The sequence below is a fragment of the Bacillota bacterium genome (genome assembly GCA_040755295.1).
Taxonomy (GTDB): domain Bacteria; phylum Bacillota; class Desulfotomaculia; order Desulfotomaculales; family Ammonificaceae; genus SURF-55.
The window spans coordinates 1-57671 of sequence record JBFMBK010000006.1; the positions used below are offsets into that span (position 1 = coordinate 1).

The 57671-nt window shown below is 55.3% G+C and carries 53 protein-coding genes and 4 tRNA genes (1 of these 57 running past the window's edge); 13 read left to right on the forward strand and 44 right to left on the reverse strand.

The genetic code is table 11. The features are described 5' to 3' along the window. Positions 1-473 precede the first annotated feature (473 nt). The 14 genes from AB1500_05985 to AB1500_06050 all read right to left on the reverse strand — a co-directional run bounded on the left by AB1500_05985 (position 474) and on the right by AB1500_06050 (position 17047). Entirely contained in the window at positions 474-1964 is a 1491-nt protein-coding gene (locus AB1500_05985; protein MEW6182714.1) for a B12-binding domain-containing radical SAM protein, read from the reverse strand. A gap of 353 nt (positions 1965-2317) precedes the next feature. Next, on the reverse strand, positions 2318-2965 hold the full coding sequence (gene sigH / locus AB1500_05990; protein ID MEW6182715.1) for an RNA polymerase sporulation sigma factor SigH: 648 nt from the start codon (positions 2963-2965) through the stop codon (positions 2318-2320). Positions 2966-3057: 92 nt separating this feature from the next. Then, complete coding sequence (locus tag AB1500_05995) at positions 3058-3612, reverse strand: NYN domain-containing protein (GenBank protein MEW6182716.1); 555 nt, start codon at positions 3610-3612, stop codon at positions 3058-3060. Beyond that, positions 3560-4300: a 23S rRNA (guanosine(2251)-2'-O)-methyltransferase RlmB gene (rlmB, locus tag AB1500_06000; protein MEW6182717.1), complete on the reverse strand. Its 741-nt coding sequence runs from the start codon at positions 4298-4300 to the stop codon at positions 3560-3562. Before rlmB ends, AB1500_05995 begins: the two co-directional genes overlap by 53 nt. A gap of 154 nt (positions 4301-4454) precedes the next feature. Continuing rightward, complete coding sequence (cysS, locus tag AB1500_06005) at positions 4455-5882, reverse strand: cysteine--tRNA ligase (protein MEW6182718.1); 1428 nt, start codon at positions 5880-5882, stop codon at positions 4455-4457. Positions 5883-6063: 181 nt separating this feature from the next. After that, positions 6064-7230, reverse strand: coding sequence for a 2-C-methyl-D-erythritol 4-phosphate cytidylyltransferase (ispD, locus tag AB1500_06010; protein ID MEW6182719.1), 1167 nt, complete (start codon positions 7228-7230; stop codon positions 6064-6066). A 198-nt stretch (positions 7231-7428) separates the two neighbouring features. Further along, complete coding sequence (locus tag AB1500_06015; GenBank protein MEW6182720.1) at positions 7429-8547, reverse strand: PIN domain-containing protein; 1119 nt, start codon at positions 8545-8547, stop codon at positions 7429-7431. Between the two features lie 358 nt (positions 8548-8905). Then, the gene (locus tag AB1500_06020) at positions 8906-9382 is read right to left on the reverse strand and encodes a CarD family transcriptional regulator (protein ID MEW6182721.1); all 477 of its coding nucleotides are present in this window, start codon (positions 9380-9382) and stop codon (positions 8906-8908) included. 133 nt (positions 9383-9515) lie between these two features. Next, positions 9516-10574 (reverse strand): DNA integrity scanning diadenylate cyclase DisA, encoded by a 1059-nt coding sequence (disA, locus tag AB1500_06025; protein MEW6182722.1) that lies wholly within the window; start codon positions 10572-10574, stop codon positions 9516-9518. A 243-nt stretch (positions 10575-10817) separates the two neighbouring features. Further along, positions 10818-12152, reverse strand: coding sequence for a DNA repair protein RadA (gene radA / locus AB1500_06030; GenBank protein ID MEW6182723.1), 1335 nt, complete (start codon positions 12150-12152; stop codon positions 10818-10820). Positions 12153-12348: 196 nt separating this feature from the next. Further along, positions 12349-14775 (reverse strand): ATP-dependent Clp protease ATP-binding subunit, encoded by a 2427-nt coding sequence (locus AB1500_06035; GenBank protein ID MEW6182724.1) that lies wholly within the window; start codon positions 14773-14775, stop codon positions 12349-12351. 182 nt (positions 14776-14957) lie between these two features. Beyond that, complete coding sequence (locus AB1500_06040; protein MEW6182725.1) at positions 14958-16052, reverse strand: protein arginine kinase; 1095 nt, start codon at positions 16050-16052, stop codon at positions 14958-14960. Position 16053: 1 nt separating this feature from the next. Next, positions 16054-16560 (reverse strand): UvrB/UvrC motif-containing protein, encoded by a 507-nt coding sequence (locus AB1500_06045; GenBank protein ID MEW6182726.1) that lies wholly within the window; start codon positions 16558-16560, stop codon positions 16054-16056. A gap of 19 nt (positions 16561-16579) precedes the next feature. Next, positions 16580-17047 (reverse strand): CtsR family transcriptional regulator, encoded by a 468-nt coding sequence (locus AB1500_06050; protein ID MEW6182727.1) that lies wholly within the window; start codon positions 17045-17047, stop codon positions 16580-16582. A 376-nt stretch (positions 17048-17423) separates the two neighbouring features. Here AB1500_06050 and AB1500_06055 point away from each other — a divergent pair, with 376 nt between their 5' ends. Then, positions 17424-18302 carry a patatin-like phospholipase family protein gene (locus AB1500_06055; protein MEW6182728.1) on the forward strand — a complete coding sequence of 293 codons (879 nt, stop codon included), beginning with the start codon at positions 17424-17426 and terminating at the stop codon, positions 18300-18302. A gap of 81 nt (positions 18303-18383) precedes the next feature. On the opposite strand, the gene AB1500_06060 is transcribed toward AB1500_06055, so the two are convergent. Beyond that, a complete protein-coding gene (locus tag AB1500_06060) occupies positions 18384-18914 on the reverse strand; it encodes a hypothetical protein (GenBank protein MEW6182729.1) in 531 nt (176 codons plus the stop codon). Positions 18915-19544: 630 nt separating this feature from the next. On the opposite strand from AB1500_06060, the gene AB1500_06065 reads away from it, so the two are divergent. Further along, positions 19545-20069 carry a GNAT family N-acetyltransferase gene (locus tag AB1500_06065; GenBank protein ID MEW6182730.1) on the forward strand — a complete coding sequence of 175 codons (525 nt, stop codon included), beginning with the start codon at positions 19545-19547 and terminating at the stop codon, positions 20067-20069. A 300-nt stretch (positions 20070-20369) separates the two neighbouring features. Beyond that, a complete protein-coding gene (locus AB1500_06070; protein MEW6182731.1) occupies positions 20370-21545 on the forward strand; it encodes a stalk domain-containing protein in 1176 nt (391 codons plus the stop codon). Between the two features lie 97 nt (positions 21546-21642). On the opposite strand, the gene AB1500_06075 is transcribed toward AB1500_06070, so the two are convergent. After that, positions 21643-21726: transfer RNA gene (locus AB1500_06075), tRNA-Leu, on the reverse strand. A 423-nt stretch (positions 21727-22149) separates the two neighbouring features. Here AB1500_06075 and AB1500_06080 point away from each other — a divergent pair. The 7 genes from AB1500_06080 (at position 22150) to AB1500_06110 (ending at position 28350) form a co-directional block, all read left to right on the forward strand. Continuing rightward, positions 22150-24183, forward strand: a complete 2034-nt coding sequence (locus AB1500_06080; GenBank protein MEW6182732.1) for a CoB--CoM heterodisulfide reductase iron-sulfur subunit A family protein — start codon at positions 22150-22152, stop codon at positions 24181-24183. A 63-nt stretch (positions 24184-24246) separates the two neighbouring features. Further along, positions 24247-24672: a hydrogenase iron-sulfur subunit gene (locus tag AB1500_06085; protein MEW6182733.1), complete on the forward strand. Its 426-nt coding sequence runs from the start codon at positions 24247-24249 to the stop codon at positions 24670-24672. Then, the gene (locus AB1500_06090; protein MEW6182734.1) at positions 24662-25621 is read left to right on the forward strand and encodes a F420-nonreducing hydrogenase; all 960 of its coding nucleotides are present in this window, start codon (positions 24662-24664) and stop codon (positions 25619-25621) included. Before AB1500_06085 ends, AB1500_06090 begins: the two co-directional genes overlap by 11 nt. A gap of 10 nt (positions 25622-25631) precedes the next feature. After that, positions 25632-27095, forward strand: coding sequence for a Ni/Fe hydrogenase subunit alpha (locus AB1500_06095; GenBank protein ID MEW6182735.1), 1464 nt, complete (start codon positions 25632-25634; stop codon positions 27093-27095). Between the two features lie 29 nt (positions 27096-27124). Then, positions 27125-27571, forward strand: coding sequence for a hydrogenase maturation protease (locus AB1500_06100; GenBank protein ID MEW6182736.1), 447 nt, complete (start codon positions 27125-27127; stop codon positions 27569-27571). Positions 27572-27801: 230 nt separating this feature from the next. Next, the gene (locus tag AB1500_06105) at positions 27802-27993 is read left to right on the forward strand and encodes a hypothetical protein (GenBank protein ID MEW6182737.1); all 192 of its coding nucleotides are present in this window, start codon (positions 27802-27804) and stop codon (positions 27991-27993) included. A gap of 24 nt (positions 27994-28017) precedes the next feature. Next, entirely contained in the window at positions 28018-28350 is a 333-nt protein-coding gene (locus AB1500_06110) for a pyrimidine dimer DNA glycosylase/endonuclease V (protein MEW6182738.1), read from the forward strand. 82 nt (positions 28351-28432) lie between these two features. Here AB1500_06110 and AB1500_06115 read toward each other — a convergent pair whose 3' ends face one another. Then, positions 28433-28975: a DUF5698 domain-containing protein gene (locus tag AB1500_06115; protein MEW6182739.1), complete on the reverse strand. Its 543-nt coding sequence runs from the start codon at positions 28973-28975 to the stop codon at positions 28433-28435. 229 nt (positions 28976-29204) lie between these two features. Further along, complete coding sequence (locus tag AB1500_06120; GenBank protein ID MEW6182740.1) at positions 29205-29654, reverse strand: ferritin-like domain-containing protein; 450 nt, start codon at positions 29652-29654, stop codon at positions 29205-29207. 127 nt (positions 29655-29781) lie between these two features. Here AB1500_06120 and AB1500_06125 point away from each other — a divergent pair, with 127 nt between their 5' ends. After that, positions 29782-29991, forward strand: a complete 210-nt coding sequence (locus AB1500_06125; GenBank protein ID MEW6182741.1) for a hypothetical protein — start codon at positions 29782-29784, stop codon at positions 29989-29991. A 201-nt stretch (positions 29992-30192) separates the two neighbouring features. Here the strand turns inward: AB1500_06125 and AB1500_06130 are convergent. From AB1500_06130 to AB1500_06160, 7 genes are all read right to left on the reverse strand, one after another. Further along, positions 30193-30268: transfer RNA gene (locus tag AB1500_06130), tRNA-Lys, on the reverse strand. A 115-nt stretch (positions 30269-30383) separates the two neighbouring features. After that, positions 30384-30458: transfer RNA gene (locus AB1500_06135), tRNA-Gln, on the reverse strand. 102 nt (positions 30459-30560) lie between these two features. Beyond that, a tRNA-His gene (locus AB1500_06140) sits at positions 30561-30637 on the reverse strand. Between the two features lie 176 nt (positions 30638-30813). Then, a complete protein-coding gene (locus AB1500_06145) occupies positions 30814-31797 on the reverse strand; it encodes a 2-hydroxyacyl-CoA dehydratase (GenBank protein MEW6182742.1) in 984 nt (327 codons plus the stop codon). Between the two features lie 97 nt (positions 31798-31894). Next, positions 31895-32689 carry a glutamate racemase gene (gene murI / locus AB1500_06150; protein ID MEW6182743.1) on the reverse strand — a complete coding sequence of 265 codons (795 nt, stop codon included), beginning with the start codon at positions 32687-32689 and terminating at the stop codon, positions 31895-31897. Positions 32690-32864: 175 nt separating this feature from the next. Continuing rightward, positions 32865-34670, reverse strand: a complete 1806-nt coding sequence (locus AB1500_06155) for an ATP-binding protein (protein MEW6182744.1) — start codon at positions 34668-34670, stop codon at positions 32865-32867. Positions 34671-34685: 15 nt separating this feature from the next. Continuing rightward, positions 34686-36236 carry an N-acetylmuramoyl-L-alanine amidase gene (locus tag AB1500_06160; GenBank protein MEW6182745.1) on the reverse strand — a complete coding sequence of 517 codons (1551 nt, stop codon included), beginning with the start codon at positions 36234-36236 and terminating at the stop codon, positions 34686-34688. 228 nt (positions 36237-36464) lie between these two features. On the opposite strand from AB1500_06160, the gene AB1500_06165 reads away from it, so the two are divergent. Continuing rightward, entirely contained in the window at positions 36465-37283 is an 819-nt protein-coding gene (locus tag AB1500_06165) for a L,D-transpeptidase family protein (protein MEW6182746.1), read from the forward strand. 79 nt (positions 37284-37362) lie between these two features. On the opposite strand, the gene AB1500_06170 is transcribed toward AB1500_06165, so the two are convergent. The 19 genes from AB1500_06170 to AB1500_06260 all read right to left on the reverse strand — a co-directional run bounded on the left by AB1500_06170 (position 37363) and on the right by AB1500_06260 (position 56991). After that, a complete protein-coding gene (locus AB1500_06170; GenBank protein ID MEW6182747.1) occupies positions 37363-38280 on the reverse strand; it encodes a quinate 5-dehydrogenase in 918 nt (305 codons plus the stop codon). Positions 38281-38946: 666 nt separating this feature from the next. Further along, positions 38947-40098 (reverse strand): DNA polymerase IV, encoded by a 1152-nt coding sequence (gene dinB / locus AB1500_06175; protein MEW6182748.1) that lies wholly within the window; start codon positions 40096-40098, stop codon positions 38947-38949. A 40-nt stretch (positions 40099-40138) separates the two neighbouring features. Then, positions 40139-41125: an EamA family transporter gene (locus AB1500_06180; protein MEW6182749.1), complete on the reverse strand. Its 987-nt coding sequence runs from the start codon at positions 41123-41125 to the stop codon at positions 40139-40141. A gap of 55 nt (positions 41126-41180) precedes the next feature. Continuing rightward, positions 41181-42347, reverse strand: a complete 1167-nt coding sequence (locus AB1500_06185; GenBank protein ID MEW6182750.1) for a class I SAM-dependent rRNA methyltransferase — start codon at positions 42345-42347, stop codon at positions 41181-41183. A 275-nt stretch (positions 42348-42622) separates the two neighbouring features. After that, complete coding sequence (locus AB1500_06190; protein MEW6182751.1) at positions 42623-43939, reverse strand: amidohydrolase; 1317 nt, start codon at positions 43937-43939, stop codon at positions 42623-42625. A 174-nt stretch (positions 43940-44113) separates the two neighbouring features. Further along, positions 44114-44761 carry a class II aldolase/adducin family protein gene (locus AB1500_06195; GenBank protein MEW6182752.1) on the reverse strand — a complete coding sequence of 216 codons (648 nt, stop codon included), beginning with the start codon at positions 44759-44761 and terminating at the stop codon, positions 44114-44116. Continuing rightward, positions 44762-46018, reverse strand: coding sequence for an adenosylhomocysteinase (locus AB1500_06200; GenBank protein MEW6182753.1), 1257 nt, complete (start codon positions 46016-46018; stop codon positions 44762-44764). A gap of 355 nt (positions 46019-46373) precedes the next feature. Continuing rightward, positions 46374-47384, reverse strand: coding sequence for an S-methyl-5-thioribose-1-phosphate isomerase (mtnA, locus tag AB1500_06205; protein ID MEW6182754.1), 1011 nt, complete (start codon positions 47382-47384; stop codon positions 46374-46376). Positions 47385-47386: 2 nt separating this feature from the next. Further along, positions 47387-48175, reverse strand: a complete 789-nt coding sequence (mtnP, locus tag AB1500_06210; protein ID MEW6182755.1) for an S-methyl-5'-thioadenosine phosphorylase — start codon at positions 48173-48175, stop codon at positions 47387-47389. Between the two features lie 142 nt (positions 48176-48317). Continuing rightward, positions 48318-49229: a signal recognition particle-docking protein FtsY gene (gene ftsY, locus AB1500_06215; GenBank protein MEW6182756.1), complete on the reverse strand. Its 912-nt coding sequence runs from the start codon at positions 49227-49229 to the stop codon at positions 48318-48320. A gap of 177 nt (positions 49230-49406) precedes the next feature. Beyond that, positions 49407-50108 carry a ribonuclease III gene (gene rnc, locus AB1500_06220; GenBank protein MEW6182757.1) on the reverse strand — a complete coding sequence of 234 codons (702 nt, stop codon included), beginning with the start codon at positions 50106-50108 and terminating at the stop codon, positions 49407-49409. Positions 50109-50293: 185 nt separating this feature from the next. After that, entirely contained in the window at positions 50294-51532 is a 1239-nt protein-coding gene (gene fabF, locus AB1500_06225) for a beta-ketoacyl-ACP synthase II (protein MEW6182758.1), read from the reverse strand. Positions 51533-51611: 79 nt separating this feature from the next. After that, complete coding sequence (locus AB1500_06230) at positions 51612-51848, reverse strand: acyl carrier protein (GenBank protein MEW6182759.1); 237 nt, start codon at positions 51846-51848, stop codon at positions 51612-51614. Between the two features lie 64 nt (positions 51849-51912). Beyond that, positions 51913-52695 carry a 3-oxoacyl-[acyl-carrier-protein] reductase gene (gene fabG, locus AB1500_06235; protein ID MEW6182760.1) on the reverse strand — a complete coding sequence of 261 codons (783 nt, stop codon included), beginning with the start codon at positions 52693-52695 and terminating at the stop codon, positions 51913-51915. Positions 52696-52790: 95 nt separating this feature from the next. After that, positions 52791-53738 carry an ACP S-malonyltransferase gene (fabD, locus tag AB1500_06240; protein MEW6182761.1) on the reverse strand — a complete coding sequence of 316 codons (948 nt, stop codon included), beginning with the start codon at positions 53736-53738 and terminating at the stop codon, positions 52791-52793. Between the two features lie 183 nt (positions 53739-53921). Then, complete coding sequence (locus tag AB1500_06245) at positions 53922-54917, reverse strand: beta-ketoacyl-ACP synthase III (GenBank protein ID MEW6182762.1); 996 nt, start codon at positions 54915-54917, stop codon at positions 53922-53924. Between the two features lie 199 nt (positions 54918-55116). Continuing rightward, on the reverse strand, positions 55117-56094 hold the full coding sequence (plsX, locus tag AB1500_06250; GenBank protein ID MEW6182763.1) for a phosphate acyltransferase PlsX: 978 nt from the start codon (positions 56092-56094) through the stop codon (positions 55117-55119). A gap of 182 nt (positions 56095-56276) precedes the next feature. After that, positions 56277-56465, reverse strand: a complete 189-nt coding sequence (gene rpmF, locus AB1500_06255) for a 50S ribosomal protein L32 (GenBank protein ID MEW6182764.1) — start codon at positions 56463-56465, stop codon at positions 56277-56279. After that, complete coding sequence (locus AB1500_06260) at positions 56443-56991, reverse strand: DUF177 domain-containing protein (GenBank protein MEW6182765.1); 549 nt, start codon at positions 56989-56991, stop codon at positions 56443-56445. Before AB1500_06260 ends, rpmF begins: the two co-directional genes overlap by 23 nt. 295 nt (positions 56992-57286) lie before the next feature. On the opposite strand from AB1500_06260, the gene AB1500_06265 reads away from it, so the two are divergent. Continuing rightward, positions 57287-57671, forward strand: the 5' portion of a protein-coding gene (locus AB1500_06265) for a nucleoside recognition domain-containing protein (GenBank protein ID MEW6182766.1). It continues 800 nt past the right edge of the window; only the first 385 of its 1185 coding nucleotides appear in the window; the start codon lies at positions 57287-57289; its stop codon lies off the right edge, out of view.

The following is a 57671-nucleotide window of genomic DNA, read 5'->3' on the forward strand; positions in this document are numbered from 1 at the left end:
CTGGTTCGTTTTGTCATCAATCTGACCTCCTCGGTATTTGTGGTTGTTTCGCTAACTCCATTTGTACCAGGAGGTCTTTTTGTTGGTCAATCTTTGTTTCAAAGCATTACAGGAATGCTTCGAAAATAAATCAACCGCCAATCCAGCACTCAGGCTCTGAGTGCTGGACAAGAACGCCATGTATCAAGAAAATAGAAAAGGATTATGTGATAACACTTAACTAGCTGGTTCCACGTAAATTTTTATTCGACGTGGCGCCGCCTAAGGCGGTATGGGGTATTCCCTTGAAAATAGTTCTTCTTTCGGTGGGCGCGGCGATAAACAACGCATTGCTGCATCACTACTCGCCGTGTTCCGTGCATGTTCGCTAATGCGCCAACCAAAAACGGCTATCGGTTTGAATTTGGCTCTTGAGCGCAGAATTCAATTAATACCTTTTCTTTTCCACCATGTGTCCTGCCCCTATCGGATTCCTATCGGACGCGCAGTTCGCATATCTTGCGGAAATGGTAGCCATAGATGGCGAATGTGATGGCAAGCGGGAACGACTTGGGCCGGTGAAAAAGCGTCCACAAGAAAAGCTTCCAATACTGGAACCGCTCCTTGCCTACAACGCCCAGGCGGAAGATGGAATCAACGAACGCAAGCATGTACTTCGAGAAATGCTCAAAGTCCGGCGGGACTTCAATCGCCGGCACCTTGTATTCACGCAGGAAGGTCTTGACACGCTCATAGTAAACCTCGGGTGAATAGATGTTCCGCATCAGGTTCTTATATCCGTTGCGCAACACATCAAGGTTCATAACCGGGACGATATTGGTCGTGCCGTCCACGTTGTCCCCCGACATCCGGTCGAGCAGGCGCCCCGCCCGTTTCATCCGCTCGTAAAGCTTGGTGCCGGGAGGGGCTTGAAGCAAACCGACCATCGCCGTTACAATCCCGCTTTTCTGAATAAAATTGATCAGCCGCTGGAAGGTGACGGGCGAGTCGTGGTCAAAACCGACGATGAATCCTCCCTGTACCTGCAGCCCTGCCCGCTGGATGCGCCTTACGTTTTCGACCAGGTCACGGTTCAGGTTCTGTTTCTTGCTGCATTCGGCCAGGCTGTCCTCGTCAGGCGTCTCGATCCCGATAAAGACCACACGAAAGCCCGCCTCGACCATCATCTTCAACAGCTGCTCGTCGTCGGCGAGGTTGATGGAGACTTGAGTGTTGAACGAAAACCCCGCCTTGTTTTTCCTCCACTCGATCAGCGCGGGTAAAAGCTCGTTTTTAAGACGCCTCTTGTCACCGATAAGGTTGTCGTCAACGAAGAATACGCCCCTACGCCACCCCAGGTCGTAAAGACCGTCCAGTTCGGCAATGACCTGTTGAGCGCCCTTTGTACGCGGACGGCGGCCGAACAGCGCCGTCACGTTGCAGAACTCGCAATTGTAGGGGCAACCCCGCGAAAATTGGACGCTCATCGTGCTGTAGCTCTTTAAATCAGCCAATTCCCATTGGGGAACAGGCGTCTTTAGAATATCGGCAAATCCGGATGCCGCGTAGACACGCTTGGCGCGCCCCTGCTGCAGATCGTCCAAAAACGCCGGCAAAGTCAACTCGGCTTCGTTCAGGACAAAGTGATCAACCGCCTCAAACTGTTCCTGCTCCGTCGTGAAGAGCGGACCGCCCGCAACGACCGTTACTCCCGCTTCCTTGCACCGGGTAATAACCTCGTGTGCGGACTGTCTCTGCACGGTCATGGCGCTGATGAAAGCGTAGTCGGCCCACTCGAGGTCTTCCCCGGTGAGCCTTCTTACATTGGTATCCACCAGACGTTTATTCCACTCCGGCGGCAACATCGAGGCTACGGTAAGCAGCCCGAGCGGCGGGGAGGAGGCCTTTAAGCGTATGAATCTCAGTACGTGCTTGAAACTCCAAAATGTATCCGGAAACTCAGGGTAAATCAGAATCACATTCATAAGGTCTTTCTCCTTTTCACCTCATTCTACTTTGAAATCGGACCTCGCGCTGCGAATTTGCCGCCGAACATCCTATTTTTATATTTCTCCCAATGGTTGCATTATATATTAGTAAAGAAAGAGGCGTCAAAGTTATAATATGCCATAATGCTGTGATATATGGGAGTTTTTTTAAAAAGCTCGAAGGTAATCTCCTGTATCAGAGGAAAGGATGGCGGAGCGCCTCCGGCTCCTCTATAGGGTCAACTGAAGGAAAAAACGACATAGACGCGCGGTGTTATGTTCGTGCAGGAAACCACGTTATACGAAAGTAATCCCCCGAAAAAAATAAGGGGCTTACGCCCCGGGTTTACTTAGTTGTCTCGTTTTTCAAGGTAGCGTTCCAATTTTCGCTTTACCCGCTGGAGGGCGTTATCAATCGACTTTACATGTCTTTTAAGGTCTTCGGCTATTTCCTGGTAGGACTTCCCGTCAAGGTAGGATATCAGAACCTTCCACTCCAGGGCGCTTAAAAGCTCGCCGATCTTCTCCTCGATGTTGTCAAACTCTTCGCGGCTGATGATAAGCTCTTCCGGGTCGGTGAGCCGCGCGCCGGACACCACATCCAACAACGTACGGTCGGAGTCTTCGTCATAAATCGGTTTGTTTAAAGAAACGTAGGAGTTTAAAGGGATATGTTTCTGCCTGGTAGCGGTTTTAATCGCGGTGATAATCTGCCGCGTGATGCACAACTCGGCGAAAGCCCTGAAGGAAGAGAGCTTGTCAAGCCGAAAATCGCGTATCGCCTTATAAAGCCCAATCATGCCTTCCTGGATGATATCCTCACGGTCCGCTCCGATAAGGAAGTACGACCGCGCCTTGGCCCGGACAAAATTCTTATACTTGTTAATCAGGTACTCCTGGGCCTCAATATCGCCCTCCCTGGCATGTTCCACAATCTCTTCATCTTGCAGCACTTCGTATTCTGGGAAAGCCTGCCGGTTCAAGCCGCTGAGGCTCAACCTATCGCCCCCACTTCGTTATGGTTGTCCATGCCGTTTATGTTTCACATTATAACTAACAGGTCAATTGGCGTCAAGAAAAATTAGTCCTATCAAATTCTGCCTTTATCCAGGCGCCATTTCGCCATAATCTTTCGGATACCGCCGGTCAACCGGCTTTCCACGGAATCATCACCGGGTCGGGAAGAGACCGATTCCTGGTTCCGGTACCTCTGAATCACCTCGGCGACCATGGCATCGAACTCCCTGGGCGGTATGCGTAGCGCCCCGTGCCCCAGTACCATTCTCTGCTCCGCCCGGTCGGCGGTTACCACCGATACGGTGAAACTCCCCGCCAACTGGGCCGCCAACCGCTCTATCACCGTATCGGCGGCTTCCCCTTCGGCGGTAAAAATAACCGTGACGTCGTCCCGCTGCTCGACACTCCCCTTACCGCCTTTAACCCGGTAGGCGTCAAAAACCACGACCACGTCCACGCCCGTAAGGGCCGCATACTGCGCCAGTTGATTCAAGAGGCGGTCCCGGGCATGCGCCATATCAAACTCTTTGCCCGGAGCCTTCCCCTGTAACCGGAAAAAGATAAGGTTGTAACCGTCAACTATCGTCGCTTCGCGCATCAACTTCACGTCGTTGGCGGATAACCTCATAAAGGACAAGCGCCGCGGCTACGGAAGCGTTCAGCGACGTAATACTCCCCATCACCGGTATCCGCACCAATAAATCGCACTCTTTTTGCACAACCCGTCCCAGGCCTTTTTCCTCACCCCCGATTACCACCGCCAGCGGTCCTGTAAGTTTTAAATCCCAGAATACTTGGGGCGCACCGGCGTCGGCGCCGACAACCCACAAGCCCTGCCCTTTCAACTCGCGGAGCGTCCGGGCGATATTGGCAACGCGGGCTACAGGCATATACTCCGCGGCGCCCGCGGCCGCCTTGGCAACTTCGCCGGTAAGCCCCGCCGCGCGCCGCGTCGGAACAACCACTCCGTCCACGCCCGAAGCAGCCGTGGTGCGCAAAATGGCACCCAAGTTGCGCGGGTCGGTAACGTGGGAAAGAACTACCAGTAGTGGTGGTTTTTTGGCCTTATTCAAGATATCGTCAACACCGACGTATTCTTTACCGGCCGGGAAGGCAAGGTATCCCTGATGCACCCCCCCGGCGGCCAAACGGTCAAGCGCCTGCCTGTCCACCAGCTGCAGCGGTATTCCCTTCGCCATCGCCATGCTGCGGACTTCTTGAAACATCGGACCGCCCAGGCCCCGCGCCACCAGGATCTTATTCAGCGGACGCCCGCTTCTCAGGGCCTCCTTTACCGGATGCCGCCCGTAGAGCACCTCGGACAAAATTCAAACCTCCATAGATTTGGATTTGCGGTCAAGAAGTCGAGAATCCAGAATCCAAGAATTCAGAATAGACAAGAGAAACCCTATCTTCTGACTCGTAACTCGTTACTACTGACTTCTGGCTTCTGACTACTGGATTCTAATCCTATACCCTCTTCCACCTTACCCCTTCGGGGGTGTCTTCCAGTGTGATCCCTATCTCCTTGAGCCCATCGCGTATGTTGTCGGCGGTGGCCCAGTCCTTCCTTTCCCGCGCATCCCGGCGGACCGATATAATCAGGTCCAAAAGCTTAACGGTCAGGTCGTCGCCGTTTCTGTCCTCTTCCACCAGCGGCTTGCCGTCTACTTCCGTGAATATCCCCAGAATAAGATTAAAGTTGCAGAAAAGGTCAATCGCCTTTTGCAGCGTTTCTTTGGGCGGCAGCAGCGCCGCGTGAACCGCGGTGTTGACCTCCCGGACCAGGTCGAAAAAGCAGGCTATGGCACGCGCGGTGTTGAAGTCGTCGTCCATGGCGGTCTTGAATTCTTCTTCGAGGCCGATAAGATTGTCGGTAAGGACACCGTCACCCCTGCCGGGCGAGGCTCTGCCCAACGCTTCCACAAGAAGACTAAAGCCGTTTTTCAGCCTTTCCATACCCCGTACGGCCGCTTCGAGGTACTCCGGCGCGTAGTCAAGCGGGCTCCGGTAATGCGTTCCGAGAAGGAACAGCCGCACCGCCGGGGCAGGGTAGCGCTCCAGCACCTCCCGTACCAGGAATACGTTGCCTACCGATTTGGACATCTTCTCCTGGCGTACGGTGATAAAGGCGTTATGGACCCAGTAGCGGGCAAACGGCTCACCCGTTGCGGCTTCCGACTGGGCGACTTCGTTCTCGTGGTGGGGGAAGACGAGGTCGGCGCCCCCTCCGTGGATGTCGAAGTTGCTGCCGAGGTACTTCAGAGACATCGCCGAGCACTCTATATGCCAGCCGGGACGCCCATCCCCCCAGGGACTCGGCCACTTCGGCTCTCCCGGTTTCGCCGCCTTCCATAACGCAAAATCAAGCGGGTCCAGCTTGTTTTCCCCCGGTTCCACCCTTGCTCCGGCCAGCAGGTCGTCTATTTGACGTCCGGAAAGCTTTCCGTACCCCGAAAAGCGCCTTACCGCGAAATAAACATCTCCGCCCGCCGCGTAGGCAAACCCCTTCGCCACCAGGTTTTCGATCAGCTCTATTATTTCCGGAATATGCTCGGATACCTTGGGGTGAACATCCGCCCGCCGCACATTCAACGCATCGGTGTCTTCGTAGTAGGCCTTTGTGTATTTCGCCGCGACGGCCTGCGGTGTCGTTCCCTCTTCCCCGGCCCTTTTGATTATCTTGTCGTCCACATCCGTAAAGTTCTGAACGTAAACCACCTTATACCCGCAGTACTCCAGGTACCTGCGAATTGAGTCAAAAATCACGAAAGTCCTGGCGTTCCCCAGATGGATGTAGTTATAGGTCGTAGGGCCGCAGCAGTATATCCTTACCCGCCCCGGTTCAGCGGGAACAAGCTCTTCCTTTCTTCCGGTTGTGGTGTTGTAAAGCTCTATCAAAACCCATCCCCCTGTATCAGTTCAAAGTTCAAAGTTCAAAGTCCAAGGTTCTAAGTCACGAGTCGAAGGTCCTCAGTCCTCAGTCCTCAGTCACGAGTCTTCTGGATTCTGACTTCGGTCTTCTACCTTCTACCCTCCGGCTACTGTCTACTGTCTACTGACTACTGTCTACTGATTACTACTCCTGCTGTAAAAGCGCCACCGCGTAAGCCGCTATCCCTTCCCCGCGGCCGGCGAAACCCAACCCTTCAGTGGTAGTCGCCTTTATGTTTATCCGCGACGCGGGAGCGCCCAGTACCCCGGCGATGTTCTTCCCCATCTCGGGTATATAAGGCGCGAGGCGCGGTTTTTCGGCTGCAACCACCGCGTCCACATTGCCTATCGTGAAACCGCGTGCGGTTATGATTTCATTGACCCGGGAAAGCAATTCCAGACTGCAAATGCCCCGGTAGGCAGCATCGTCAGGCGGAAAATGCATTCCGATGTCCCCTTCACCGGCCGCGCCCAAGAGGGCGTCCATCACCGCGTGGCAGAGAACGTCCGCGTCGGAATGGCCCTCAAGACCTTTCCCCCAGGGAATCGATGTGCCGCCCAGGATCAAAGGCCTTCCTGGAACCAAACGGTGGACGTCATAACCGACACCCACCCGCAGTGGAGCACCTTGACTAATTAGCGCCGATGCAATCATGAAATCCTCCGGCGTGGTCAGCTTAAGGTTCTCATACCCGCCGGGCACCACCTTCACCGGCAGACCGCAGCGTTCTACCAGGACCGCGTCGTCCGAACCGTATAAACCTTCCCGCTGGGCACGGCGGTGCGCCTCAAGCAGGATCTCAAAACGAAAGACCTGGGGCGTCTGGGTCAGGTAGAGGACCTCCCGCGGCAGGGTTTCCGTTACGAAGCCCGAATCCCCTACGACCTTTACCGTATCCTTCGACGGCACGGCCACGACCGCTGCGCCCCAGGAAACGGCGGTATCAACAGCGGCTTCGATGTATTCAGGGCGCACCAGAGGGCGCACCCCGTCATGAATCACCACTATGTCCGGCGGTCCGGGAAGGCATTGAAGTCCCGCCCATACCGAATCCTGCCGCTGCGTTCCGCCGGGAATAACCGAAACAACCTTCCGGTAACCGCCCGGTTCAACAATTTCCTGCCGGCAATAATCTTCTTCCCCCGGCGGGACAACAAGCACCACACTCTTGACCACCGCCACCTTTTCAAAAACAGCAAGCGTCCGGCTTATAACCGGAAAGCCCCCCAAAAGGCGGAACTGCTTTTTGGGACCGCTTCCCATCCGGACGCTCTGCCCGGCGGCAACGACCACCGCGCCGGCATCAACCAACCGCGTAACTAATCACCCTTTCGCATTACAATGGCGGAAGTGTTTCGCTGACGGAACGCGGCGAGATGCAAGCAGGGCGCGAAAGCCAGCCTGGGGTAGCGCGGAGCGTACATTAAGGTACGTGAGCACTGCCCCTGGTTGGCTGACAAAGCCATGCGCAGTATATCGCCGCGCCCTACGACCGGGGCACCTGAATAATCAACCAACCGCGTTCACCCCGTCAAGCTTAGTCGGCCCCGGTTCTTCCCTTAGCGTCTTCGGTCTTGCGAATATCATTCTACCGGCGGTTGTCTGCAAGACGCTCGTAACCGCTACCTTTACCGGCTGGCCGATGTGTTTCTTCCCGCCGTCTACAACTATCATCGTCCCATCGTCAAGGTAAGCAACTCCCTGACCGGCTTCCTTGCCGTCCCGCACGACCTGGACGACCATCTCCTCGCCCGGAAGGACGATCGGCCGCAGGGCATTGGCCAATTCATTCACGTTCAGAACCTTAACTCCCTGAAGCTCCGCCACCTTGTTAAGGTTGAAATCGGTGGTGATAATTTTCCCGTTTGACTTTTTTGCCAGTTGAACCAGCTTGGCGTCAACCTCCTGCACGTTAGCCAGGTCCTGCACGTTCTCGTATATCTGGACCTTTACCTGAGCCTCTTTCCTTATCCTGTTGAGAATATCCAACCCCCGGCGGCCGCGGTTCCTCTTCAATATATCGTTGGAATCAGCGATGTGCTGCAACTCATCAAGAACGAAAACCGGGATCATAAGCACCCCTTCTACAAAACCGCTGGCGCAAAGGTCAGCGATGCGCCCGTCTATAATCGCACTGGTATCCAAAACCTTTACGTTTCCCGGTGCGCGATTCTCTTTGGAAGACTTGTCCCTCAACTTAGAGAATGAAGCCATCATCCCCCAGAACTCCTCGCGTTTCTTCACTCCTATGGAAAAGCCCAGGTACCCAAGTAAAACAGTAATACCGAGCCGGATTCCCGTTCCGATCGAACCTAACGCACTAAGGATGGCGCCGAATAAATTGGCAATTATAAGTCCGGCAATTAAACCAAGGACTCCCGCTAAAAGATCTGCAACCGGCATCCGTTGAAGATACTGCTCACCTTTCGTCGTTATCCAAATAACCCCGTTTATCAGACGGGGAGCAAGTAAACCGCCGAGCGCCAACCCGAATGCGGCAAATAAAAAGACAAGACCGATATTCGTTATTAAATGATACTCCCGGAACCGTAAAAGTACGAGGCCGGCCAACACGCCGCCGCCGCCAAAGACTAAAACCAATAAGAAAAAAATCGCTCTGCGAATCAAAATCCGATTCACCTCCTTTCCCGAGATTCTTCTTTACCTTCTGTCCCAATTATACGGATTCTATGCAGCATCTTCAAGGAGACCGTTATAAAATTTCACCTGCCCCATCAAGAGGCTTGGCGTCAAAACCGAGGTCTCCAGACTCATACAATCCGTACTTTTTTCAGTGTCCCGGAACACTTCGCGGATTATAACACCTTTGTGTTGACGGATTACGGTTTTTAAATAATATAAGGGGATTTAACGAACAACAGGAGTCAAAGTTTAATCGTTAGTCTGCGGGTCACAAGCGCAAGTTAAGTCGAGTGATAAAATATGCCCGAAACCAAAAACTGCGCCAGACCTGCTGGCGCAGTTTTTACGCAAACGCTTTGTCTAAGAGGCTTTTAGCTTTGTCCTCCTCAAGTTCGGTGGCCAGCACCAGCTCACTTATAAGAATTTGCTTGGCGTTTTCCAGCATCCGTTTTTCTCCTGAGGATAAACCTTTTTCCCGTTCCCTCCTGGCCAGATTGCGTACAACCTCCGCCACGGCAAATATACTTCCGCTTTTTATCTTTTCTAAGTTTGCCCGATAACGGTGATTCCAGTTAGTGGGCATCGCGTTTGCAGAAGCCTTTAAAAGAGTAATCACCTGGCGGACTTCATCTTTGTCAATTACCTGCCGGAGTCCAATCTCTTCGCCGTTTGCAATCGGGATCATCACCTTCATGTTGCCGACGGGGAGACGTAGGACGTAGTATTCTTTTGTTTCTCCCAGGATCTCCTCCTCCTCGATCGCCTCGATCACTCCAGCACCGTGCATGGGATAAACAACCTTGTCACCGATCTTGAACAACTGACCACCTCCCAGAGCTAATGAACCTATCGCTATAAAGATATCACCAGATGCCGGTTTTGTCAAGGGCGTAGTATTTTAACATAACCGAATTTGGCTGTCAAATAATTTTTGCTCGTACAATAGAAAAATTTTACCGGTACCGCTCCTGCAGCAGCTGATTCCAATACCGCTTCAGACCCTCCTTGATGAGACGCGCCCGGGTCTCACCGATGCCTTCCACGTCGTCGAGTTCTTCGATAGAAGCTTGAAGAATCCGGCTGAAGTTGCCAAACGTGCGCGCAATGTTCTCGATAACCGGGAAAGGCAGGCGGGGCAGCCGGCTCAGAATCCGGTAACCGCGCGGTGACACGACCTGCTCAAGGATCCCGGCGCCTCCGGAAAAACCTAGGACCCTGGCGATGAGTGAAAGGTCCAGAAGGTCCTCCGCCGGCCAGCTTTCGATAATACTCAGGATGTCTTTGGGGGCTTTTTCTTCAACCACGTAATAATCCTGAATAATTAACAGACCTTCGTTTTCAACGTTTGTTACCAGTTCTTCGACCTGCATGACTATCAGGCGTCCCTCACTGCCGAGTTCGGAGATGTAGTGTTCTATTTCCTTAACTATGCGAAGGGTCATCTCGGTACGCTGGATAGCCTTTGCGACCTCGAACAAAGTAACCGTGTCCTCAAATTCGAGCACCGTCAGGTTAACTACCGCCTGGTTCAGAACTGCGCGGTATTTTTCCAGGGTCTGAACTGCCTGGTTGGCCTTGGCCAGGACGACCTCAAGATCCCTCAAAACATATTTGGTTGAACCCTTGTATACGGTGATCACCCCGCGCCGCTGGGAGATCGAAATAACCAGCATGCCGGTCTGCTTCGCAACCCGTTCCGCCGTCCGGTGTCTGATACCGGTCTCGGAAGAGGGGATACTGAGATCGGGGATCAACTGGGCGTTGGCCGCCATAATTCGTTTGGTGTCTTCGCTTACAATTATCGCGCCGTCCATTTTGGCAAGCTCGTACAACCGTGCGGGTGAAAACTCAGCGTTGACCACAAAGCCTCCCTCCGCAATCTCCATTACCTTGTCGTTATCGCCGACGACTATCAGCGCCCCGCTTTTTGAGCGCAGGATGTGTTCGAGACCCTCTCTAAGCGGCGTCCCAGGCGCCACCGTTCGCAGGATTTTCAGCAATTGCCTCTCCATGAACGACCTCCTTCGTATCGGCCGCCAGGTATAGAAGACTGCTGCAAAACTATGCCCAGCAATTGGGAAGTGCGAGGTGGGATGTTAGACATCTCACTTCTCAAACAGTCTCCGTGACCTTTGCTAAGTTAACTGCCGAAAGACTTTGGGTGTCTTTCTATCGGTTAATTCGTTCAGCAACACTTTTCTTAAAGAAAAGCATCCCCCGGCAGGGGGCTTTTGGAACCGGACGGTCAGGCGCCGTTACGATTCCAGAGCGGCCTCCAGCGCCTCGCCGAGAGTCGCCGCGCGGACCGTTTCGAGGTGGTTCTTAATCTCGGGCCCCGGACAGACAACCGCTCTTTTAAAACCGAGTTTAGCCGCTTCCTTCAGACGAGCATTGAGCGCGTTGACCGGACGTATCTCGCCGGTCAGCCCTACTTCACCGACTACGACCGTACCCGGTACAACCGCCACCTCCCGGTGGCTTGAAGCCACCGCTACGGCGACCGCCAGATCGGCGGCCGGTTCAACGATTTTTACGCCGCCGACGGCGTTAATATAAGTGTCACAGTTTCCAAGCCTGAGTCCGACCTTTTTATCGAGAACCGCAATCAGAAGCGCAGCCCGGTTGATGTCGAAGCCCGCCGTCATTCGCCGGGGCACGCCGTACGGGTTTGTAGAGACAAGCGCCTGCACCTCCACCAAAAGCGGCCGCGTCCCCTGAAGGACCGGCACAACCACCGATCCCACCACCGGGTGCTGCTGCTCCGATCCCAGGAAAAGGGCCGAAGGGTTCGCAACGTCCACCAACCCTTCCTCACGCATTTCAAAGACCCCTATTTCGTCGGTCGCTCCAAAACGGTTCTTTACTCCGCGCAAGATGCGATAGTTGTGATGGCGGTCGCCTTCAAAATAAAGCACCACGTCGACGGCGTGTTCCAGCAATCGCGGACCGGCCAGAATACCGTCCTTGGTAACGTGCCCGATGAGGAAGACAGGCGTTTCCGTGCCCTTGGCCACCTGTTGAAACTCGGCGGCGCATTCCCGGACCTGCGCAACACTCCCCGGGACCGCCTGCACCTGGGGCTGTGTAGTGGTTTGGATCGAGTCGATCACCACGGCGCGAGGGCTAAGCGCCTCAATATGCTCCTTAATCACTTCCACATCGGTCTCCGCGGCTATAAAGATGTTTGCGGTACCGATGCCCAGTCGTTTAGCCCGCAGGGAAACCTGCCTTGCGGATTCTTCGCCGGTGACGTAAAGCACCGGGCCCCCCTTGCTGAGATTCCGGGCGACCTGCAGGAGCAGGGTGGATTTTCCGATACCGGGGTCGCCGCCGATAAGGATTAGGGAACCGGGGACGATTCCACCGCCGAGAACGCGGTCAAATTCGGAGATGCCGACAGGCAAGCGAATTTCTTCCGCGGCCGTCTCTTGAAGGTTATGAAGGACCGCACCGGTTTTATTTTTCTTTTTATCCGTGGAATCGGATATGACGTTTATGAATGAATCCCAGTTCCCGCAGGCCGGGCACCGGCCTACCCAGCGGGTTGACTGGTAACCGCAAGCAGAGCACTGGAAATCCGTCTTAATCATACCAAACCCCTAACTTTTCCAGAGACAAACACCTGTATACATTTTAAATCATGTTTCTACAAAAAAAAAGTGTAAGTCTTCAGTACGCTCGACTCCGTCCGACGGCCACCTTGGCGCCACGCCTTCTGGCGGCGTTCCGTAATTGTAACGCCTCCGAATAAAAAATCCCGCTTATTAAGGCGGGATTAATCTCTTTTTAGACCTTTTTCACGGTTACTTTCCCCTGCACGGCGTCGACGGCAACCCTGTCACCCTTGGTATAAGTGCCCTTAAGAAGTTCCTCGGACAATTCATCCTCCACCATACGCTGAATGGTACGACGCAGAGGCCTGGCGCCGAATTTTTCGTCGATCCCTTCCTTCGCCAGAAGGTCCTTCATGCCTTCTTTGAACTCCACCACGACATTTTGCTCCTGAAGTCTTTTCGCCACATCCTTGAGCATCAAATCCACTATCGCCCGGACGTGCTCGTTTGATAACGCGTGGAAGACGATGATCTCATCGACCCGGTTCAGGAACTCGGGCCTGAAGGTGCGGTGGAGTTCGCCCATCACCTGCTCCTTCATCGTGTTGTAAGCTTCCTTTTGTTCCTCGCCGGCCTTGAACCCCAGTCTTCCTTCTTTTTTCAGAAAGCTGACGCCCACGTTGGAGGTCATAATTATCACCGTGTTCTTGAAATCGACCGTGCGCCCCTTGGAATCGGTTAACCTGCCGTCTTCCATCACCTGGAGCAGGATATTGAAGACATCCGGGTGCGCCTTCTCGATCTCGTCAAGCAGCACCACCGTATACGGACGTCTCCTGACCGCTTCCGTGAGTTGGCCGCCTTCTTCGTGTCCGACATAGCCGGGCGGTGCGCCGACCAGCCGCGACACGGTATGGCGCTCCATGTATTCGGACATATCGATTCGGACCGTGGCATCCTCATCCCCGAAAAGGACCTCGGCAAGCGCTCTCGCCAGTTCGGTTTTACCCACACCGGTAGGCCCCAGGAAGATAAAGCTTCCTATCGGCCGCCGCGGGTCCTTGAGCCCTGCCCGAGCGCGCCTGATGGCGCGGGATACGGCGGTCACGGCCTCATCCTGTCCGACAACGCGCTGGTGAAGAGTCTCCTCCATTTTCAATAAACGCTCTGTCTCTTCGAGCTTTAGTTCCTTCACCGGAACGCCCGTCCAGCTCGACGCAATCTCCGCGATATCCTCAGGACCTACCACGAGTTCCCCTTCGGTTTGTTTGGCACGCCATGTCTCGCGCGCGGTTTCGATTTCGCCGCGAAGCCGCGCCTCCTGGTCGCGGAACTGCGCCGCTTTTTCGAACTCCTGCGCCGTTATCGCCGCTTCTTTCTCCTTCCGCAGTTCTTCTATACCTTCCTCGAGCTCCTTGAGGTCCGGCGGCGGTGTGAAAGCGCGGAGCCTCACCCGCGAAGCGGCTTCATCAACGAGGTCTATGGCCTTATCCGGCAAAAAGCGGTCGGTGATATAACGGTCCGACAGCCTTGCCGCCGCGTCGATGGCTTCATCCGTAATCCTGACCCGGTGGTGCGCCTCGTAACGGTCGCGCAAACCCTTGAGTATGGCGATGGTGTCCTCAACCGTCGGCTCGTTCACCGATACCGGCTGGAACCTGCGCTCCAGGGCAGGGTCTCGCTCTATGTGCTTGCGGTACTCGTTAAGCGTAGTCGCGCCGATGCACTGCAACTCGCCCCGCGCCAATGCGGGTTTCAGGATATTGGCGGCGTCGATCGCTCCCTCGGCCGCGCCGGCGCCGATCAGGGTGTGCAACTCGTCGATAAAAACGATAACGTTACCGGCGCTTTTGATCTCGTCAACAATTTTCTTGAGGCGCTCCTCAAACTCGCCGCGGTATTTGGTGCCCGCAACCACCGAAGCCATGTCGAGCGCCACCACGCGCTTGTTCTCCAGCACCTCGGGCACTTTGCCCGACGAGATGCGTTGCGCCAAGCCCTCGGCGACCGCCGTTTTTCCCACGCCCGGGTCGCCTATCAGCACCGGGTTATTTTTGGTGCGCCGGCTGAGGATCTGAATAACCCGTTCGATTTCGTTCTGCCGTCCGATTACCGGGTCGAGCCTGTCCTCCTTCGCCAGGTGTGTGAGGTCGCGCGCATACTGGTCCAGTACCGGGGTCTTATTCGCGCCCTTCTCCACCCCCGGTCCGGGGCCGCCGGGGACACCGTTGCCGATCGCCTCCACCACCGCCGCCCGGACGCGTTCCAGTTCGATACCGGAAGCACCCAGGACCCGCGCCGCTATTCCTTCGCCCTCCCGAATCAGACCGAGAAGGAGGTGCTCCGTCCCGATGTAGTTGTTACCCAGATGGCGCGCCTCGTCGATCGCCAGTTCCAGGACACGTTTCGCCCTCGGTGTAAGGGCTACCTCTTGCGCAACCGGGCTCTCACCCGGTTCCACCATCTGCTTGACCTGCGCCAGCACGGACTCGGGATCTACACCCATCTCCGTCAAAACCCTCGCCGCCACCCCTTCACCCTCGCGCAGCAAACCGAGAAGTATATGTTCCGTCCCGACAAACGGGTATTGCATCCTGCGCGCTTCTTCCTGCGCCAGAAGCAGTACTTTCTGCGCCTTTCTTGTAAATCTTCCGAACATCTCGTCCTACCTCCTCAGAAAATAAATCAACCGCCCAGACACCAAGAACGCCATGTATCAAGAAAAGGATTATGTGATAACACTTAACTCGCTGGTTCCACGTAAATTTTCATCGTTCGTGGTGCCGCCTAAGGCGGCATGGGGCAATCCCTTGAAAATAATCCGGATCCAAATCGAATCTACTACTTCTTACTTCCGTATTTTCCATTCTTACCCGATTGTAGACGCTCGCGGATCAGCCGGGCCCGCAGCATATCACGCTCAAAGGGTTTAAGCTCTTTTCCGGCCATTTTGGTGAGAAAGGCCGGTTGGATAAGCACCATAAGCTCGGATACCAAACCCAGCGGGATAATCTGTATTACTTTCAACGCAAGTCCGAGACGCAGGTCCGAAAGACAGCGCATCGCCTCCTCCGAGTTGATTACCCTTGCGTACTGCAGTACCCCGTAAGAACGGAAAATCCTGTCCTCCAGGGCCCCGCGCTGTTTTTGGTAGAGACCCTGGCGGGACTCGCGTTCCTGAGTTACCAGCCGCCGGGCCAAAGCCGTAAGGTTGCTGATAATCTCGTCCTCACTCCGGCCGAGGGTGATCTGGTTTGAAATCTGGAATAGGTCCCCGGCAGCCCTCGTGCCCTCACCGTAAAGGCCGCGGACCGCCAGACCGAGCTTGCTCAAACCGGAAACAACATCCTCCAGGACCCTTGTGGCAACCAGGCCCGGAAGATGCATCATCACCGAAGCACGCATGCCCGTCCCTACATTGGTCGGACAAGCGCTGAGATAACCGAATTCCTCGTTGAAAGCATATTCGAGCGTCGCCTCTAGTTCATCATCCACCCGGCTCGCCAGCCGCCAGCACTCTTCAAGCGCCAGGCCCGGCTTCAGACACTGGACGCGCAGGTGATCTTCCTCGTTGACCATAATGCCCACCATCTCGTCCGACCGTAAAACCACCGCCTTCTCTTGAGGATCGCCCTTGAGGAAATCCGGGCTTACCAGGTGTTTCTCCACCAGAATTCGCCGCTCCACCGGCGTCAGTTCGGCCAGAAGGGACACCTCGAACCGGCCTACCTTTTTGACGGATTCGGGGCGCTCGACTGCCAGACGAACGGCGTGGATGACTTCTCCCGCCTGCTCGCGACTCAAGCGATGCGGGAAAGGGTATGTCGCAAGGTTGCGGGCGATCCGGATCCGGCTGGAAACCACCACGTCCTCTTCCGCGCCGCCGCCCTCCATCCAGTAGCTGTGAGGGTCGGCCAAAGTTTCTCGCAACGCCATTTTACTTTCCCCCTTCCAACCCCTTTTCAAGGTCCCGTATCCGGTCTCGAATCTCCGCCGCTTTTTCGAATTCTTCCTTGCGCACTACCGCTTCAAGTTCCCTGCGGAGACGTTTGAGTTCCTGCTTCTTCCCGGCCAGTTTTCCGCAGCGCTGCGGCAGCTTGCCTATATGCTGGGTTGTACCGTGAACCCGCCGCAGGATTTGATCGACCGCAGGACGCAGCGACGTATAACAGTCGGCGCATCCGAAAAGCCCCCGTCCTGCGAACTCCTGTTCCGTTAAACCGCAGTTCAGACACCGGCCGTACGCCGGTTCCACCGGAGCCTTCTGCTCTTCATACAAACCGCCGAGAAGGTTGTGCAGCACAAACTGCGGCATTACCCCGAAACCGGTAATCCCCGCCTCCCGCGCGCATTCCTCGCAAAGATGTATCTCCTGCTTCTTGCTGTTCGTTATTTCCGTATAGTGAACCGTTGCCGGTCTCTTGTTGCATCTTTCGCAAACCATGGTCTTCCCCTCCAAATCCTTACCGTTTAAACACCGCCGCAACCATATTCTTAAACAGCGCCGCCCTCAGTCTGTTCCCGGCAGACGGCGATTCCCTGATGACCTCGGAAGAAACCGCCGCCAGCATCAGTCTTGCTTCCCTCACGGAAATCAGCCCTTCCGCTTCAAGTCTCTTTATCACCGCAGCGGCTTCAGGCTGGGAGACCGATTCCCCGGCAGACTCGAAAATATCGCGCGCAAGCTCCTCGAACGTCCCCAAAGGCAACCGCGAAATCCTCAGAAACCCGCCTCCGCCCCGCCGGCTCTCAATCAAAAACCCGTGCTGCAGTGTAAACCGCGTGGCTAAGACGTAGTTTATCTGCGAAGGCACACAACGGAAATAGATCGCCAGGGAATTCCGCTGCAACTCAATCTCCCCGGAAGGGCTCTGTGCCAGCAAAGCCTTGATGTGCCTTTCAATTTCGTCCGAGAGGCGCACGAATACCATGAACATCGCTCCAAAATATATTTGACTTTAACTAACCTTAACCTTAAATCATGCCCTACAAATTTGCAAAGCTGCCTACGAGTGATTTTTACCTATTGTCTGCCGGATTAAACGATAAATATGGAGTTGTCTTTCCAAGGCGATTATTTTCACCAAAATGCTGCCTTATCGCCGCGCAGGAGAACAATCGCGCCCTTGACGGCATAACTCATAAGTAACTATTCAGCCGCTTAGTGTTTATCTGACCCGGCACTCAAATATACGCTAAGGCTTAGACATCGCCGTCTTTATCGGGTGAGTTGAGTGCCGGGCGCCGAGATGCCGCGCCCGACGACCGGGACACCTGAATAGTTACAGTCATAAACAGGTGATTAATATGAAGAAAGAATTAGGCCTTGCCCTCGGGGGCGGGTTTGTACGCGGCATGGCGCACATAGGCGTGCTCAAGACGCTGGAGGCCGAGGGAATCAGACCGTCGATTGTGGCGGGCACCAGCGCCGGAAGTCTCGTAGCCGGCCTATATGCCGCCGGATGGTCTGTAAAAGAGATGGAGGATATGGCACGCAGCTTACACGCCGACGACTTCCTTGATCCCAGGCTGATAAGAAATCTATGGAGGCTGGCGGCGTACGAAATAAGCCAAAGATTCCGTGCCACGCGGGGGAAAGCACCTCCTTTGGGCGTATTGCCCGGCGCCAACCTGACTTCCTTCATTAACAAGATGTTCGGGGCACTCCGTTTTACCGAGTTGCAAATACCGCTCGTCGTGACGGCGACGGATATTATCTCGGGCAAGCGGGTGCTGTTTACGTCATCCTCCCTGAGGAGGGACGAGTTTTTACCTCTGTCAAACCCACCCGTGGCGCAGGCGGTACGCGCAAGCTGCACAGTACCCGGTCTGTTTGAACCCGTACGTATCGGTAAAATGCTGCTTGTCGACGGGTCGGTGCGGGAAACCGTGCCGGCGGAAGCCACGCGGTGGGCCGGGGCGAGGGTCGTTGTGGCCGTGGATGTCGGGGCAGGCGGCGGCGAAAACCAGTCGATGGAAAGCTTGTTGGATATACTGGCGGAATCCTGGGAACTGGCGATGAGCGAAGGCAAACGCAAAGAACTTGAAACCTACGCCGACCTGGTCATTAAACCGGAGTTAAAGGCCGCAGGCCGCTGGGATTTCAGCAAGTGTTCGCACTATATCAAAGCCGGCGAGCAGGCGGCTCAGGCTGGTCTCCCAGAAATCTCAAGGCTCCTGAAATAATAATAAGCATGTGTTAATCACCGCAAATCAAGGTTATCAGGCAGGGAGTTTCTCCGGCGCTTTCCTGAAGCGGTCGTGTGGTTAGGCACGTTTATCTACGATGAGACCCGGGGTCGTTTGCGGGGGTGCGGTTTCCTCGGCCTTTCGCGTTACCGTCGTCGTTTTACCGCCGGAAACGTAAACCCGGCCGCATTCGGGGCAAACACTGGTGCTTATCTGAACATTTTGATAGACAATTTCCCTGCCCTCTAATTCGGCGCGGGCCTGCGCGTGTAGAACGTGCTCCTGTTCATGGGCGGAAACCGCCATGTATGCCGCTTCGGGGGAAACATGCGTTGGAGATTTGAAAGAAACTCCGGGATCGTTGGAAACATCCCGGTACTGTCTTTGCTTACAGGTCTGGCATTCCTTAACGCCCAGTCTTTTCAGAACCTTCTCGGACTCCTCGCCTCTGCTTACACCAACGCCCTGATCAGAAACGGGTCGTTTCTCCGGAGGAGTCTGGGCTGGGCTGACACCGTTGTTCACGGTCCCGTTTCTGTCAGCCGCATTTAACACCGGCGTGATGATACCGCCGGTTGGAGCAGTGAGACCGACACGATAAAAAAGCACTTGCTCCCACCCCTCGTATCGGTTTATTTCGCCGCCCAACCAAACCCATGAGTTGAAGAACATTAATAATCCACGCGCTGCGCATGAAACCGATAATATTATAACGTAAATCGACAAAATTGTATAGATTTTGGATATCGAATAACATCCTTCCCGTACGGTTGTTGTAGTTGTTGTATAATAAAGGCGTTTGCGACTTACAGCAGTTTTCCGATTACAACGCTTGCCTAAGAACAATGGTATCGCCGCATACGGCGTATAGAGAGGCCGATGGACAAAGTGCAAAATGAACGCTTTATATATTCAAAGTCACCCAGGGTTCGCCATGCGGCCTGGGGCCGTCATCTGAAGAATGAAAATAGGGCGACCCGTAAGCCGTTTACTTAGATGCCGAAAAGTAACATAAACGGAACGCGACGAGAAGTGATGCAGTGCAAGGAAGACCTGCGAAACGAACCGGAGCGTACTGAATTCAGATGTCGGAAGCCGGAAATCAGAAGTCTGAAGAAAAAAGGAATTCGCGTAGCGAATTTTTCGAAGTTCTGACCTCTGACATCCTGCATCTGACTTCCGAAATGCGTTGCTTATCGTCGCGTCCTGCGAAAGAACGCTTATACAAGGGAGGCGCGAATGATCGTTCGGAAAGCAACGTTGGCGGACGCGCCGGCCATCGCCCGTGTAAACGTTGAAACCTGGCGGACCGCTTACCGGGGAATCATTCCCGACGGATACCTGGACCAGTTGTCTTGCAGCGATAGAGAAAGAAGCATCCGGGAACTCTTTTTGCCCGGAAGCAGGGTGTTCATCTGCGCAGCGGTAATAGAGGAGGGAGAGATCGTCGGCTTTGCGGCGGCGGGCCCCGAACGCACCGGTGACCCGGTCTACCGCGGGGAGATACATGCTATCTACGTGCTCAAGGAATACCAACGCCGGGGCATCGGCCGGCTCCTGGTTCAATCGGTGGTGGAAGAACTCGGACGGTCCGATCTTCGGTCTATGCTGGTGTGGGTCCTGAAGGACAACCCTTACCGTCGCTTTTATGAATACCTCGGAGGCAGACAAGTCGGCTCGCAGGTTCTGGAGATTGACGGGTTCAGAACAACCTTGATCTCTTATGGCTGGACCGATATACAGACCCTGCGGGCGCAGTCCTAATGTAACGGACTCAAAGAATTCGACAAAGAACGCAGGGGTTCCCCCCCGCAGGCCCGAATATAACTTTTTAGGCAGGGGTTTCAGGTCAGAATTCAGAAGTCAGTAGCCAGAATTCAGAATATAGAATCAGCGGCAATCCCCATATATTCTAACTCCTGGGCACTGGATTTTGACCCTGAATAGACCTTCTTGACGCACGGACCTCAAAGGCTCTATCGCTTAAGCTTAACTTAGAAATATTCTCAGTACAGATATGCACGAATTTTCGCAGGAACTTTCATTAAAAGAGGGAGATGTATTATGTTAACAGCGAATCGCCTTGTCATCCTTCCGGTACTTCTCGTTCTTTTCGTCTTCCTCGCCCCGCCCGCCCTCGCGGCGCCTAAGGTCGTGCTCGACGGCAGGCAGCTTTCATTCGATGTGCCGCCGGTGATCGACCAGGGCCGGGTGTTGGTGCCGATGCGGACCATTTTTGAAGCCCTGGGCGCCAACATTGAATGGGACGGTTATACCCGGACCGTGACGGCAGCGAAGGGTCAAACCACCATCAGCCTGACTGCAGGCTCCCGTCTGGTGTCCTTCAACGGTTCACCCGCCTTGCTTGATGTCCCGGCTAAAATCATGAACGGCCGCACCCTGGTCCCCCTGCGTTTCGTTTCCATCGCCTTTGACGCGGAGGTTCTCTGGACGGGAGGTACACAGACGGTAACCATAACGTCCGCCATGGAAGACATAGAGGTCCACTTTATCGATGTCGGCCAGGGTGACGCGGTATATATTTCACTTCCAAACAATAACGACATCCTCATCGACGGCGGAGACGACACCCACATTTCCGCGGTGGTCAACTACCTGGAGGACGAGTTTGTTGACGATATAGAGCTTCTTATCGCCACTCACCCCCATGAGGACCATATCGGCGGGCTTGACGACGTGCTGGCGGCTTTTAAGGTGGAGACCGTGGCGGACAACGGTATGGCCGTTGACACCGCTGCCTATCGCGACTACCGGGCGGCGGTCAAAGCCGAAAACTGCAACTATGAAAGGGCGGACGGCCAGACGTGGACTTACGATCGGGCTGAGTTCTCGGTCATCGGGCCGGTTAAGTCTTACCCCGGTATCAACGACAACTCGGTCGTAACCTTACTAAAATATGGCGGCGTGCAGATTCTGTTTACCGGTGATATGGAAACCGCAGAGGAGTCCGATATCCTGAGCAAGCTCGAAGACGTCGACGTGCTTAAGGTGGGTTACCACGGGGGGGCAACCGGCACGTCGCAAGCGTTTTTGGAAACGGTACGGCCGGAAACCGCGATAATCAGCGTTGGCGCGGGCAACAGATACGGCCACCCGGCGGCTTCAACACTACAGCGGCTGTCTGACGCCGGCGCCCTCGTCCACCGAACGGACCTGGACGGTGCGGTCGTTATCCTCGCCGACGGTAAGGTATATTATGTGGTGTGTGAAGAAGGTTGAGCCTTCCTGAAAAACAGCATTCACAACAAGGCAAAAGCATTTTGCTAAATAAAATTAAAGGACTTCGGTTTAACTTGAAGTCCTTGATGCTCTTGTATGGTGCGGGTGGAGGGACTTGAACCCCCACGGTGTTAACCACCAGATCCTAAGTCTGGCGCGTCTGCCGTTCCGCCACACCCGCATTACGCCGGTCTAAGGTTATTATAAAACGCCCCCTTCGTGACGTCAATTTAGTCTTCCCCTAACCCGGACAAGCCGGAACCAAAATATTTTACCCAGAGGCACAATTAATCCCATGTTTCCCTCTTTTCCACTACGTATCCTCTGTACCATCCTCTGTGTTCTCTGTGGTTAATTGCTTTCTTGCCGCCTCCCGGTAATTATTACCTTCCGGCTAAAACAAGAATAAGCAGGAATTTGGAAATATGTTACCGAAAGATGAAGGTTGATACATCATGTCGTTTTATGGTTTTTCCATTTTAATACACCGTCCCCGTGTTACGACACGCAAACCGTATGGCTCTTTACAATCTTGGAGGGAATTCCTGCACCGACCAGCGAACACGGTCCGAATTTTATCATCCCATTGTGTAGGAGGGATAAAGTGCCCAAGATTGGCGTTTACATTTGTCACTGCGGTGAAAATATCGCGGGCGCGATAAACATCGAAGAGGTAAGAGCATACGCTGCGGGTCTCCCGGACGTAAAGGTCGTTAGGGACTATCTCTTCATGTGTTCGGATCCCGGACAGGAACTGATAAAACAGGACCTAAAAGAGGATCTTGTAGACCGGGTCGTGGTCGCGGCCTGTACACCGCGCACGCATGAGCCGGTTTTTCGTAAAACGTTGGAAGACGGCGGACTTAACAAATACCTGGTTGAAATGGCCAACATCCGCGACCAGGACAGTTGGGTACACTGGAACGACAAGGACGGGGCTACCCGGAAGGCTGAAAAACTAATCGGCAGCGCGGTGGCCAAGGCCTTTCTGCTTGAACCGTTGCGGGAAAGGTTCGTGGAAGTCACCAGGGCCTCCTTGGTGATCGGCGCCGGCGTAACCGGAATGTTTGCCGCACTGGACCTGGCTGAGATGGGATACAAGGTTTATTTGGTGGACAGGAACCCGTCGGTCGGCGGCAACATGGCCAAACTGGACAGGACCTTCCCCACGAATGACTGCTCGGCGTGCATCCTTACCCCGGTTATGGTCCAGGTAGGAAATCATCCAAATATCGAGCTTTTGACTTTTTCCGAAATCGAGTCCGTGGACGGCTCCATCGGGAATTTCAAGGTAAAGGTCAGAAGGAAACAGACTTACGTGGACTGGAACAGGTGCACGGGCTGCGGTGACTGCGTCAAAGCCTGCCCGCACGAGGTCGCCGACGAGTTCAACCAGGGCATGTATAACCGCAAGGCGGTTTATATCGAGTTTCCGCAGGCCGTACCCAGGAAAGCCGTGGTCGACGCGGCACATTGTCTCAACTGCGCCGGGCGCGACTTCGGAACACAACCGCGCCTTCATTCGAAAACCGGCGAGCCCGTTGCGGCGCCCTGCGAAAAGACGTGCAAGACCGGCGCCTGCGACAGGTCCGTCGCCTACAACCCCCGGGGTGAGGTCGTCGAACTTAATGTCGGGACTATCATTACGGCCGCAGGCTTTAAAGCCATGGACAAACACCCCTTCAAAGAATACTCGCCGGAATCGCCGAATGTAATCACCTCCCTGGAACTGGAACGTCTGCTGGCCGCCACCGGCCCCACGCAAGGGGAACTCAAGCGGCTGTCGGACGGGAAAACACCGGACACCGTGGCTTTCATTTCCTGCGTGGGTAGCAGGGATAAGCACCATCATACATACTGCTCGAAGGTGTGCTGTATGTACATGCTTAAAGAAGCCCGGTTGGTCAAGAGGAAGTGTCCGGACACGAACGTGTTCATCTTCTTCATTGACGTCAGAACGGGCGGCAAGGATTTCGAAGAGTATTACAACTACTGCCGCGACCTGGGTGTGAGGGTTATCAGGGGACGGGTCGGCGCGGTAGACGAACTGTCGGGTGACCGCTTGAGAGTGCGCGCTTACGATGTGGACATAGCCGGACCCGTCGAGCTCGAATCCGATCTGGTGGTACTGGCCACGGCCATGGAGCCTCCGACCGGCCTTAAAGAGCTGGCGCGTAAACTTGGCGTAACCTGCGGCGCCGAAGGCTTTCTGAAAGAAGCCCACACCAAGCTGTATCCTGTGGAAACCTCAGTAAGGGGGATCTACATCGCAGGCTGCGTACAGGGACCGAAGGATATTCCTGAATCCGTTTCCCAGGCTCGGGCGGCTTCTTCAGCGGCAGCGATACCGCTTACCTTGGGCAGGGTTGCGGTGGACCCCCTTACCTCCGAAATCGACCAGGAAAAATGCAGCGGCTGCGGTATTTGCGTGCCGCTCTGCCCGTATTCCGCCATAAAGATAATCTCGCTCGGGGAGATTCTCCGCGCAAGGATCGATGAAGCGCTTTGCGCCGGTTGCGGTGTATGCGCCGCGGCATGCCCTTCTAGGGCCGTTAAGCTGCACGGGTTTACCGCCGAACAGATCGAGGCACAGATCGAAGCATTGACCATCGCAGCAGGGGACGCATCCGGTGCCTGAAAACCCGGAGAAGCGGTATTTGTTGACATCCCGGCGGACAAACCCGGGGTTGGAGGAATGAGGATGAGTGACTGGAAACCGAATATAGTTGTTTTTGCCTGTAACTGGTGCACTTATCAGGGGGCCGACCTTGCGGGCATTCTTCGCTGCGACTACCCTTCGACCATCAGTATAATAAGGGTTCCGTGTACCGGTTGCGTTGAACCGGAGTTCATTGTCGCGGCACTGAAAAACGGGGCCGACGGCGTTTTCGTGGGCGGCTGCCACCCGGGAGACTGCCACTATCAAGAAGGCAACAACAAAGCCGCCGCGAGGTTCAAGCTTTTAAAAACGGTGCTCACGGAGATGGGCTTCGAGCCCGACAGGGTGAGAATGGAGTGGATCTCCGGTTCGGAGGGAAAACGATTTGCTGAAACAATGACCGAGTTTAACGAGTCCATTGAAAGAATCGGGCCGAACCCCATAGGGAGGTACATAAATGGCGGATAAGGTTAAACTGGCTTATTATCTCTCCGGGGGTTGCGGCGGCTGCGATATGGCAATTATAGACCTGTCCGAGAACCTGGTGGACCTGCTCCCCCGCCTTGATGTGGTTTTCTGGGCGCCCACGGTGGCCGACGTTAAGTATCGGGACCTTGAGGGTTTACCGGACAAATCGATTGACGTCGGTCTTTTTTCGGGTATGATCCGGCTGAGCGAGCAGGAGCATATGGCCGCGATTATGCGCCGCAAATGCAGGACCTTGATCGCGTACGGCGCCTGCGCGGCACTCGGCGGCATCCCCGGTATGGGGAACATGCATTCAAAAGAAGAGATTTTCCAAACCGCATATTTTGACACATTAAGCACCGATAACCCGGACGGCGTAATCCCGCAGACGCGATGCCTCGTAGACGGTAAATACGAGCTTACCCTGCCCGAGTTTTACAGGTACGTGAGGCCGCTGCAGGACGTGGCGGAGGTCGATTACTTCGTCGGCGGCTGCCCGCCGCACCACAGCTTCGTTGCCCGTGTCATCCCCGACATCCTCGGCGGCAGTTTTCCGGCGCCGGGATCGTGGATCACAAGCGATAAGGCGGTCTGTGCGCTTTGCGACCGTAATCCCGCCGTCAAGGGCGAAGAAATGAAGCTCATTAAAACGATCAAAAGGACCACCGACGGCCCCCCGGAAGAAGGCAAATGCCTGCTGCAGCAGGGCTATTTGTGTCTCGGCGCGGTAACCCAGGGCGACTGCGGAGCTCTTTGCCCGAAGGTGAACATTCCCTGCAGGGGCTGCGGCGGGCCGGTCCCCGGAGTCAAGGACTTCGGTCTGAGGGCGATCAGCGCCGTCGCGTCCTTGCTCGAAAACGAAGAGCTGGTCGACCGGATTCCCAGCCCGGTGAAGCTTTTTTACCGTTACTCGCTACCCGCGTCCATGCTGGGCAGGAAGATAAAGTGAGAGGTGCGGCATGACCTTAAAAAAGATAGAAATCAACCCCATGACGAGACTCGAGGGTCATGGCAAAATCTCCGTTTTCCTGAACGACCGGGGAAACGTGGACGACGTTTTCTTTCAAACCGTCGAGTTGAGGGGCTACGAGCGATTTTTAACCGGCATGCCCATCGAGGAAGTGCCGCGGACGGTCTCGACAATCTGCGGCGTCTGCCGTTGCGTGCACTTCGTCGCTTCGGTTAAAGCCGCCGACGCCGTTTACCACGCGGAGCCGACCCCGACCGCCGGGAAAATCCGGGAACTGCTCTTGAACGCCCACTACGTCGAGGACCATACGGCGGTCCTTTACGCTCTCGGATTTCCGGATTTCGTGGTCGGTCCCACGGCCGATGCCGCGGGCAGGAATCTGATCGGTCTGATCCAGGCCGTGGGGGTGGATATGGGCAGGTTAATCCTCAAGAAAAGGTACGCCGCCGTTAAGGTGATTGAGATGCTGGGCGGCAAACCGATTCACCCCGTGGCGGCGCTGCCGGGAGGCTGGTCCAAGAGGGTTACCGAGGAGGAAAGGAAAGAAATCCTCGCACTTTCCACGGAAATGGTCGAACTGGGCCAACTTACGCTTAAAATCTTCGACGACGTTGTTCTCCGGAACAAGGAATACATGGACCTCGTCACCGGCGAAGTGTACAAGGTCGAGTGCAACTATATGGGCACCGTGGATGAAAAGAACCGGGTACAGTTTTACGACGGAACCCAGCGGATCGTGGACACCGCAGGCAGGGAGATCGGCCGTTTCACGGGCGAGGGCTATCTGGACCACATCGCCGAAAGGGTGCTGCCCTGGAGCTACCTGAAGGTGCCGTATCTTAAGCGACTAGGCTGGAAGGGAATCACCGACGGCGAAGGCACGAGTCTTTACAGCGTCGGACCGCTCGCCAGGCTTAATGTAGCGGACGGTATGGACACGCCGCTGGCCCAGGAGGCATACGAAAAGATGTATACCGCCTTCGGTGGCAAACCGGTTCACAACATCCTGGCCTATCATTGGGCACGAGCGATCGAGCTTTTAAATGCGGCGGAGAAGGTCCAGAGGCTTGCTTCGGACGAAAGCATCACCGGCCCCGACGTCGGGGCAGAGCTCGGAACACCGGATGAGGGCGTGGGTGTCGTCGAAGCGGCCCGCGGCGTGCTTATTCACCACTACAAGACCGATAACAGGGGTATCGTCCGCGAAGTCAACCTGATCGTGGCCACGACCCACAACAACGGCCCCATCAATATGGCCGTCAAGCGGGCCGCCCGGCACTTTATAAAGAACGGGAAGGTGGACGAAGGTATACTCAACCTGGTGGAAATGGCCTACCGGCCTTACGACATCTGTCTGGCCTGCGCCACCCATACACTCCCGGGGCGGCTGCCGCTGGAGTTAGAGGTCTACGACCACGCCGGTGAACTCTGTAAAACCCTGAGAAACTTCTAAGTACATTAAACTGAGTTATGATAAATGAGATGCGTACAATCGTTGTCGGCATCGGAAATCCGGTCCTAAGTGACGACTCCGTCGGGATCAGGGTGGCACAGCATTTTGAAGGCCTGGTGGACACCGAAATCCTCACGACTACCGACTTTAAGGTTCTTGATAAGATACTGGGGTATGACAGGGCGATCATCGTTGACGGAGTACGGCTTGGGAATGAGCCCGGTACGGTGTCGGAATTCGGGATCGAAGAACTGTTGTTTACCCCGACGTTTTCCGGAACCCACAACCTCAGCCTCCCGGCCACCCTCAGCTTCGGCTGCCGGCTCTTTAAGGATGAGATGCCGAAGGAGATAAGAATCATCACCGTAGAGGTAAAGGATGTAACAACCTTCGGCAGGGAGTGCACCCCTCCGGTTGAAGCAGCTATTCCCAAGGCCGTGGAACGGGTGCGAAGGGGACTGGATAAGGCCTTTTAAACGTTTACCAAACAGCTCCGCCAGCATGCCCCACGAAAGATAAAGACTCCCACCTCCAACATCCCACCTCTCACTTCTCAGACGGCCGGTCCGTTACAGTGCCGGCAATAGTCTCCGCATGGGCCCGGGGCGTCTTCAAGGCATACCGGAACACGTTTTCCGAGATAATAATGACTTAAAGGCAGTGCAAAATATGTTGTTTGTGGCAATGACAAGGGGGAAAATCGAAGTTGACATCCGGGTCCTGGCAAATAGCTATACCGGCTTTGGGTATTCTCATCTATTTGGGGGTCATAGCCGGTTACATTCTCTTCTTAGTCGCCGTGTGGCGCTTAATGAAAGCGCACGAGTCGGTTGCCGCCGCCTTGCGGGCTCTCGCGCAGGACCATAAACCCGGTCCCGGCGACGACGCCCGGCGTTAGATAAAGCCCCGCAGGCGATGCTTTATGAGAATCTGGGATGTTGCTCCTGAAAGGCTCTGCCGGAAGCACCTGCTCGGCGAACACCGTGAACTCCATGCGGTGTGGTCGATACTGACGAATAATAAGAAAGGGTATGCCAGGCACCCGGAGGTCATCAGGTGGAAAGGCAGGCTCAAGGCTTTATACCATAGACATGAAGAGCTTTGCGCGGAACTAACAAAAAGGGGCTACAAGCACAACAGTCCCCTTGATGCGGAACTGGCGTCGGGCAGCGGCAGGCAGACTGAATACGTTGATCCCTATGAAGAGCAGTTGAGAATTCTGAAAGATAAGAACTGTGAGTGCGATGTTGAATAGAATCGGAACTCGAGTTCCGGCGCGTATCAACCCTTGCAGTCCCCCGTTACCGGAGATTTCGGCTAATGATTCCCGACTAGTTTTAAGGCCGCCGCCTCGGAAAGATCCCGCCGTGAATCGAACGGATGTCTGCAACGTTAAAAAACGCCTCCGGCGCCGCCCGTTCCAGCAGTCTCAGAATGACCGGAAGGTCCTTCCTTTTGACGGTAACCACCAGCATATCCCGCGGTCCGGACTTACCTTCGCCTAAAATCCTGGTAACACCATAATTTCTTTCCCGCAACATTTCTATAAGCCCTTCGCAGCATTGCCGCGAGGGAAAGACGTGAATCGCTACGTACCCGACAGCCATCTTTTCTTCGATCCTGGCGCCGACCAGATTTCCGGTGGCAAACCCTCCGGCATAAGCGATCACCCTCAGGTAGTCCGTGAACCCGCCTGCGATAACCGTACCGATCGCCAGCACAAAAATGCTTACCTCAAAAAAACCGATAACGGCCGCAGTTATTGAATAACCCCGCGTCAACAAAAGAAGGCGGAAAACATCTAGTGAAACGTCGGTAACCCGGGCGAAGAAAATAAAAAAATATGCGTAAACAGGGTTATGAGCTAGTATCTCTAACACGTTCCCTCCCGGAGTATACACTACGGTATAGTATTTACCTCAATCGTCCGCCGGCGCAAACGAGAACCTGAAATCACCGTCACCGGGAAAAAATACCCGGGTGGAACCGAACCGGACCCCTCTTTAAACATGCAGCACGTCGATATGGGTAGAGGTCCGGCCCCTCTTCTTCGCTGGATTTATACTTCCCGTAAAGAGGTACTGCTATTTAACCCTCATGGTTCTTGCACTAATACGCCTTGTCTCTATATCCCGTTGGATCCCGGCAAAGTATCTCCGACAACTTCGTGAATTTAGCCAGGTGCACCTCCTCATCGGATATTATTTCCTCAAGTGCTCTGTTTACTTTCTTGTAAAAAGAAATCGCCATAATGTTTGAGTATTCAATCCCGGCCTTTCGTTCCCCCGCAACGGCTTTTCGAATCCCTTCGCAGTAATCCTGAAAAGCCGGCGGCCGGACAGGTTGCGTTGCTTCGACGGGTGTCATGCCCGTCAGTTCCTCGAGCAACTCAGTGATTTCCCTGGCGTGATCCAGTTCATCCTTACGCGCCTCGGCGAACGCCTCCACGCCATCGTATGTTTTGGACATGTTTCTCAATGCAGCGTAGAACTCAGCCGTAGTGCGCTCATCGATCAGCGCGGCTTTCAATCCTTCCACGACCTCATAATCCCAGCCCATAATAACACCTCGTCGTAAGCATTTATGGGCATAATATTCGCCGGTAAGGATTGTGGTGCAGCCTCCCTATATACTTTACCGCATAACCGGTGTTGTATTATAATGGGTTAATGTGGAGGTTTGTAATGTGAACAAACAAAGATACAGGTACCTTCGCGTCGTAAAGGGTTACACCAGTGACCGATATTTCAGAGAAATTAAGGAGGCCAATTCGGCCTTTGCCGAAATGCGACAGCAGCAGGTCAACCTGTCCAACCTGGCGGACTCTCTTTCAAACCTGGCCGAGGCGTTAAAACAGCTGAACCGCCGGTTAAAACATCTCAAATGGTATCTGTAGCCCGCACTTCTCGTCTCTTCAAAAAATACTAATGCTGCCCATTAAAATAATCAGATTAAAGTTTCCGGCCCCCGGGCATAGGTGATAATGATAGTTTTGGCCGCGCAGAACTTTCAGTACCTCATTCATTCCAAAACAAGGCCAAAAATACAATTCTCGATATAAAAAGGCTTCCGATCCCCGGAAGCCTTGATTTTTCTATGGTGAGCCATGCAGGACTCGAACCTGCGACACCCTGATTAAAAGTCAGGTGCTCTACCAACTGAGCTAATGGCTCATATTAGATGTCGGACGTCAGAAGTCGGATGTCGGACTTCTTGCAGGAATTCGCTCCGTGAATTCCTTTTTTCTGTTTTCTCTGACCTCCGACCTCTTGCCTCTCACTTCTGAAATGGCTGGGGCGGCTGGATTCGAACCAACGAATGGCGGATCCAAAGTCCGCTGCCTTACCGCTTGGCTACGCCCCAACTTAGATGTGGGAGGTTAGAAGTTAGAGGTTAGATATTTGTTGGAATTTGGCACCACCAAATTCCAACAAGAATCCCACTTCCAACTTCTCACTTCTAAAATGGGGTGGATGATGGGACTTGAACCCACAGCCTCCAGATCCACAGTCTGGCGCTCTAACCGGTTGAGCTACATCCACCATCTGCACAAGATATCGTACTACGACGATAAACGCCGCCCGGCTTCGTCAATCGACCGGACTTGTTTCTCCCCGTGCTACGTACCGGAACTTGTCTGTAAACCTGTATTCTTAAAATGCAATTCCTTTACGCACAAGATATCTTAGCAAACGCCACCCCGGTTGTCAATAGACGCTTATCCTACCCCCTCCAGCATTTCCAAAAAGGCGTCGATCCTTACCTTTGTCCTGGCGTCAAGCGGCTCAGGGCGGTCGCCTTCGATGGTGAGCACGGGAATCTTAAGTGTTCTGCGGATGATGATGTCTTCGATCTGCCTGAAACAAAAACTCTGAGCGTAGTGAATAACCCCGGTTATCCCCCGCCTATCGATCTCCCGGCTGATGTCCCGCAGCCGGTAGAAAATGCCGTATGGGTAAGTATACAGGAGGTACTGCTCTACAAGGTCGGGCGTGTCAAAAGGCATGGCGAACTGGCGTTGGGTCTCGTTGTAGACGACCCGCGCCCCGCAGGATTCGATATAAGCGTGAAGATCGGTGAAAATCGGCGGCACGCCGATGTACCCCAGGCGTATACGCGCCGGACGGGAAGGCCGGCCTTCCACCTCGCGGAGGAAAGCCTCGACTTTTCGGGCGTAACCTTCGACGTTTCCGTCAAAATCGCTGCAGCAAACCTGATAGAGGTGGTTTTCTTCCCCTGTCACCCGGTCTCCGGTGTAGGTGAGGTAATCGATCTCGCGGACCTTTGTCCGCACCGCATCAAGCGCAGCCTTTGCCCTCTTGACCGCGTCCCACCCCACGCCGAAATGATCCATCAGGCACTCGACCTGCGCGGCCAGAAGCTTACGCTCCCGGTCGTACGGGTAAGCAAAGGGAATTATTTTAATTCCTTCGAGTTCCAGGGTTTCCATTAAGGCATGGGTGTTGCTGCAGTCTCCCTGCGTTACGGCCGCCACCGTCCTGAGGTCCTTTTCCCTCAGGACCGCCCCGTAAATTCCTTTAATCCAGCCGCACACATTGCGCGGGTAACCGGCCCTTTCCGCCACCTCCAGCAGTTTAACCGCATCAGGGCTGGCGACAAAGACATTGTTGAGGTCCACAGGAACCGCACCGGCGGCAAACAAGACCTCTACCGGGATGGTTGAAGTTAAACCGACCTTCATGAACCATATCCGCCTTGGTTTAAAACTGAAAGGCGCGAAGTGAAAGGTACCCCCCGCTGCCTGGTATCCCTAAACTATTATATCGTTGTTTTTAACCTCAGATTTCTACACTTTCCGCTCGCAGCGACAACCCGGGACATAAACGACCGGCCAGCCTGCTGAACTCTTCCGCGTCGCCGCTTACGTAAAATTCATACCGGGCTTTATCCCCGGCGGCAAGCGCGCCCCGTCGTGACAATTCGACCTGAGCCTCAACAACCGTCGCTTCGGCCGGATCAACCAGTGCCACCCCGGGGCCTAACATCTCGGCAATGAACCGCTTAAAAAACGGGTAATGCGTGCATCCCAGAATAAGGGTATCGATCCCCGCTTCTTTGAAAGGCGTCATGTATCCGGCCAGCGCTTCTTTCGCCTCAAACGTGTCCACCCTGCCGTTTTCAACAAGCGGTACCAGAAGCGGCGCCGCCTGGGATAACACCTTGACCTCCCGGGCGAAACCGGCTACGGCTTTCGGGTAAGAATCACTCTTTACCGTCGCCTCGGTGGCAAGAAGCCCGATGCGCTTATTTTCCGTAGCCTTAACCGCCGCCTTCGCACCCGGCTCGACAAGACCGATCATGGGCACAGGATACCTTTCCCTTAAAACACCGATAGAAACGGAAGAGCTGGTATTGCACGCGAAAATAACGCCTTTAACGTTTTTTGTTAATAGAAACCTGATTATCCGGTCACCGAGCTGTACCAGATCCTCCGTTGAACGCCCACCGTACGGTACATGTGCGGTATCACCGAAATAGACCACCGACTCCCTGGGCATAATTCGCCTTACCTGCTCAAATACCGTCAGTCCCCCTACCCCCGAATCAAACAACCCAACCGGTCGATTATCCACTCATCAGACCTCCACAAGTTTTCAGTCCGTCTTTAGTTATCGGCATTATTTTTTACATATCCGCCCGGCCTGAGCAAACCGCTTTACAAAAATAAAAGCACCTCTTAACTCCCCAAACACATTTTAAGAGTCCTGCTCTTAAATAATACCGGGAATTTCAGGTGCCGTCCCGACGCTATATATTATTCACCTTTTGGGCGACAAGTCCTTCTGAGGCTGTATTTTCGGCGTTGACCGCCATCGGCAGTTTGACCAGAAACCGTGTGCCCTTCCCCTCTTCGCTCTGTATCTCTATTCTTCCGTGATGGTCCTCGATGATCCGGTAACTTATGGCCAGGCCCAATCCGGTTCCATCATCCTTCGTCGTGAAAAAGGCTTCCCCAAGCCTGGAAAAATGCTCGGGTGCTATCCCCACTCCGGTATCCGCCACCTCCAGAACCACCCATCCTCCCGATATATCGGGAGAAATCCGAACCGCGAGCCGCCCCCCGGAAGGCATGGCCTGAAAGGCGTTTTGGATGAGGTTATGAAGAACCTGTTTGACCTGTTCCGGGTCGGCAAAAACGTTGGGGGTGTCCGGCAGGCATTCGCAATTGATTTCGATGCCTTTTGACGCTGCCTGGTTTTCGACGACCATCAGGATGTCACGCACCACACGCTCCAGGTTTAACAACACCGGCCGGAATTCACCCGAACGGGCAAGATAAAGGAAACTGCGGATGATTTCGTTAACCCGGTCGATTTCGGATAAGACCACATCCAGATATTCGCGCTCCTTCTCTCCGAAGGTGGCTTTTTCCGCCAACAACTGGATAAACCCCCGCACAGAGGTCAGAGGGTTTCTAATCTCGTGAATCAGACCGGCGGCCAGTTTGCCCATCGCCGCCAGTCTTTCCGCTTTCTCCAGCGCGGCAGGCAGGAACCTGTCGTTTTCGTATGAATGTTCCGGGGGACCGCCCGCCTGAACAAACTCCTGATAGGCCATGTTGTACCGGTAAGAAACCTCACGCGATATATAGTCGGCGGCGGAATCAACCAACTGGCGCGCCGTAATCTTCTCCTTCCTCTGCATAAGCGCCCTGGCTATCCCGGCCCGCTCGCGGAGCAGCGGCACGCTTATTTTAAGCCTTTGTCCCACTTTCACCAATTCCGCGCTCGCAGGAATATCGCCCACACCGACGACCAGCGCCCCCACAGGATACAAAACCTTGGAGAACTCCAAGGATACCGGTGCGGCGTAAAGGGTAAGCTCTCCCGGACAGGGAAGCGTCACCGTACGACGTTCGATAACCGCGCGCACGCTGGCCAGCCAACGCACGTACCGGCAGGGGGTGACCCCGCTCACCCGTAACGGCGACTCCGAAACGGTACGGCAGTAAGGCGTGCCGACACACTCAATGGGCGCCAGCCAACGATCCTTGGAAATCCACGGAGGGGATGGACTGACGGGGATAAACGTGGCCGTGGTATTTAAAAGACTGGTCAGCAGCCGCACAAAATTACCCGTCGTCTCCGGGTCAAGAGCGGTTGAACCGGTAACCTGAAAAGGCGGCAGCAACCCTTTCGGCCCCAAAAACATTCTCCAGGCGTCGTCCTTCGTGTCACCGTTAATCTTACGCTGGCTGAAAGCGGCGTTCGCTTCCGCAATCCGGAGCAGGTTTTCCACCCGGGTGATGAATTCCTCCTCCAGAGAAGGGTTAAGCAGGTCATCCACCCACGTCATCCTTACAGGGGGCTCAAGGGGGCTTTCCTGCACAACTGCAACGAGAGCGCGCGTTACCGCTTTAATTTCCCGGCACAATGACCAGTTGTCGCGCTGCGCAAAGTGCTTGGGCAATAATACAACCGCCGGGTTTTTCTTGCGAAGTTCTCTTCTAAAACCCGCCTCCTCAACGAAAAACACGGGAAACTTTTCTCCGAGCGGTTCATACCACGCCTCGTTACTTACCGACAAGACCAGGATTTCTTGTTTAAAAGACATTCTTTCCTCCCGAACTTACACCTGCGTAAAGAAAGCCTCCAAACCTTCAACCACAGCCTTCGCGGCAGCCTTCCGGAACCATTCGGCGCCTAAAAGCTGTTCCTCCGCCGGATTTGAAACAAAAGCCGTTTCAATCAGGGCTGAAGGCATTGACGAAGTGCGAAGCACTACGAAGTTCGCGGTGTAAAGACCTAAATCCTTCCTGTTAAGATTATTTAAAAGTGCTCTTTGAAGACACGATGCTAATAGCTCCCTTTTCGTTCTTTGTACCCCGAGAAGCGGGTCGTTCACCGGCGCGTACCAGTAGGTGCTGGTTCCGTTTTCTGAAGCATTGACGTTGGCGTTGGCATGCACGGAAACGAAGACGTCGGCTCCCAGGGAGTTGGCTAAGGGGCCGCGCGCATACAGGTCCACGTCTTGATCCGTCTCACGGGTCAGTGTAACCTGCGCCCCTCTATACCTAAGTTCCTCCGCGGCAAGCTGCGCGACCTCAAGGTTTACGTCCTTTTCAACCAAGCCGTTCGGCCCCAAAGCTCCCGTCTCGCGGCCGCCGTGGCCGGGGTCAAGCACGATGATCTTTCCGGTTACCCCATAGGCCTTTCCCGTGTGCAAACGCAGCCGCAAAGCCTGTTTGTCCGAAGAAGCGACGGAATCCCAGTAAACATCTGTCGCCGCATATTTAAGTTCGAAAACAATCCGGGCAACCGGAGGGTTCTGGTTCTGCCAACCGACACGAACCATCGAAACGATATCGGAGTCAATACTCTCCGGCCCGGGAAGCTGCCCCACAGGCAGACCGGTGACATCCATCATCAACAGGTTTGGGTCCAGAAACCTCTGTATCTCGGTGTTAACAGGACAACAAAATGCCAATACAAACTCCGTCCCGTTCTCGCTCTTTTCCGCACCGATATCCATTAATGCACCTAATTTATCACCGCGGCTTACCGGAAACGGATCCCGCGCCGGCTCACCCGCCGCGGGGACTCCTTCGGAAGGTGAAAGCGCCGTAGCCGCCGGTTCACCCTCGTCCTTATTCATCGCAGGCGGCAGCACCGGGACAGTGCATACCTTTACAAGCCAACCTGCTATCCAGCATGTTTTCCCGCTCGACAGGCGCACCTTGTACCATGAACCCGAATGTTCAACAACCGTTAGACTGGTGCCTTTGGAGACCTGTCCCACCTTTGGGTAATCGCTTCCCGGACCGCCGCGCAGGTTGACTGCCGTGGCGGTCACTTCCGCCATATTCGTTAACGAGCCGGCACGACTCGGCGCGGCGGCTGAACCCGACCCGCTTTCTGCTTTAACAAGCCACCCGGCTATCCAGCAAATCTTACCGCCGGGCAGGCGTACCTTGCACCAAGAGCCTTGGCGCTGTATAACCGTCAACCGGGCACCTCTGGAAGTCTGTCCGGTTTTCGGATAGTCACTTCCCGGCCCTGCGCGAAGATTCACGGAATCACCGTTAACGACTACCGTTTCTGCTCCGGCCGACGAAGGGACAACTATTAATAATAATAGCATAATGCTGAAAAATGTTGCAACCTGACATAACTTTGACATTTGTGGCAACGGATAGCCCCCCACGAAAAAATGTTACCATTTATCTTTTCGTCACAATTCGTCAAAATCCTCCCAATGTTGGTTAAAAAATAAAACAAACTTTTTATGAAATTAAGATAACGTTTCGGGCCGGGGCCGTTCCCGGACCATCCAGGTTTGCCGCACCCTCATCCAAGACGAATAACCAGGCGCAGTGATACCGCAAACTAAGAGAAAGAGAAAAAGGGTGTGTTCCTTTTGGTTGTTATCCTGGCAAGCTTTTTCCTGGCGTTCCTGCCGCTACCGGCGCAGGCCGGACTGAATGCAGCAGCTTTCCCGTACTTAACGGAATCATACGTAACCGCCGACCGGGAGGCGCCGGTCCCGTGCCCCGATTGCGAAGTTTTCGCGGATGCGGGGGAGAGTATTCCTGCCGGCAGGATTCAGTCTTTCTTTCAGGGTCTTACCTCCCGCTGGTTTCAAACGGTTACCGGACAGCAGGAGACCGCTCCGGCCACTATAGTGATCGATGTCCACCGCCGCCGGTTATTGTTGTTCTCCGGTAAACGCCTTCACGGCTCCTACCCCGTGGCCGTAGGAAAGCCGGGCACACCGACACCGGTAGGCAACTGGCGGATAAGCCGCAAGGCTTTGAACTGGGGGACGGGTTTCGGCACGCGCTGGATGGGCCTGAATGTGCCCTGGGGGATATACGGCATCCACGGCACGAATAAGCCCTGGTCCATCGGCGGTTTTGAAAGCGGCGGCTGCATCAGGATGTTCAACGAGGATGTGGAAACAGTCTACCCCCTCGTACGGGCGGGTACTTCTGTTATTATCGTAGGGGACGTTTTAAGGGGCCCGCGCGATATCAGGCAGGGGGATAACGGTTGCGACGTTATTGAGGTGCAACGGGTTTTGAAACGCTGGGGTTTTTACGACGGCCAAATCGACGGGCGCTTCGAACAGCCTACCATCGATGCCGTGCGGCGGTTCCGGAAAGCTTACCGATTGCCTCTTCTTGACGACGTCGTGGACGGTGACGTTTACCGTCTACTCGGCCTCTGACCCGACTCTTCATAAAGCTAAGAACACAAATGCGGTTAACCGCTTAAAGCAAGAATAAGCGCAGTTTCGCAGCGGCCTCTTAGACTTCAGGCGCCGCATCCAGTACTCTTAGGGAGGGTTTCAAGCCGATCTCTTTTATCAGGTTTAAATAATCCTCGGACGTGGTGTCTTCCCACTTCTTCCCCAAAAGGGCCAATAAAACGGCTTCTATTACGTTGGTTCCGAATGAGCGTCCGGTAAGTTCCGGAGTGGTCGTCACCAAAATTTTTGCGCCTCGGTTTCTCAATAAGATTTCGTCTTTCTTGGTGGTGGTATTAGTGAGAATGATCTTTCCGGATATCGAAAGCGGCAAATACCTTTTTATGTAATGAAAATCACCGGCGATTACTTCCGCCCATTTATAATAACGCCCGTACTTGGGTGTTTCCTGTTCCTGTTTTGTGCCTGTAGGATATAGTATCTTAAAGGAAAGTCGCCCTAAAACCGGAAGAATAAGCGCGGCCAGCACTGAAATCGTAAAAAGACTTCTAACCGGAATCGGAATCCCAAGACCAAAAATCAAGTCGCCGAAAATGACCTTCGCGCCGTTTTCAACCAGGGCTTCGGCCATGCCGAAACGATCAACCGCGCTAACCAGTAAAACCCGCTGTCCTTTTCGCATAATTCCTTCCTGAAAAAGCTGGTCAACCACCTGCCGTTCCAGGGTGTTCTTTAGACCTGAGCCGTCACAGGCCGGTGTTATTTTCAAGGTGTTAAGGAGTCTTAGCCCGTCTTTTATAGGATACCGTCTTTTTCGGGCTACCAGGTAAACGTCTATCCCGCCGAGCCCGATCGCATCCACGTTGCCGTCAAGTTCCCGGAGCAAGGCCACCGCCTTTTCCAGGTCACCGTCCGTACCACGCCGGCTGATCTCGAAGCTCTCGCCAAGCAAATCGACGGTTACCGTATGGTCGCGTTTGGAAGAGCCCAGACTCACACTTACAACCTTCTTCAGCAATACCCCTCCTTATTAAATCGCATCTTACAGCGAAAGGATCATAAACCGAAAACTTCCTCAACATTTTAGCCGAAACGGTAAAAAAAAACAAGGCCCGGCAAACAGGGCCGTCAACCATCGGGGCTGTTAGGGCCTTTGACGGGGAAACTTAAGCGATTGCAAAGTAGTTTTAACGTACCGTTGAGGGCCGGGCGGTTCCGGCTCGTCCGGGTTAGGTAAGAGTTTGGCGAAAGATAATCCGTCCGCCAGTGAGACCTCAAGATCAAGATAACGTAAGTGAGTGTTGCTGTTATCTCTTATATCCACAAAAAGATGGTGGGTGCCGGCTTCCGGTTCCCGCAACACCGAACAGTTTATCCGGAGCCCAGTACCCTCCCAAGTTTTTCTCCAATCTGAAGATATCCGGGTATTCTGTCATATCATAACCGTCAATTCTGAACAACAGCCTTTCCGCATTAAGAAGCTTGGCCGTATCCGGTTGTTCAGGCGAGGTGGCCGGACAATCCGAACATTAATTTCCCGGTGTGAAACCATCCACCGCAAGAGCAGCAAGCCTTTCACCCTGGAATTGACCGTCCTTTGCCCTTATAACAAGTTTTTGCCTGTTGGATCAATCTCACCGTATTTTCTCCAATTTAAATTATTTTCCTTCTCCGACCATAATAATTAGTCGCGGCGCATAAGACGTCTGGCCTTGAAAACAACCTGGCGGCCGTATCTGGCCCGTAAACCGTCAATAGCGCTCTCCACCCGCCGTGTCTTTTCATCCCTGTCTAAAGACGGCGCAAGGGAAAGCTGTTCCCACTCCGTAAGACCCGAGGCCTTGATGCCGACCAGACGCCATGGCGGCCTGCCGCTGTGACGTTGGAACAGCTCGCATGCCGCCCTGTAAAGGGCGACGCCGCTGTCGGTGGCTTCGAGGAAGGTGACGGAACGGGTGATGGTGCGGAAACCGGCGAATCGTAGTTTCAGGGTAACGGTTCTTGCCTTAGTCCCACCGGCGCGCAGCCGGTAGCCTACTTCTTCCGCCTGAGCCATCAGGGTCGCGAGGATTTGATCGCGGTCGGCCACATCTTGAGGGAAGGTTGTCTCTTCGGAAACCGACCTGGCCTTGCGGACCGGCGGAAAATCGCGGTTGTCCAGTCCTTGAGCTGAGCGCTGGAAGGCAACCGAAGCGTTGCCCAACACGCCTTTAAGAAGCTCAACCGGCGCGGCGGCAAGGTCTCCTACGGTTACGACACCGATGCCGGCCAGCCTTTCGGCCGATTTAGGACCGACGCCGGGCAGGACCCGCGCCGGCAAAGGCCACAGCACCTCGGGGACGTCCGCGGGCCAGAGGGCTTTAACCCCGTCGGGCTTCGCAAGGCCGCAGGCGACCTTTGCCAGCAGTTTATTGACGGAAACCCCGATGGAAAGGGGAAGGTTAAGCTCCCGGCTGACAGCAGCGCGGATTTCCGCCGCCGCTGCTAGGCCGGTCCCTCCGTCTACGGTCAGATACGCCTCGTCTATTGAGACAACCTCGATTTCCGGTGTAAAACGCTCCCACACCCTCCGGACCCGCCCTGATACCTCCCGGTAGCGGCGGAAGTCTACCGGAAGGAGAATGGCTTCGGGGCAAATGTCCAATGCCCGGCGGACAGGCATGGCGGAATGCACGCCGAATCGCCTGGCCTCATAAGAACAAGCGGCGACCACGCCCCGCGCTTCGGGACTGCCGCCGACGATAACCGGTCTGCCGCGATACTCCTGGTGGTCGCGCTGTTCCACCGAAGCAAAGAAGGCATCCAGATCGCAGTGAAGAATATCGCGCGCCTTCATCTCCCCGGCTCAACTCCTTAATTTCACTATTCCTCGCTCTTCAGCGTTTTTCGTCAGATGGAATCTCCCAAGGCGTTACTTTATGTATTTCCTTCTGTAATTGACGGTCGCGGAAGACCCCGGCGATGCCGGTAAGTATCAATGCCGCCCCGGCTACAGTCCAGATATTTATTGATTCTCTCAGGATCAACCAGCCGAGAACGGCCGCGATTACCGGGTTTACGTAAGAATAGGTCATCAGTATGCTCGTCGGGAGCAAACGCAGAGCTTTAATAAAAGAAGTGAAAGCCAGGATGGACCCGAAAACCACGAGATATCCCCAGGCCCATAAAGCCTCAGCGGTCGGACTGGGTACAGGCTCGCGGAAAACAAGCGCCAAGAGGGCAAAACCCAACCCGCCGAAGATCTGTTGATAGCCCGAGCTTGCGGTGACGGTCAGCTTAACCTGCTTGCGGCGCTGCAGGATTAAACCCGCCGACCAGCAGACAGGGGCGGCGAGCAGCGCAATAATAGCGCCTGCGCCCGCTCCGGCGCCGGATGAAAGTCCGGGAAGGGTAAGCAAACCCAACCCGGCAAACCCTATCAACAGCGAGACTGAAAGGCGCCGCGAAGGGAGTTTCCGGTCAAGAACGGCTTCCATCAGGGAAACCCAGATCGGCATCGACCCTACGAGCAGAGCCGCATAACCGGAGGCAGCCCGCTGCTCGGCCCATAACACAAGGCCGTTTCCGCCGACCCAGAGCAAGACACCGGAAGCGATCAGAATCTTTAACTCTCCGCCGGACACACGTAGCCGCTTTCGGGAAACCGCCGCCCAAAGGAGAAGGAGGCCACCGGCAAGCAACATTCGGGTGCAACCCATCGTGAAAGGCGGAAAACCGGCGCCCTCACGCACAGCCACGCGAATGGCCAGGTAGGTGCTGCCCCAGACAATATAAACCACGAACAGATACAGCAGCCCTTCCCAGGTTACCGGTGAATCCCTGACCGGAACATTGTTACCGCTGCTGCCAGGCGCTGATTTCATAGCCGTGTTATACCCCGAAAAAGGTACGGGTTAAGTACTCAAAAAACCTTGTGTTTCAGAACACCTGAAATATACCGCACTTCAGGTAGTAGGTTTCGGGCATGGCCGGGAGTATCGGGTGGTCACGCGCCTGACGGCGGAGTTCAACCAGACGTATGGTCCGTTTTGCGTCACGGGCAGCGGCGGCGATCACCTCGAAAAATAGCCCCTCGCCGAGATGATACGAACACGAGCAGGACACGAGGTACCCACCCGGGTTAAGCAGCTTAAGCGCCCGCAGGTTTATCTCTTTATAACCCCGCACGGCCCCCTCAACGGCGCTTTTTGATTTGGTAAAGGCCGGCGGGTCGAGTATCACCAGGTCGAACCGTTCCCCGTCCCCGGCAAGGCCGCGCAGCTCGTCAAAGCAGTTCCCTTCCCGGAAAAAACATCTGTCGGCGACACCATTCAGGGCGGCGTTTGCCGCCGCCAGTTCCAGGGCAGGACCGGAGGTGTCGAGAGCGAGGACCGATGCCGCACCGCCGCGCGCAGCGCTGACGGTAAAGCCCCCCGTGTAACAAAAACAATCAAGCACTCGCGTGCCCGACGCAAGTTCCGCAACCGCCCGGCGGTTTTCACGCTGGTCGAGAAAAAACCCTGTCTTCTGACCTGAATGCATGTCCGCTCTGAAACAAATACCGTTTTCCGTAATTTCGGCGAACCGGGGCACTTCACCGTAGAGGAGACCCGCAGCCGGTTCGAGGCCCTCACGTTCACGCACGCCAACGTCACTGCGCTCGTAAATGCCCTGAGGGTTGTAACGTTCGGCGAGGAGCCGTACCAGCATTTCCTTGAAACGTTCCATCCCCAGAGCCAGGAACTGCACCACCAGATAATCGTCGTAACGGTCGACGATAAGCGCGGGAAGGAAATCGGCCTCGGCGTTTATCATCCGCCAGGCGGTAGTGTCTTTCACCACCTTTCTCCTGTAGGCTTCCGCCGTTTCGATGCGCCGCCGGAAAAACTCCCGGTCAACAGGCTCATCACGCCGCCTGGTGAGGAGCCTGACGGATATCTGCGAAGCCGGGTTGATATAACCGCGTCCGATAAACCGGTCGCGGGCGTCGTAAACCTCAGTTATATCCCCCGGGGTAAATCCACCCATAACCTTACGTATCTCGGCACGGTAAACCCAGTCGTGCCCGGAAACCGTCCTTTTTTCTTTTCCCGGCAGAAGCGACACCCTGGACAAGAAAATCCCCCCGCATATAATGCTTTAAGCCCAAAGATCTTCTGAAATGTCAGAAAAATTAAGACAGATCACCACGAAGGTACAGAGGTCAATAAGATGGAACTAACAGGATAAAACATATACAGATAGTCAAAGCAGCGATTGAAAGTGCCCAGGCGCCTTGGGTCAAAGCCGTCGGGTCGAAGAAGAGAAATGTGAAGCTATCTTTTCTTCGTGTTCTCTGTGTCTCTGTGGTTAAAGCGGTTCCAACTTGTCCGGGTTAGGAGTTATAAAAGGCTTCGTTCCTTCGGAGAACCCACCAGTCTTAACGCACACCGTCGCGCATTGCCCATCACAGCGTCGGGGTCGAGTGTCAACACCCGCCCCGCTTCGACCACGATCTTACCGTCCACCAGCACCGTATGCACGTCCCCTGCCTGGGCGGCGTAAACGATGTGCGCCATTACGTCATGCGGCGGATAGAAGTGGGGCCGCCTCAGGTCAATAATAACGACGTCGGCTCCCTTCCCCGGTTCGAGCGTGCCGATCCTGTTCTGAAGGCCCAGTGCCCTTGCCCCGCCTATGGTCGCCATTTCAAGGGCCCTGTAAGACGGCAGGGCCTCCGGGTCGCCGTTGGCCACCTTTTGCAGCAGCGCCGCCGACCGCATCTCCTCAAGCATGTCCAGGTTGTTGTTGCTTGCTGCGCCGTCCGTTCCAAGACCGACCGTGACCCCCGCGTCCAGAAGCCTGGTTACCGGAGCCACGCCGCTGGCCAGCTTCATGTTGCTTTCCGGATTATGGGCCACCGTCGTCCCTTTTTCCGCTAAAACGTCGATGTCACCGGGGGAAAGATGGACGCAGTGGGCGGCCAGCACCGGCAGGTCCAAAAGCCCTACCTTGGCAAGCAGGGCCACCGGGGAACAACCATATTTTTCGAAGATTTGGACCGTCTCGTCCCGCGTTTCCGAAACATGGATGTGCATACCGACACCGAGCTCTTTCGCCGCCGCTATCACCTTCTCAAGGTACTCCGGCGGACAGGTGTAAGGAGCGTGCGGTCCGAACATGCAGGTGATCCGCCCCCCTGCCTTTCCGTGCCACTTAACGACCAGTTCCCGGTTTTCCGCCAGCGCCTCCGACGCATTCGGGTTCAGACCGATCAATCCCCGGGAGAGGCACGCCCGGATCCCGCTTTGCTCCACTGCCCTTGCCACGTCGTCCATAAAGAAATACATATCCGCAAAAGTGGTGGTGCCGCCGAGAAGCATCTCAGCGCACGCAAGCATGGTTCCCCAGTATACGTCGCCGGCTTCGAGCCTCTCCTCCAGCGGCCAGATCGCTTCGGACAGCCATCTCATCAAAGGAAGGTCGTCCGCGTAGCCGCGGAACAGGGTCATCGCGGCATGGGTGTGGGCGTTAACGAACCCCGGCAGCACCGCCATCTCCGGCCCGCCGATTACCTTATCGGCCTCAAAGCCGGCGGGAACCCCGCTTGCGGGACCGGTGTAAAGGATCTCACCATCCCTCACCGCCAGTGCGCCGTCACGAATGACTTCCATGGAACCGGTTACCGGGATTACGACGCCTTTAATTAAAGTATCCACCCGCTGCTCCCTCCCTCGAAAATAGTACTTCTTTCGGTAGGCGCGACGATAAGCAATGCATTGCTGCCAACTGCGAGGTCCATATTTTCATGCTCCGAAAGCCGCTTTTTTTTATTCTATCTTCTGTATTCTACATTCTATATTCTGACTTCTGAAATATCTTCCCCAGTAGTTTTACCCGTAAGCCGTAAGGTACTCCTGGCGGAGCGCGAGAGCTTCCCGGGCGCTTAAGACCACCGGCGTACCCACCAGACTGGCCCATAAGAATACTTTGGCTGCCTTCTCAACTATCTGGCATATATTGAAAGCGTCGTCGAGCGTTGTACCGGCGCCGACCATGCCGTGGTTCGCCAAAAGCACCGCATTAGAGCGTCCCAGAGCGGCCACCGCGGCTTCGGCCAGTTCTCGCGAGCCGGCAGGAGCGTATTTAGCGACGGGGACCTCACCCCCGAGAAGCTGCGCCAGGTCCTCCACCGCCGGCGGGATCGGCATCTGCGCCGCCGCCATCGCCGTAGCAAAAACACTGTGCGTGTGCATGATTGCAAAAATGTCCGGCCTGGCGCGGTAAATAGCCGTGTGCAACTCGTACTCCGTAGAGGGCTTTCTCTCGCCTTCAACGATGTTGCCATCCAGATCGATCACCGCGATATCGCGCGGTTGCAAAGAATCGTAAGGCATACCGCTGGGCGTGATCACCGCCAGATCCTCGTGATAAATCCTATACGAAACATTGCCCCAGGAACCAATCACAAGACCCGCCCGCGCCATCCTTACCCCTGCCCGGGCAACTTGTTCCCGTGCCTTTTCGGCCCTTAGGTTCATCTATCCCTCACCTTCCCAGGAGCGAAGATATTCTTCCTGTTCAGCCCGCAGTCGGTCTATCTCTACACCGAGTGAACTCAGTTTCAGCTCCGCCACACGGTTGTCCACCTCGATAGGAACCGGGTAGACATGGCGCTCAAGATTTGAACCTTCTTTCAGGATATACCGGGCCGCCAACGCCTGAAGCGCAAAAGAAAGATCCATAATCTCCGCCGGGTGACCGTCTCCGGCCGCAAGGTTAACGAGGCGCCCCTCGGCCAACAGGTACAGCCGGCGTCCATCCGGAAGTTGGAACTCCTCGATGTTCGCCCGCACCTCCCGGTTCGATTCCGATACCCGCTTCAGGTCGGGTATGGAGATCTCGACGTTGAAATGACCGGCGTTGGCCAAAAGGGCGCGGTTCTTCATGCGCCTGAAATGCTCCGCCCCCAATACGTCGCGGCACCCGGTGGTGGTTATAAAGATATCACCTTTCTCAGCGGCGGAGGTGGAATGCATCACCTCAAAGCCGTCCATCACGGCCTCGATCGCCTTGACCGGGTCTATATCGCAAACGATAACTTTCGCCCCCAGCCCTTTCGCCCTCATGCTCACCCCTTTGCCGCACCAGCCGTAGCCGAAAACAACCACCGTCTTACCGGCGACAAGGAGGTTGGTGGTGCGCATAATCGCAGACCAGACCGATTCCCCTGTGCCGTAGCGGTTGTCGAAAAGGTACTTCGTCCGGGCGTTGTTCACCGCCACCATCGGGAAAAGGAGTCTTCCCTCAAGGTCCAGTGCCTGGAGTCTTAACACGCCTGTGGTGGTCTCCTCGCACCCGCCGATCACCCCCTGACTTATAGCTCTCAGGTCGCCGTGTAGAAGGTTTACGAGGTCACCGCCGTCGTCGATGACGATGTGCGGGTTGATTGCGAGCGTCTGGACCAGGTGATCGCGGTACTCGTCGGGCGTGGCGTTGTACCAGGCGTATACCCTTACTCCTGCCGCCGCTAGTCCCGCGGCGATCTCGTCTTTGGTTGAAAGCGGGTTGGAACCCGTCGCCGCCACCTCGGCGCCCCCGGCCTTTAACACAAGCGCCAGGAAGGCCGTTTTTGCTTCCAGGTGGATGCTGAGCGCGATGCGCACGCCGCTGAAGGGCTGCTCTTTCACCAACTCTTCACGGATGGCATTTAAAACCGGCATGTGCGCCGCCACCCATTCAATCTTCTGCTGGCCCTCCGCCGCCAGATCCGGATTCCGGATATAACTTTCGGCCAACTTCAAACCTCCCTCGAAAATAAGCGTTCTTTCGTAGGACGCGGCGATAAGCCATGCATTTCAGATGTCGGATGCAGGAAGTAATCTGACCTCTGATTTCTGTCTTCCGACATCTGAATTCTGTACGCTCCGGCCCGTCCCCACCATGCTTTCGTACTCTACTTGCTTTTCCCCGCGCTCCGTATCACGCTAAGTTCTTGAGCTGCTATTCTCCCCATTTTCATTCTTCAGTTGGAGCGGCACCGGGCCGCATGGCCAACTCCTCGTATAATCGGTAGTCAGTAGTCAGAAAAACCTTCTCTAATTCTGGATTCTAACTCCTGAGTTCCAGATTCAGACCTTGAGAGTTAAACCTTTAATTTAATTCAAAAGGCGGGTAAAACACACCCCGCTCGGTGATTATCGCCGTTATAAGGCTGCCGGGAGTGACATCAAACGCGGGGTTCCAGGCCGCGGCCCCATCCGGCGCGACGCATACCCCCGCCAATTCTGTAACCTCACCCGCTCCGCGCTCTTCAATGGGGATACCGGCGCCGTCCCGGGCAGCCGGGTCTATGGTGGACACGGGAGCCGCCACATAAAACGGCACCCCGTGGTATTTCGACAGGACCGCCAAGGAATAAGTACCGATCTTGTTCGCCACGTCCCCGTTCGCTGCTATCCGGTCCGCACCGACAATCACCGCGTCGAGACCCCGGCCGGCCATTAGGAAACCGGCCATCGAATCGGTGATCAGGGTGACCGGAATCCTTTCCCGCATGAGTTCGAAAACCGTCAGCCGGGCGCCCTGCAGCAGGGGCCGCGTCTCATCGGCGTACACCATCTTTATCTTACCAGCCGCGTGCGCCGCCCTTATCACTCCCAGCGCCGTCCCGTACCCGCAGGTGGCCAGCCCGCCGGCGTTGCAGTGCGTTAATACCCGCGCACCCCGCGGCAGCAGCTCGGCCCCCAAAGCTCCCATCACCCGGTTGGCTTCCACGTCCGCCGCAAAAACGGCTTCCGCCTCGGCAAGCAGCCTGCGTATGACCTTTCCGGGCTCCGGCGCCGCTTCCGCCGCAACCCTCAACTGGCGCTTAACCGCCCATTGCAGGTTGACGGCCGTCGGGCGGGCGCCGCCTATCTCCGCCGCCGCCGCCGTCAACCTGTCCATAAATCCTTCTTTCCCGCTCTCCGCCGCCTCTGTCGCGGCGAGTACCACGGCGTAAGCCGCCGCCGCGCCGATCGCCGGCGCGCCGCGCACCGCAAGGCGCCGGATAGCTTCGATCACCTGCCGGTAATCCTTGACCTGCAAGTAAACCACGTTATGCGGCAGCAGCGTCTGGTCGAGGATGTACAGCACCCCGTCCCGCCAGCTTAACGTTTCCATATTCAAGCCTCGACCGGACCGGAAACCGCCCGGTGGCAGTAGCATTCCCTGTTTTCGTCGATCCAGTTGATCACCTGCGTGAAAAGCTGCCGGATATTCTCCCCCTGGACCCGCATCATTTCCACTACCTCCCGGTGGCTCAAACGGTAAGCGGCGATACCGGCGGCGAAGTTGGTGACCATCGCCACGCTCGCGTAGCACATTTCCGCCTCCCTGGCCAGCACCACCTCCGGTACCCCGGTCATTCCCACCAGGTCCCCGCCGAGGCGCTGAAGCATTTTAATCTCCGCCGGTGTCTCGAAGCGCGGCCCTTCCGTACAGACGTAAACGCCGCCACCGTAAGCGGAAAAACCCCGCGCCCGCGCCGCCCTCAGGAGCAGTTCCCTGAGTTCCGAACAGTACGGCTCGGTAAGATCGACGTGGACAACCCCCTCGGGGCCGCCCTCAAAGAAGGTCTGCCGTCGCCCTTTGGTAAAGTCCAGAAACTGATCGACGAATACGAAATCCCCCGGTTTCATCAACGGATTCAATGACCCCACGGCCGCCGTGGCCAGGATCGAACGAACGCCGAGCTTTTTTAAGGCCGCTATGTTCGCCCTGTAGTTCACCAGGTGCGGCGGAACGGAATGACCCGCACCGTGGCGGGACAGGAAAGCCACCGTCTTACCCTGATACACGCCGCAGTCCACCTTAACGCTGCCGTAAGGCGTGGATACATTCTCTTCGGCCACTTCATCCAGCAGTGTCGGGTCGTAAACCCCGGTACCTCCGATAATCGCGATTGCCGGCATCTGTTCACCCCATTTTATTACTGACGTTATCTTTACTGCTCCGGTCCCGCGGAGAGCCGCAATTTACCGGGTTACGGTTTCCGAACCGTAGCCGGCATCACCAGCAACCTGTAACCCCTAATTCATTACGGGGTAATGGCGCTCAGTCAAAAATGGCCGAAACAAACTCGGCGGCATTAAAAGGCACAAGGTCTTCAACTCCCTCGCCGACACCCACAAATTTGACCGGGATGTCGAAGGCTTTTCTTACCGCCACCACCACCCCGCCTTTGGCGGTGCCGTCAAGCTTGGTGAGCACAATTCCCGTCACCCCTGAAGTCTCGCCGAAAAGCTTCGCCTGGCTGATTGCGTTCTGCCCGGTTGTCGCGTCGATCACCAGAAGCACCTCGTGCGGCGCGCCGGGAACCTCTCTTTCGGCTACGCGCCTTATCTTCTTGAGCTCTTCCATCAAATTGGTCTTGGTATGCAGCCTGCCCGCGGTGTCGATCAGGACTATTTCCGACCGGCGGGCCTTGGCGGCCTGAAGCGCGTCATAGACCACCGCCGCCGGGTCGGACCCCTCCCGCTGCTTTATGATTTCGACCCCGGCGCGCTGCGCCCATACCTCCAACTGATCTATCGCCGCCGCCCGAAAGGTGTCGGCGGCCGCGATAAGCACCTTTTTGCCCTGTCCCCGCCAGTAGCAGGCCAGTTTCCCGATGGTGGTCGTCTTCCCCGTGCCGTTCACCCCGACCATCATTATGACCGCCGGCAGTTCGGAGGGCAAAACCACCGGAGTGCTTTCGTTTCCTACAATCCGCAGAACCTCTTCTTTAAACAGCGGTTTAAGTCCCGACGAGTCGTCGAGCCGTAGTTCCTTGACCCTTGACCTCACCCGCGTCATGATATCCTGCGCCGCCGCTACCCCAACGTCCGCCAGAATAAGAGCGTCCTCAAGCTCCTCATAAAGAGCTTCGTCAATCGGACGTCTTCCGGAAATGACGCTCTCGACCGTCTCGACGAAAGTCTGGCGGACCTTTGTCAGTTTTTCACGGAGCTTACCCAAAAATCCCACGGCTCAACCTCCCACAGCAACTATTCAGGTACAGCTTCCAGGTCCGAATTCATCCAGCACTCAGTGATCAATTAAACCGACTACCTATTGGTTGACTTCACCTCTGTGTCTTAGACATGACCCATGGTATTTCCCGGCTATTCTGACTTCTGGCTACTGTATTCTAACCCTGAATAGTTACCCTCCCATATGCTTGAGCGCTTCCCGCGCCGCCCGCTGCTCCGCCTCTTTCTTTGACCTTCCCTCACCCTGACCAAGGCATGTCCCCCGCCAGAAGACACCGGCGGTAAAAAACTTGGCGTGGTCAGGTCCTTCCTCTTTCAGGATAACATAGGAAACGTTCTCTCTGGAATGCTGTTGCAGAAGCTCCTGCAGTTCCGTTTTATAGTCACTTTCCTGCCGGCCTTCAAGAACGTCATTAATAACCGGTTCCAACCGCACAAGAAGAAATTTCGCCGCCTTATCCAATCCCTGATCGAGATATAGAGCCCCTAAAACCGCCTCAAAAGCGTCAGCCAGAATGGAGGGGCGCTGTCGACCTCCCGACTGCGCTTCGCCGCGGCCGATAAGAAGCGCTTCCCCGATCCCCAAATCCTGCGCCAGCCTGGCAAGGGAAGGTTCGCAAACCACCGCCGCCCGGAGCTTCGTCAGCTCGCCCTCGCTTTTTTCGGGAAACCTCCGGTATAAATAATCGCTTACCGCCAGTTGGAGCACCGCATCCCCAAGAAACTCCAGTCGCTGATTGTTGGGCATGACCGGGTGCTCATACGCATAGGAGCCGTGCGTGAGCGCCTGCCGCAAATAGGCCTCCTCCCGCCACACAAAACCGATTTTATCACTTAGTTCTTTAAAGGTGTCGCCCACCTCTGGCACTTCCATACACCCTCTTAACCTGTTATCAGCTTCCGCAAAAATAGAAGTGAGACGTAGAACCAGACCGAGAACACCATGCATTTTTGTTCTCAGTCTAACCTCCGCCTCTGTCGGTTTAGACTCTCTAATAAACCTTATCTAAAAATCCTAACCCTCGGGGTTCCCCCCCGGGAAAATCACAAATTAGTCCTTTAATTATAGCGTCTGAAGATGACGGTCGCATTGTGTCCCCCAAAACCCAGCCCGTTGGAAAGCGTGATTTCCACGCCGGCCGCCCGCTGCTTGTTGGGGACAAAGTCCAAATCACATTCAGGGTCCGGGTTCTCGTAGTTTATCGTCGGCGGGATCACCCCGTGGGTAATGCTCAGAACGCATACCCCCGCCTCAATCCCCCCGGCGGCGCCCAACAGATGTCCGGTCATGGATTTCGTCGAGCTCACCGGAATACGGTAAGCGCTCGCGCCAAAAACCTTTTTTATGGCCATCGTCTCAACCTTATCGTTCATGGGGGTGGAGGTGCCGTGAGCGTTAATGTAACTTACCTCTTCCGGTTTAATACCGGCGTCTTCGAGCGCCCGGGCCATCGCTTTCGCAGCGCCCGCTCCCTCCGGGTCCGGTGCCGTGATATGGTAACCGTCGCAGCTCTGACCGTAACCGATTAATTCCGCGTAGATATTGGCTCCCCTGGCTACGGCATGTTCCAGACGTTCAAGCACCAGTATCGCCGATCCCTCGCCGATCACGAAACCGTCCCTTTCCGCGTCGAAAGGCCGCGACGCCCCTGCCGGATCATCGTTTCGCGTCGACATCGCCTTCATCTGACAGAAACCGGCTACGGCTAAAGGTGTTACCGCCGCCTCGGTGCCTCCGGACAGCACCACATCGGCTTCACCCCGTTGAAGGAGGCGCAAGCTTTCACCGATGGCGTTGTTGGAAGAGGCGCAGGCGGTCACCACCGTACTGTTCGGGCCGTAAAACTTGTGCAGTATGGCGATCTGTCCCGCAGCCATGTTACTGATCATCATGGGAACAAAGAACGGACTTACACGGTTCGGCCCCCGCGTTACGATAACCCGCGCCTGGTCTTCGAATGTCTCCATGCCGCCGATCCCGCAGCCCAGGATCACTCCCACCCGGTCGGGGTCGACACTGCCCGGTCCTATGCCCGCATCCTCAAGGGCCATCCGCGTCGCCGCAACCGCGAACTGGGTGTAACGGTCCATCCTGCGGACTTCCTTCTTGTCTATATACGCCTCAGGGTCGAAGTCAGGGACCTCGGCCGCGATCCGGGTTTTGAAATCAGTCGTATCGAACCGGGTTATCCGGCGTACACCGGACTTACCCCCGGTGATGGCCTGCCAAAAAGCCGTTTTGCCGCTGCCGACCGGCGAGATGATCCCCAAACCGCTTACCACAACACGTGGGAGCAAAGCAGCACCTCCGAAAAGGAGGTTGGAAGCCAGAGACTAAAGGTTGGAGAGTTCCAACTTCTAACTTCGAACCCCTGTTTTACAACCGCTCCTGGATATGTCCGACGGCATCGCCTACAGTACGGATCTTTTCGGCTTCTTCATCCGGTATTTCCAACTCGAACTCTTCCTCAAAAGCCATTACAAGTTCCACGAGGTCAAGTGAGTCCGCCCCAAGGTCGTCGATAAAAGAGGCGTCCGTGGTTACCTCATCCTCTTCGACTCCCAATTGCTGCACGATGATTTGTTTCACCTTATCGGCAACTGATGGTGACATCTTCCTGGTGTCACCTCCTCTCCGAATTTTGCTTGAAGTTAGCTGCAAGTCTTCAGATCCCCGCTTAGAGCAACATGCCGCCGTCTACACTCAGCACCTGCCCTGTAATATAACGCCCCGCGTCACCGCAAAGAAAAATAATCACATCCGCAACCTCTTCCGGCTCACCAAGCCGGCCGAGAGCAATTCTCTCACTTAACCGCTGCTTAACCCCTTCGGGAAGACCAAACGTCATTTCGGTCAGGATAAAACCCGGAGCTACGGCATTTACCGTGATATTCCGGGGGCCCAGTTCCCGGGCCACCGCTTTGGTAAAACCTATCAGACCCGCTTTCGCCGCCGCGTAATTGGCCTGCCCGGCGTTACCCATAAGTCCGACGACCGAGCTTATATTAATTATACGGCCCCACCGGGCTTTCACCATCGGCTTTGCAACAGCCCGCGTGCAATTAAAAGCGCCTTTCAAATTAACCTCTATGACCGCATCCCAGTCCTCGTCCTTCATTCGAAGAAGCAAAGCATCGCGCGTAATTCCCGCGTTGTTGACCAGTACGTCGATCCGCCCGAAAGAAGAGAGGGCTGCGTCTATCAAGCGGTTCGCTTCTGCGGGCCGGGCCACGTTTGCCTGACAAACTTCCGCCTTTCGCCCGAGGGCTGCTATTTCCGAGGCCACCGCAAGGGCTTCTTCCGCACGGGAAACGTAATTTATCATTACGTTGGCTCCGGCGGAAGCCATTGCCCTGGCCACCGCCCGCCCGATTCCCCTCGAGGCGCCGGTAACAACCGCCACTCTGTCTTGTAGTGTATGGTTTAAAGACTCAGTTTTATCAGGAAAAGACTTATCCATGCCGAGCTAACCTTTCTACAAAAAGTTTAAGAGACCAGCGTTCATTAGATACATTTTAGCTAACCCTCTCCCTCGAAGCAAGAAGCATTACCCGTTCATACCACTCCTGCCTTCTGCAAAACACGCATCGCGGCGTCGAGGGAGGCTGGGTCCTCCACATTACAGCATATCGCTTCCGGTACTATTCGTCTGATAAGACCGGATAAAACCTTTCCCGGGCCTATCTCGACAAAGATTCTTACCCCGTCCTGGAACAACCGCCTGATACCGTCCTCCCATAGAACCGGGCTGTAAATCTGGCGTACCAGGGCGCCCCGCACCTCCGCCACCGTCTTGACGTAGTTCGCCGTTGCATTGGCGACTACCGGAAAAGCCGGTTTTTTAATCCGGGTCTTTTTGGTCAATTCAACCGCAAAAAGCTCGCTCGCCGTTCTCATAAGAGAAGAGTGAAAAGGGCCGCTTACCGCCAGGATCAAACACTTCTTCGCGCCTGCTTCCTTGGCCGCCGCGACCACCGCTTCGAGGGCCAGCGTTTCGCCCGCAAGAACCACCTGACCCGGACAGTTATAGTTAGCGGCTTCAACCACTCCTTTGGTCCTCGCTTTTTGCACCACTTTATCTATCGCTTCACCGGCGAGCCCGAGTACCGCGAGCATGCCTCCGCTTCCGAGGGGCACCGCTTCCTGCATCAACTGTCCGCGGCGCTGCACGATTTTGACGGCTACGCTAAAGTCGATGGCCCGCGCTGAAACCAGAGCGGCATACTCCCCCAGACTGTGGCCGGCAGCGACGTCAGCCTTTACCCCCTGCGCCGACAAAACCGCGAGGGAAGCGATGCTGGCGGTTAGAACCGCAGGCTGGGTATTGGTGGTTTGCTGCAGCTCCTCCTTTGGGCCTTCGAAACAAAGGGCGCTCAGGGAATAACCCAGTACCTCATCGGCTCTGGTAAATACTTCTCTCGCCTCGGAATACTGCTCATAAAAACTCCGGCCCATTCCCACCTGTTGGGAACCCTGTCCCGGAAAGACAAATGCCGTTTTCATTAAAGGCCCTCCTATCGTCAGACGTCCGAAGGGGACGTCTGAGGTCGGCCAGCACTCAGGTGTTGAATTAAAGTAATACTGACTTCATCTTTTTATCCATAACACAGAAACACAAACCCTTACAAATTGAGTGCCGGGTGATATCAGACGTCGACGTCGGACGCAGCACCCGTTTTATAGACTTCAATACCGCAGTACCACCGATCCCCAGGTCAAACCGGCTCCGAAAGCAACCAAGAGCGCCAGGTTCATAGGTTTTAACCTTTTATCGGAAACGGCTTCATAAAAAGCGATGGGGATGGAAGCTGAAGAGGTATTACCGTAACGGTCCACATTCACAAACACCTTTTCGGACGGCAGGCCGAGTCTTCGGGCGAGAGCATTGATGATACGGACGTTGGCCTGGTGAGGAATGAAACAATCGACATGTTCCTGCTGAACGCCGCCGCGGCGCAAGGCCTCCACCGCCGCTTCCTCCATCGCCCGTACGGCAAACTTAAAGACTTCCCTGCCGTTCATCTTAAGGTAGTGAAGTCCATCCTGTACCGTCTCCGCTGTGGTGGGAATCCGCGATCCACCCCCAGGCATTTTCAACAGATCGCCACCGGTGCCGTCCGCCCTTAAATAGACAGAGATAATCCCGCGGGGAGGCTCAACGGGCTGTAAAACCACCGCCCCGGCCCCATCACCAAAGAGGACGCAGGTGCTGCGATCCTCCCAATTTGTTATCTTGGAAAGCGTATCGGCCCCTACCACCAGCACATTCCGGTAACAACCGGTGTTGATAAACTGTGCACCGACAGCAAGAGCGTAAATGAAACTACTGCACCCGGCCTCCAGGTCAAAAGCCGCGGCCCGCCTCGCTCCAATTCCGTCCTGGATGATGCAGGCGGTCGCCGGGAACAGCATATCAGGCGTAGCGGTAGCCACTATAACGAGATCTACATCCGCAGGATCCAGTTGCGCCGAGCGCAACGCCTCTTTCGCAGCCTCCAGGCCGAGGGACGCCGTGGTCTCCTCGGGTTTTGCGATGCGTCTTTCCCTTATCCCGGTTCTCTCCCGGATCCACTCGTCACTCGTGTCAACCATCCGCTCAAGATCGTGGTTTGTCAACACCCGTTCCGGAATACAGACACCCTGACCGGTTACCCCGGCTACGGGCCGGTTTCGTTCAACCATTAACCGTCTCTACTCCCTCGAAAAATAGTTCTTCTTTCGGTGGGCGCAACAATAAGCAACACATTGCGGCATCAGCCCGGTGAGCCGAATCCTCACGTACGCACTCAGTACGCTCCGGTTCGTCTCCCCGGCCTTCCTTGCACTGCATCACTTCTCGTTGCGCTCCGTTTATGTAATACTAGTGTTCTAAGTAACAAGCTTACGGGTCCATATTTTCACCCTTCGTTGTGCCCAACGCTGCATGGGCGACTTCCTTCGTGTTCCGCGCCGCAAAACCCGCTGCCGTGGCCTGCACAAGCCCGCTTTCGACGGCTTCTACCGCCACACGGATGGCATTCTTTACCGCCCGAGCCCTGGAACTCCCGTGGGCCACAACCACAACGCCGCTCACCCCCAAAAGCGGGGCGCCACCGTACTCGGCATAATCAAGCCGCCTCAGAGCGGGATAGGCGGTCTGAAGGACCTGCACCAGACCCTCGCCGGCCTTCAACAGAACATTGCCGACAAAACCGTCGCACACCACTACATCAGCCCTTCCGTTAAAGACGTCCCGTCCCTCGACGTTGCCGATAAAGTTGATAGGCTCGCTTTTAAGCAGGGGAAGAGCGCTTAAAGTAAGCTCGTTCCCTTTGGTTTCTTCTTCGCCGATACTCAAAATCCCCACCCTGGGGGAACGAATCTTCAAAACGCTGGTCGCGTAAGCCGACCCCATAATCGCAAACTGGACCAGGTGCTGCGCCTTCACGTCCACATTCGCCCCCACATCGAGTAGCACGGTGCTCCCGTGAGGGTTCGGCATAAGGGAAAACAGCGCCGGCCGGTCTATGCCGTCCAGCCGCCCGAGTCCCCACAGGGCCGCGGTCATTACCGCGCCTGTATTGCCGGCGGAAACCATCGCGTCCGCCCGCCCGTCTTTAACCAGTTGCACCGCACGGACGATTGAAGACCCTTTCTTCAGGCGTACGGCCTTGACCGGGTGCTCCGCCATACCTATCACTTCCCTGGCGGGGACCACCGATATCCTGCTGCTGTTTTGCCCACTGATTTCTTTTCCTATCAGGGCTTCGTCCCCTACCAGTAAAGTCTCGATGCCGTACTCGTCACCGGCCAGCGCGGCTCCCGCAACCACCTCTGCCGGAGCATAATCGCCGCCCATAGCGTCAACTGCTACCCGCAAGAATAAAACCTCCCGCGAAAAGGTTTGCGTCACCAACTCTATTCCCACCTGCAGAGCTGCGCACTATCTTTGTCGCATCCGCCCGATGCCGGGTTCTCATAGCCGGTACCCTTGTGAGGGAATCTTTTTATGCCATAAAAAATAGGTCCTGGCAAAATACCAAAACCCATCTGATTTACTAATTATTTTGCCTCCTCTTTGTTTAAAACCTGCCGCCCTTTGTATTGTCCGCAATTGGGACACACACCGTGTGGTCTTTTTAAGGCCTTGCAGTGCGGGCAAGCGACAAGACCGGGAACCGCAACCTTTACCTGTGCCCGGCGCAAGCGCCGGCGCTGCTTGGAAGTCCTACTTTTCGGTACTCCCATCATCGCCACCTCCTTTTTCTCTTTGCATCAAAAGCTTCGACAAAACGGAAAACCGCGGGTCGCCGCCCTCTCCGGGACAATCACACGCACCGTTGTTCAAATCCTTACCGCAACCCGGGCATAATCCCGGACAACTTACGGCGCAAAGCGGCTTCATCGGCAAGGAGAGAATAAGACTCTCCCGTACCTGATCCGAGAAATCCAGCTCATCCGCGGCCACGGGTATCTCCTTACCCAAGTAATCTTCGACGCCACCATGCAGACGATACTTCTCTTCAAAACGCCCTTCTATTCTTTCGGCGTATTCCTTGACGCACCGGCTGCAGATAAGGTTAACGGTGGCTGAAACCACGCCTGTTGCCCAAATAAAATCCCCGGCGTTGGTTACAACAAGGTCAAGTTCTACCGGCGCTTCCGCCGTCACCGGCCTTCCGTCCGGTCCCACAAACGTCTCAATCCTATCCTCAAGATGATACCGTCGTTGTTCAGCCGGCGCTTTTTTTAACCTTGCCACACTTATGGTAAACAAATCCCCACCCCAAATCAAGTCCTGATTATAATAGCCTATCCTTCCACTGTCAAGGAAACAATGAAAAATTGGGCCCCGTAATAAGGCAATACCGCCCTTCTCCGGCGTTAAAACCATTTTTGTCTATCAGCAAGCAACAGCATTCAAAGCCGGAATTCAGATTATAAGGTCTCGCTACTACTGACTACTGACTACTGACTTCTGACTACCGTCTACTATATTCTGTCCCTTAGAACAGTTACCTCAAAGTATAATGCGCCTCCGCACCGTCATAAAAGATAACGAGGTGAAAACCGTGCGCCCGAACCCCCGAAAAACTCTGCTGGCCATATTGATAACCGTCTTCTTCTTCTTGACTATCACTCACCCGGCCGCCTTATACCGCGGGGCGACCTCCGGCCTTGGGATCTGGTGGCAGATTGTTTTCCCCTCGCTGCTGCCGTTTTTCATCATCACCGAGATCCTGCTTGCCCTCGGGGTGATTCAGTTTTCAGGAGCGCTTCTGGAACCTTTGACCCAGAAAGTCTTCAGACTTCCGGGCAGCGCCGCCTTTGCCTTTGCCGTGGGCTACACCTCGGGATACCCGATGGGAGCGGCCATGGCCGCCCGTCTCAGCTCCCAGAAAATGCTTTCGCCTTCGGAAGCCGGCCGTTTGGCTGCGTTTACCAACAACGCAAGCC

Coding starts and splice junctions, on each gene's coding strand:
- mtnP (MEW6182755.1), bottom strand. CDS start 48,175: ATGCCGGCAATCGCGATTATCGGAGGTACCGGGGTTTACGACCCGACA.
- AB1500_06035 (MEW6182724.1), bottom strand. CDS start 14,775: ATGTTCGGAAGATTTACAAGAAAGGCGCAGAAAGTACTGCTTCTGGCG.
- rpmF (MEW6182764.1), bottom strand. CDS start 56,465: ATGATGGGAGTACCGAAAAGTAGGACTTCCAAGCAGCGCCGGCGCTTG.
- AB1500_06045 (MEW6182726.1), bottom strand. CDS start 16,560: ATGGTTTGCGAAAGATGCAACAAGAGACCGGCAACGGTTCACTATACG.
- radA (MEW6182723.1), bottom strand. CDS start 12,152: ATGATTAAGACGGATTTCCAGTGCTCTGCTTGCGGTTACCAGTCAACC.
- disA (MEW6182722.1), bottom strand. CDS start 10,574: ATGGAGAGGCAATTGCTGAAAATCCTGCGAACGGTGGCGCCTGGGACG.
- AB1500_06245 (MEW6182762.1), bottom strand. CDS start 54,917: ATGGTTGAACGAAACCGGCCCGTAGCCGGGGTAACCGGTCAGGGTGTC.
- rnc (MEW6182757.1), bottom strand. CDS start 50,108: ATGGAAGTGCCAGAGGTGGGCGACACCTTTAAAGAACTAAGTGATAAA.
- AB1500_06110 (MEW6182738.1), top strand. CDS start 28,018: ATGAGAATCTGGGATGTTGCTCCTGAAAGGCTCTGCCGGAAGCACCTG.
- AB1500_06090 (MEW6182734.1), top strand. CDS start 24,662: ATGGCGGATAAGGTTAAACTGGCTTATTATCTCTCCGGGGGTTGCGGC.
- fabD (MEW6182761.1), bottom strand. CDS start 53,738: ATGAAAACGGCATTTGTCTTTCCGGGACAGGGTTCCCAACAGGTGGGA.
- AB1500_06040 (MEW6182725.1), bottom strand. CDS start 16,052: ATGGCGTTGCGAGAAACTTTGGCCGACCCTCACAGCTACTGGATGGAG.
- AB1500_06120 (MEW6182740.1), bottom strand. CDS start 29,654: ATGGGCTGGGATTATGAGGTCGTGGAAGGATTGAAAGCCGCGCTGATC.
- AB1500_06145 (MEW6182742.1), bottom strand. CDS start 31,797: ATGAAGGTCGGTTTAACTTCAACCATCCCGGTAGAGGTCTTGTTTGCC.
- AB1500_06195 (MEW6182752.1), bottom strand. CDS start 44,761: ATGAACCTAAGGGCCGAAAAGGCACGGGAACAAGTTGCCCGGGCAGGG.
- mtnA (MEW6182754.1), bottom strand. CDS start 47,384: ATGGAAACGTTAAGCTGGCGGGACGGGGTGCTGTACATCCTCGACCAG.
- AB1500_06065 (MEW6182730.1), top strand. CDS start 19,545: ATGATCGTTCGGAAAGCAACGTTGGCGGACGCGCCGGCCATCGCCCGT.
- AB1500_06095 (MEW6182735.1), top strand. CDS start 25,632: ATGACCTTAAAAAAGATAGAAATCAACCCCATGACGAGACTCGAGGGT.
- AB1500_06055 (MEW6182728.1), top strand. CDS start 17,424: ATGAAGAAAGAATTAGGCCTTGCCCTCGGGGGCGGGTTTGTACGCGGC.
- AB1500_05985 (MEW6182714.1), bottom strand. CDS start 1,964: ATGAATGTGATTCTGATTTACCCTGAGTTTCCGGATACATTTTGGAGT.
- AB1500_06085 (MEW6182733.1), top strand. CDS start 24,247: ATGAGTGACTGGAAACCGAATATAGTTGTTTTTGCCTGTAACTGGTGC.
- AB1500_06100 (MEW6182736.1), top strand. CDS start 27,125: ATGCGTACAATCGTTGTCGGCATCGGAAATCCGGTCCTAAGTGACGAC.
- fabG (MEW6182760.1), bottom strand. CDS start 52,695: ATGGATAAGTCTTTTCCTGATAAAACTGAGTCTTTAAACCATACACTA.
- AB1500_06160 (MEW6182745.1), bottom strand. CDS start 36,236: ATGTCAAAGTTATGTCAGGTTGCAACATTTTTCAGCATTATGCTATTA.
- AB1500_05995 (MEW6182716.1), bottom strand. CDS start 3,612: ATGAGGTTATCCGCCAACGACGTGAAGTTGATGCGCGAAGCGACGATA.
- AB1500_06155 (MEW6182744.1), bottom strand. CDS start 34,670: ATGTCTTTTAAACAAGAAATCCTGGTCTTGTCGGTAAGTAACGAGGCG.
- AB1500_06230 (MEW6182759.1), bottom strand. CDS start 51,848: ATGTCACCATCAGTTGCCGATAAGGTGAAACAAATCATCGTGCAGCAA.
- AB1500_06050 (MEW6182727.1), bottom strand. CDS start 17,047: ATGGTATTCGTGCGCCTCTCGGACGAAATTGAAAGGCACATCAAGGCT.
- AB1500_06180 (MEW6182749.1), bottom strand. CDS start 41,125: ATGAAATCAGCGCCTGGCAGCAGCGGTAACAATGTTCCGGTCAGGGAT.
- AB1500_06070 (MEW6182731.1), top strand. CDS start 20,370: ATGTTAACAGCGAATCGCCTTGTCATCCTTCCGGTACTTCTCGTTCTT.
- dinB (MEW6182748.1), bottom strand. CDS start 40,098: ATGAAGGCGCGCGATATTCTTCACTGCGATCTGGATGCCTTCTTTGCT.